Genomic DNA, 57,671 nt, shown 5'->3' on the forward strand with positions numbered 1-57,671 from the left:
GTTTTAGTAGCAACTGTGCGGGCGCCCTTTAAAGTACCAGCTTTGGTATAAAGTGCGTTGGTGCCGTTAACGTTGACGTTACGAGTTGTAGCTTCAGACGTTAAAGCTTTGTTTGATGTAACCTTAGTGTGGTGGCCCCAAAAAGTTGAACGAAAGATGACAGGTAGAAAGTGAGAAATGTATACAATTCAATAAAGAGCATTTTCTTTGTCCCATTTTGAAGATTATTACCAACTAATATCGATAAAGTGGTATTATGTAACTATAAAAATTTGGTAAATATAAATTTAAATGTTGATTTTAAAATTAAACCGATGGGCTATGGTTATATTTGCGACTTCTAAAACGCCTGTCAAATTGGAGAAATTGTAGTGATGGCTTATTATGACCCAAATGAATCTTTATGGACACCTGAAGAAGCATACCAATATTTGAGTACACATGGGATTATGACTGATGCTACGTTTAGCAACTTAAATGATGATAGTTATACGGAAAAGAGAATGAAACCTGTTTATGATTATTTAGAGCAACATGGAATGAAAGTTAATAACGGAGGATTCTTCGATGAAAGTTATGGCTTTGGTGCTGTTTATTTCATGTATGATGAAGAACGATATTCTTTAGAAAAAGCTACTGATGAAGTTAATCAAATCTTAAAAATTTGGAAAAAATACAATCCAGAATAGTGGGACCTGTCTGAAAACCTTATTTCAGGGGAATCAGGATCGCCGTCAAGTAAATGTGTTCCAAATAAACGTGGGCTAACTTTTCATAGCTTGTTGCAATTTGTCAATAATTCTTCAACTGATTGAAGAAGTTTTCAATTAAGTGACGTTCACGATACACGTAGTAGCCGACCGACCATTTTTCGTTGGTGTTACTCTTAGGTGGAATGGTATAGGTGTCCCTCTTTAGCTTCAAAATACTGTCGAAAGGCCTCACTGCTATAAGCTTTGTCCGCAATCACATTGATGCCGGCGATTTTTAACCGCTTGATTAAGGATTACGCGACTTAACTGTCGTGAACTTGACAACCCGTTAGGATAATCTCGAACGGATTTCCCAAACTATCAACGATGACATGAATTTTGGCGGTATAGTCTCTAGCACTGTGGCCGATCGCTTGATTTTCTACCGGACAAATGACTTTTTTGAATACCAGTGCCCTTTTTGATGGATCTGAATGGTAGTGTTGAGTTGAGACTAACATTTACTATGTCAGAATTGGCGTTTTCCCGAATGATTTTGAAGATCAGTTCGAAGAGACCGCCATCCGTCCACTTTTTGAACCAACTATAAATGGTTTTTCAAGAACCAAACTTAGCGGGCAAGTTTCGCCAGGGTGAGTCGACCTTGAGTTGCCAAAGCACGGTGTTTAAAGCCACTCGATTACTCAATTTAGTGGTATAAGCAGGAAAGAGTTTTTCGATTTGTCGCCATTTTTTATCAGCGATGGTGTGCCGGTTAACTGTCAATTGAGATTCAGTCATGCGTTGGCTCCTCCTTCCTGGTTTTTTATAAGATTATACTGGATTAGCTAAAAGGCTTGTTTTAAGACAGATTCTACTCTAATTTTTGCCTCGATTTCTTGTTAGAAAATGTTTGTTGCATAGATGTAACTTAACTTTTGATATGGATATTAATTTTTATCTCGGTAGCAACATTGCGGTAGAGGATTCTTGGCCGATAAAGAGTATTTGAGATGTGTTAAGCTTAAGATGTTTCTTTGGCGAACTTGTTAGAAATTATTGCAAGAGAGGGAATTGAAAAATTTATAAAAAGATCGGCTGGTTACCGAATTCTGTAAGATTAATGGTGATTTTTTATGTGTACCGTCAACTTCTTTTATTACTTTTTCTGTAGATTAAGGAAAACATTAATTGTTTTAATTCGATTGATAGTTTCCTAAAAGCCTCCTAAAGGCCATTTGGACTAAGAATTATAAGCTTTCATTGCTGAAGATAAGTAATTCTCTAATTGCACTGGATCTTTTCCGAGAAAATATCCAATTGCGTTTTCTTTAACGCTTAAATCACTATTGTCGAGCATTGCTTGATAGCAATTTTGGAGATTTGTGGACCAGCCACTATAAACATCTCTCCCCATTACCATAAAGCCACAAAGCTTTCGCAAAAAAGATGTGGTTTGTTCATTAAGAATTTTATCCAAGCATTTTTCGTTAGTAGATGGCTCATCTTCAAACATTTTAGCAAACGTCCCATATTTGAATCCATCTGACTTGTTCTTATGTTCGACTCGAATACTTTTGATCAGATTAAGTATTTTCACTACAGTGTCGAGTTCTGTTGAGGTAAAGTAATTTTTTTCGTTCATGGCACTCTTCCTTTATTTAAACATTACATCTCCAGCATAGCAGATTTTACCTATTATTACCAGAAATGTTAAGGAATATTCCAAGCTGTAAATACTGTTAATGAAAATAGAAATCTGTTCGAGTTCAAAATTCCAATGTATATTAAAGAGTAATCAGTAGATAACAGGAGAAAGATAATGCCCACTAATGGAAAAGAGTTATTATCAGCAAAGCTAAATTCTAGTCGAAAATGTGTGTTAGATATGACATCTTCAGAAGCTAAGAAGTTTTTTCTTAAGTCATCAAGTTTCGTGTCTATGCAACTGCCAAAGTATTTTAATTTTGACGGTGTACTAAAACTCGCCAAAAATCAATTAAAAAAGCATACTTTGGAAGAACTTTCAAAGTCTAAGAGAGAGTTGTCAAAAACTGATGAAGTAAATCATAAAATATTAATAAGCAAAGATGGTCACTATGATTGGCGTCCAGTTCAAATAGTTCATCCAATTGCATATGTTAATTTGGTGAATATCATTACTGGACATTGGGGTAAAATTATAAATGCATTTGGTAAATTTCAACAGGATGAGCACATAAAATGTATTAGTATGCCGGTTGAATCGAGAAGTGAAAATAATGATACTGCTGAAACCATTCTTAATTGGTGGGAAGAATTGGAGCAAAGGTCAATTGAATGTTCTCTAAATTATAAATACTGCATAAAAACGGATATAACTAACTGTTACGGCTCAATCTATACACATACTATAGCGTGGGCAATAAACGGAAAGAATTTTGCTAAAAAGGAACATAAAAGGGGAGTTGGAAATAAGATAGATAAAGCAATTGAATATATGCAAAATGGACAAACCAATGGGATTCCTCAAGGTGGGCCTTTATTTGATTTCATTGCCGAAATTGTTCTTGGCTACGCTGACGTTTGTTTATCTAGGAAGTTAAAGGATTTAAAAGATGATTACAAAGTGATTCGTTATAGGGATGATTATCGTATATTTACAAAGTCAAAAGAAATAGCTGAAAGAATCGTAAAATCGTTATCTGATGTACTAGCCGATCTTAATATGCACTTTAATACTAAAAAAACCGGTATTACGAGTGACATAATTGGGACTGCCATTAAAGCGGATAAGTTATTTTGGACCAAAAGAAAGCCCGTTATTTCCAGCAAAAATGAGTCAGAAACTTTGCAATATCACTTAGGACTACAGAAGCATTTATGGCAAGTTTATGAATTAGCAAGAAAGTTCCCTAATTCGGGGAGTGTATCAATTGCTTCACTCGAGTTTCTTAGACGATTAAATGCGATAAAGAAGTTTTCTGGGGATTATAAAAATTTTGTAAAGAGTTACTCACAACTTATCAGTATTGTGTCAAACATTATGGTAATTTCGCCTAAATCAATTCCTCAAGAGGTAGCAGTGCTAAGCGCCATTTTTGGTCGACTATCAGATGAGCGTGAAGTTGCTAATTTTATCGAAAACATCATCGAAAAATTTAAAGGCACGCCAAATAAAGGTTACATTGAAATTTGGCTACAAAGATTGAGCTTGTTAACAGATAAGAATAAGAAGTATTTAGAGCCCTTGTGTCAAAAAATATATAAAGAAAACTCGATTTGGAATTCGTCTTGGTTAAAAAAAGGATTCGACGAAAGCTCTATTGTGGACGAGCGCTTGTTAGATAAATTAAAAATGAAGATACCGGAAGAAGAAGTTGACGTTTTTTATAAATATTGGGGTTAATCAGCTTATTCAAATGAAAATTGAAATGATTTATGCATTGATGCCGCTCAATCCTTCTGAAAATAATAATCATCCAGCGTAAAAGTTTCCACCGGCGTTACATGCAGCTGAAACTTAGCAACCAATTCAGCAATCCTTCGCCCATCGATTAACGTGACGGATTTTGATCCTTTAACCGCCTTTTGCTTCGCTGCATCGGTGAAGTAACTGGTTGTGATGAAGATGCCATATTCGGCGTTGAATCCGTCCATAACACCCTTAAATTTATCGATTTCTGGTTCAGAAACCGCGTTATTAGCAAATTTCTTTGATTGAATCGCAACTCGGGTAGTTCGAAATTCATCAGATTCAAAGTAACCAAAACCATCGATCCCATGGTCGTGTGATTGAATTTTTCCGAGTTTGGCATCAATTTTGACGCCCATTTTAGAGATGAGCAGGCGGGAAAAGCTTTCAAATTTTCTGGGTGTAAATGAGTTGAGTTGCTTGATCAATTCTGACTTCCATGCATCGGTGTCTGATGTTTCGTCGTCCTCTTCCTCTGTTGGTTCAGTGACTTCTTTAGCTTTTGCTTTTCGTTTCTCACGATTAAGTTTGACATGGTCAGTCCAATATTTGTCCACAATCTTCTTTTCTTTAGCGGTGGGGAACTTCTCTGAAGATCGTAGACGGCCCTTTTCAGTGAGTACAACATCTTTCATACGCTCAGGTTGTTCGACGTAACCAGTAGCGTACAGATTGTTAATGCCGAAATTGAAGTCAAATTCAAATGGATTGTATTTATGGCCATTTTTAGACATAATTTTATTAAAGACATCCTCGTATGTAAAACCGCTATCTGGGTCCTCAACAATCGAATCTCTAAGGGCGTCACGAGAGGCGGACCCGCCTAGATTCTTTAAGGCTCGTAAGATTGCCCGTTCTGCTCCTCTTCGCTGATATTTTGCCATGATTCATTTTCCTTCCAGTTATTTTATTGCCACTTACAATTATACGGTTAGTTGCTAGGTTTATGAAGAAGGGATGCTAACATTTGTCGGCTGATGAAGCTTTACAATTAAATATCCTAATTTTGGCGGCAAATTTACACCAATTCAATATAATACCTCCTGTATAAAACATGATGCATCATTCTTTGACAGGAGGTATTTTTAATTGACGACATATAGACGAAGACTTGATTGTTCTTTGAAAATTCGGGGAATTAAATGGTCGATTTTGACTTTTGCTTCAGCAGTTGCTATTGGACTTTTGTCGCAGTCTCCAACAATAGTTAATGCTTCGTTCGCTCCAAGTAACCAAGAAATTTCTGCTGGTTTAACTAATCAGGCTAGCCCGGCTAATTTGCCTGCAAACACTAACTCTACCACTAACATTACTTATGAGCCGACTCAAGTTACCATTCCCAATTCGGCGGAAACAAACACTTCAGCGCCTAACTATCAGTTGAGTATTGAAGCACTTTCGACACCTTCAAAATCCTTTAAAGTAACTGCTAAATTCGCTACAAAGGTTATTTTATGGAATCGACAGCAAACCCAAAAGGTTAGTCAAGTTAAACCCGGCAAGTATCTCTTGGCAGTTAGGGCGCTAACTCAATCTTCCAAACAGAACCCCCGTGTTGAAGTGACAATTTCCAACGGAACACAGCGTAAAAATGGTTGGTTGCAAGTAAAGTCTTTACCCAGTCAAATTCGTAAACGCGTAATGGGCCAGGAAACGGTTTCAGATCAGAAACTTACTTCAATCGGTCGACTATTTAATAATTTGCAGAAAGACTATTTAAAATCTAATAATCCGGATTTATCTCAAGACGACTCTAAAATGACCATGACAGCTCGAAAGTTATTAGCAAATTTCATGGATTATTATCAAAACCCAATTGAGAAAAACTACCAGCATATCGAAAATCATTACACTGACATTCTTGAGGAGGAACTGTCTCAAACCGATTTAAAAAATAATCTTCAGATTGTCGGCTACCATACAAATCTGACTGGGAACCCAAAAACAATTGTGCAAAAATTATTTAGCGTTTGGCTAGCTCAAACAAAAGCGACCGGTATTTCTTCAATTCAAAAAACAACTAAATTTGGAAATGCATTTAAAGTTGTTAATGGTCGGATCGTTGGCCAAACAGTGATGGAAAGTCCGGTTCAAGATCAAAAGACACCAAAGACAGTGACGGTTCAAACACCAGTCAAAACGGTTACGGTGACTCAACCGGTTGCAACAACGGGGTCAGGTTCGACATCATCTAATAATACTTCAGGCAAACAACCACAAGCTGATAATAAGTGGACAGCGATTGACCAGAAAGTAACGCAATTGTTGCAGTCTCAGCACGTTAGCGGCCGAGTGGTCGTGGTTAAAAACGGTGCTTCACACTCAATTAATGTTGGCAATGCTACTAATAGTGTTAAAAATGCTGATGATCGTGTGGTCTTTCCATTGGCGTCCCTTCAAAAAGTAATAACTGGTGCAATTTTTACACAATTAGTTAATGAAACCCACGCCAAATTAAACCAAAAAGAGCCTTTAAGTGACTACTTCCCAAAAGTTCCTAATGCCAATAAGATCACTATTCGGGATTTATTAGATCACGTATCTGGAATCGATATGAGTGAAACGACACCGCCCAAAGTGTTGAGTGAGGATGAGGCCATTCAATATACTTTAGACAATCTGAAAACGCCGAATCAACCGGAACAAAAATTTGATTACACCAATGCGAACTATACATTATTAGCCGGAATTTTAAAGAAAGTGGCTAAACAGTCTTATGAGCAACTTGTTACGACGCGGATCATCCAGAAGTTGGGATTGCAACATACCTTTTTCTGGGATCAAAAGCCAAGCGACGCAATTGTTGCTGAAAGCAGTCAATCTGACGGCAAGCAAGATAATCTGAATCCAGCTTATCCATCACCGGCATTGTTGTCTTCAGTTGTGGGTGCTGGAAACATGTACAGCACTCCAGAAGACTATTTAAAAATTCAACAAGGTCTCGAAAATGGTCAGATTTTAATTAATGACGATTATAATTATCTAGCCGATGATAATAAACCGTCAATTGGTGGCAATGGCTATCATGGCGGCTTATATCATGAAGACAATCACCAAAAGTGGGTTCGCGGGACGCTTTCTGGAACCAACTATGAGAATGGCATGGATATGGATGAGGATAACCAGAATGGGGTTATCTTATTTACTAACCAGCACATCAAGCCAGAACCCACCAATACTTTGAAAGGATTGGCAGAACAGATTAAAGCCTTTGTTAAGGCAAATAACTGAAACACAGTTGAATGTTAGACATCAAGGGTCAGCCAGTCCATTAAAGCTGGTTGGCCTTTTTGTATTTACATCAGTTCAACTCATTGCCATCGTTTTAGCAATACAAAATTTTATAGCCAGCAATTAAGTAAAATTTACGATATTTTTACACCATTTTTACGGGATTTTGACATTAACTTGCGATGATAAGACTGAATCATTAGTTTAAAGCTAACCACTTAGAGGAGAATCATAATGCAAGCTGAATATGGCTTGTGATGTTACTCCAGGGGCTGGTTAAGGGCACTAGAAGATCCAACTGTTGTTAATAGTTTTTGAGTTGGTCAGGGTTGTCATCTTAAAATCGCCAGATCTTAAATGACTGATGGTTACCAATGGTGGGTAATCATCGAAAAAGTCGTTTTGGTTGATGGGGGTGTTGAGTGCCTTTTGACATACGAATGGTTTAATCCTAATACTGTTAATCATGGGACTTGCCGACTAGTGGGAGATTTCCAATGCATTGCCAGGCCTTTCTGCTCATATCGATTTCAATTCTCATATGAGTGAGAAGCAGGCTTGAAATTTCTAATCGGCAGCTCACCTGATCCGAAGCACTTAATTGAACGGAGGAATATTTCATGGAAAAACTAACTCAGACTTGCCGTGTTATCAAGCCTGTCAGAATCGCTATTGTCACGACGATGTCAATTCGACAGGCTCGGGGTGGTTGGCTGGTTCTGATAGACGATAGGCGGGTTCAAACCCACTGGTATGGCTTGGAAAGCGAGCTTTGTGAAACGGCCATGCGCACCCGGGCGTTGAGTACGGCTTTAGCGCGGGTAAGCCGTGGCCCCTTGGAGATCTTGACTCTTCAGAGCGATTTTGACTTAGCACTACAACAACGTCTGCAGGCAAAATTTCCCGGTACCGTGATCCGAGTAACCAAAAAAGATCCGGATATCCGCTTGGCACAACACTTGCTGCAGGAGGAAATAACGATGGAATAACTGATTGAGTTGTTAACGTTTTATTGATGCCGATATCATCATCCGTTTGAAGTTAACAACTACTTCAGCAAGCCCACGACGATTGGTAACTATTGTCAATTTTGACTTCTTAACTGTTTTTAAAGCGGTGTAGTTTACATGACGACTTTCAAAGAAGTATTAAAAAAGCTCCCAACACAATCACTGTCGGAAGCTTTTTTGATTTAGCCAATTACCTTAACGTATTTCTGATTGCCGGTAATATAACCACCAGCTACATGATATCTTAATACACCATGCTTATGCAGGTTGTTGCCATGCGAGTAGTCATAATTGTAAACCTTAAAGACTTTACCTTTTTTAAAGGCTTGATTCCGTTGACTTAAGTTCACGTTTCGATAACGATTAATCGGCGTCTTGGCGCGGACTTTCTTAACGGTTTTGTGATGGCCCATTTAGCATGTTAAAACTAGGACTTGTCCGGAGACAAGAAAATCGTGTATAATTTTGATAAAAAATGAACAAAAGTTTTTGGTAATATAATTATACGATCAGTCCTTTAGAATGATAAATATATGTTCATTACAGGTAGCTAATTATTGAATGACTGGAATTCGAGAAAATAAAAATCCAAAAATGGTATAGTTGACTTTCTTACGTTGATAATGTAGTTTTATTACAGAACACTTATTGTGGTGGGGAACTTTAGGCCCCCTATAATTTTGTTAAAAGTTAGGGAATGGTAAGCCAAGCGACTAATTATTATTAAAATAAGCTTATCAATATCGCTACTCGAATCTTTCAAGTGGGTTCTACTTCTATTATTTATTTAAGGAGATGATGTGATGATTAAAGAAGAAAAGCCTATGCTACCAACAAAAGAATTAATTTCCCATATGAAAGAAAAGGGAATTACATTTAAAGTTGCTAATGAACAGCAAGCTAGAACGACACTTGAACAGAAGAATTATTATTTCAAGTTAACTTCTTATCGAAAAAATTTTTCTAAAGTAAATGGGAAATATCAGAATTTGGACTTTGCGTATTTAATTGATCTTGCCTCAATTGATATGCATTTGCGTGAATTTTTATTAGATCTTTCACTTGATATTGAGCATGGAATTAAGGTAAAAATGATGTCTCTTATTTCGAATGATCAAAGTGAAGATGGATACTCCATTGTTACAGACTTCAGAAATATGTATAAGAAGTCTTATGACCAAACTATAAATTGTTTAAAAAAGAATAAGTATATGCATGATTTGTACAAGAAGCATGGTCAAGAACCATCTATTTGGGTGTTCTTTGAAGTTATGACATTTGGAACCTTGTCTTTATTTGTGGATTTTTATCTAAGAAGAACACCATCTAAAGCAGTTCGCAAGTTTCATTATTATTTAAAGTATGCAAAAAATATTCGAAATGCTTGTGCTCATAATAACCCATTATTAGTTAATTTATTTTCTGATAAAGAATTTTTGCTTAGGCCATCTGCTCCTGTTAGAACTGCAGCTAGTGAAATCGGCATCTCATCTTCATATTTGCACGATTTAAAAGTTAACGATCTTGTTTCGCTATTTTATCTACATAAGCTTATTCAAAGTAATGCTTTGGGGGCAAATAGATATAAGCAAGGTAAACGCTTAATAACTAGATTTAATCGCAATCAAGCTTGGTATGCTGACAACATTAATATCAGAACGTTTATCAAAATTTTAGATGTACTGGTTGACTATATGAAACGCAAATAGTAACATACTGAGTAAGGAAAGGACGATTCGATCGTTCGCTGACCAAGGTACAGCCAAACGTCAGTTATTAAAAAGTCGGTTGGTACGCGAAGTACTGGCTGGCTTTTTTCAGTGTATCTAATTCAGTTTGAACAGGTTTTCCAGTTTTAGTAACCCTTAATAGTTATGTCTCGTTTTATAGAAAAAACTAACTTAAAATTGGTATAATATGGCATCTCAAAAATAGAGAAACATTTTCATTACAAAGTGTTTATGATTTCTCTGAAGAAGACTCGATTAAATCAATTTTTTCACACAATTCCAGCCATCAAAAAGATTGAGGCTAGTGATAATGGTAATTTAATTGATCGGTATCTCAGCAGCCTCATTAAGGAGGAAAATTAATATGGCCAAATATTTAAAACCGCAAGCTGAAATTGTAAAAAGTATTAGCGAGATTGCGGCACAATCAACTATTTTTGATCTGATATCGTATATGGGGTTACCCATCATTGTGGAAAGTGAATGTGAAGAAATTATAAGTTTTGAAATCAAAAGTGACTTTCTAAACAATAGCTTTGAGGAATCGATTATCGAGATGAGTGAAATCAATAGTGCCTTATTTGAAAGTATCGACACAATTGCGGAAGCAGCGTAAGGGGTAAGTTGTTCTCAAGTTAATTTTGTTGAACAATTCAACCAGAATGCCAATTAAAACAGTCATATCAAGGAAAGGACGATTCGATCGCTCGCTGGCCAAAGCACAGCCGAAAGTCAGTTAATTAAAAAGTCAGCCAGTACATGATGTACCAGCTGGCTTTTTTGACATACATATAAGATTTTAGAGCATGATAAACATTGAATAATAAATACTTACCATAGCTTTTATCGCTTAATGCTTCCCTTGAATCACCAATTTCTTATTACCGCTCACGTAGTACCCGTTATTTAATTGATAACGAGTGGTGAGATTGTGCTTCACTAGCTTCTTAACCGTTAACCGAGTGCCCTTTCGGTAAGATCTCTGCCGTCCAGTTAAGGTTTCATTCTTGTAGGCATGGATGCCCTTTTTCGAAATAACGGTAATCTTTTTACCTTTCGGGACCGATTGATAGTAGGCTGGCACCACATATCGCTGGTTGGCGGTAATATAGCCAACTTTTCCTGCCGATTTGCGTGTGTGGCTGACATCCCTTACTTTAAAGCGAAGTGCACCGCCACGTGAACGAGCGTAGTCAGTGATCACAAACATTGGCCGATTAATTCGCTTCTGTTTAGGGTATTTAGCAATTCGTTGGGATTTGGTGAAATTAGGGCTCTTGTACAGGTAAATTCCTCGAATGGCGTAAACGGCGGCTCCTTTCTTTTCAGCGTAATTTGGTACTTCTGGGGTTGGCTTTTCTGGAGTAATTGGTTCAGTTGGCTTTGGAGCAGTAGTTGGTGGTGTCGTATTATTTTGATTGGAATTACCACTTGGGTTTGTAGTTGATGGGGTAACTGGAGGCGTTACTGTCGGTTTCGGAATGAGGTTTAGTTGAGAAAAGATGCTATAGCCCACATCTGAGGCTTTAATTTCTAATTTGATTGGATTTTTTTGCTTTGGATTAGCAACCGTTTTCTGATTATTATCAACCGTAATGTCAGTTCCTTCAATTGAAATTTTGTTTGGAATCAATTGTTCGACTCCGCCAATCATAAAAGATAGTTTTTGAGAATCTAGTATTTCTTGGAACTTAAGAGGGTTTGAATTGATAGCTTCAGAAACATGTGGTGAGTCGGGAAATTGCTTTGAGAATGCAGCTTCTTCAATCTTTACTTCAGGTGGGAGACTGACAGAAGTGAGCTTGTTACCATAAAATGCTTGATAGTCAATAGTTTTGATTGTTGGTAATTCTAGATGTGCAATTTGATTTTGTCCAAACGTAAAATACCCAATAGATTCAACTTTTGGCAAATTTAGGGTTTCAATTTGATTATCTCTAAATGCACCTTCTCCGATTTTTTGGACGTTGGGTAAAGATACGTCAACCAAGCGATTAGTTGCAAAAGCCCAAGATCCGATGCTGACGACCTTCGGTAAGTTTAGCTTTTGAATATTATTAAAATTGAATGCCTCTCCAATAATTTCGGTAACTTCTGGGAGTGTTAGTTCAGTTAGTTTATTGTTTCTAAATGCATGTGTTTTCAGCCTTTCGACTCGGGGGAGGTTAACTGAAGAAATTTGATTGTCTTCAAAGGCTTGTTCCCCTATCTCTTTAATGCTTGGTGCATCTAGCGAAGAGATCCCCGGTCCTTTTTTCTCCGATAAATCCTCTATTGTATAAATACGGAATACCTTGTCGTCAATTTGTGTTGCTAGTCCATCTGGAATAATAAGTGCAGCTCCATCAATAAGTTTTTCAGCAACCGCTTTGCTGGTTAATTTACGAATTACTCCGTCCGAAATTTCAACGTCATTTTTGGTTAACGTTACTTGTTCAGTCGAATCTCGTTGTTTGACTGTGTTGATGGGTGCGTCTACATTTGCTTTTACATTCGATGACCATACTCCGGTTCCCAAAAGAGCACCGGCACACAATAGTCCTAATAATAATCGGTTTGGCTTCATGAAATTATCCTCCTCTAAATTTCGTGAGTCGTTTACCTTTTCTACGGTTTTAGAATAACATGAATTGGAGAATAAATGTTGCAACGGCGCGTTTTTTCACACTTTTTTCGGTTTTTGTTCATAAATCAAATCTTTTGATATAGATATGATCAACGTTATGATATAGACAAATAAATATAAGATATAGCATCTAAGATTAAAGGACGATTCGATCGTTCGCTGGCCAAAGTACAGCCGACAGTCAGTTAATTAAAAAGTCAGCCGGTACATCACGTACTAGCTGGCTTTTTTGGCATACATATAAGATTTTTTAGCATGATAAGCATTGAACAATCAATAATCATGGTTTTTCATTGCTTAATACTTTCCTTGAATCACCAATTTTTTATTACCGCTCACGTAGTACCCGTTGCTTAATTGATAACGAGTGGTGAGGTTATGCTTCACTAGCTTCTTAACCGTTAACCGAGTGCCCTTTCGGTAGGACTTCTGTCGGCCGGTTAGGGTTTCGTTCTTGTAGGCATGAATGCCCTTTTTCGAAATAACGGTAATCTTCTTACCTTTCGGGACCGATTGATAATAGGCTGGGACCACATATCGCTGGTTGGCAGTAATGTAGCCAACTTTACCTGCTGATTTGCGTGTATGGTTGACATCTTTTACCTTAAAGCGAAGTGCACCGCCGCGTGAACGAGCGTAATCAGTGATCACAAACATTGGGCGATTAATCCGCTTTTGCTTAGGATATTTAGCAATCCGTTGAGATTTGGTGAAATTAGGGCTCTTGTACAAGTAAATCCCTCGAATGGCGTAAACGGCGGCCCCTTTCTTTTCAGCGTCGTTCGGTGCTTCCGGGGTTGGCTTTTCTGGAGTGATTGGTTCAGTTGGACTTGGCGTCGTTTCAGGTGGCGTTGGAGTATTTTGATTGGTATTATTGGAGTTACCGGAGCTACCAATAGAACCGTTACTGCCAGAGCCACCTGGATTTGTGCTTGGTGGTGTAACTGGTGGCTTTTTAGTGAGGGTTATTCGAGCTAGAATGCCGTAGCCCACATCCGAAGCTCTAATGTCTAAATCGATTGGATTTTCGTGGTTGGGATTAGTAATCGTTTTCTGTTCATTATCAATTGCAACCCTAGTTCCCTCAATTGTAACGTTACGTGGGACCAATTGTTCAACCCCGCCAACTTTAAACGAGAGTTTTTGAGAGTCCAATATTTCTTGGAAGGTAAGGGGATCTGAATTAACGACTTCAGAAGCATGTGGGTCTGTACCCTCAAACTGATTTAAAAGTGCATCATGACTTGTTACACCATCCGGAAGACTCACAGAAGTAAGCAGATTATGATAAAATGACATTTTTGCAAGCGTCTTTGCTTTTGGCAATTTTAAGCTTGTAAGTTGATTTTGGGCAAATGCAAACTCTCCCACAGTTTCAACTTCTGGTAAATCGACGCTTTTAAGTTGATTGCCATAAAATGCATTATCCTTTATTTCCTTGGTTTTGGGTAACGATATGTCAACTAGGAGACTACTTTGAAAAGCCGACTTCCCAATACTGACAGCCTCTGGTAACACTAGATTTTGAAGCTTACTATACAGGAATGCGTTTGCGTCAATTTTTTCGACAAGTGGCAGGTTAACTGAAAAAATTTTATTGCTTGCAAAAGCGTTTTTTCCGATCTCTTTAATGCCCGGTGCATCTAATGAAGAGATGCCTGGGCCCTTTTTTTCTGCCAAGTTTTCAAGCCGGGATTTCTCGAATGCAATGTCATCTATGCGGGATGCCAGTCCACTCGGAATAATCAGCGCTGCGCCGTCAACAAGTTTTTGGGCAACTGCTTCACTAGCCAAACCACTAATGGCGCCTTTCCAGAACGTCACATCACTTTTGGTTAACGTTACTGGCTCAGCCGAATCTCGTTGTTTAGCTGTGCTAACGGATGCGGCTGCATTAGCGTTGATAGTTGATGATGTCATGCCGCTTCCTAACAGCGCACTGGCAAACAATAATCCTAATAATAATCGGTTTGGTTTCATGAGATTACCTCCCCTCTAAACTTACGGGTCACTTCCCTCTTATGGGATTATAGAATACCACGAATTTGAGAAGAAGTGTTGTAATGACACGCCTTTTCACGCTTTTTTTGATAAATAAATGAACGGCTTATTTCGGTTAATCCAAGTCAAATTCCTTGTCTTTTTTCAGCAATGATTGATAGCCCAATCCTGGTTTGTAGTAAAATCCGAGTTCTTTTTTACAGTTTTCGATGATCATATCCTCCGTGATCGGCATGCCACATTCTGTCATAATCTTTTTCTGACGGGTGACGGAGACAAAGGTTTTGAAAGCCTTTTTAATTTCTCTGCAGAGATCGGTATAGCCGTTTTGGAGAACATCAATTAAGTGATTAATATTTTTAAGGGTTTTAATCCGTTGATCTAAAAAGTATTTGGTGATGGGCAATTTAATCGGCGACTCAATGTCTTTGAAGAAGACGTAGGTCGCTTTGCCGTTTTCAATGGGCTGAATCGTTTCAATTTGATCAGCTGCCAGCCAAGTGACCTGGTTAGACTTCTGGGGATTCTTTAAAGGGATGAACCCTAACTCACCGTATGGGAAGGGGATATATTCAAAAACGTTTAAGAAATGAGCCAAATCTTCTCTGGAATAGTCGTAATCGGTTGAGTAGTCGGCAACTAATTTTTTGATAAGCGTGGGGATAGTGACCGCGCAGCCGGTAATTTTTTCAGTCTTAAAGAAAATTGCAGTTTTGTATTTTGAAGTGGCACTCCGAAGCCACGTGACTAAGTAAACATCGTTCCAATCCATCGATATTTTGGTTCGGTGACAATCCAGATGACTGGTTTTTAAATTTTCAATGTCTAAGGCATCTCGATGAGCACATTTTCCGGCAGCTGATAATTAACTAATAAAATCCATTTTGATCCTCCATATATCATTTGACGTTAATTTTCTTCTTATTATTACAATAGGCAAGAATATATCAAACTTTTCGACGAATGTAAACAAATATGGTGTATATTTTTTTGAGTAATATTGCTGCATCACATTTTGTGATACAAAACGTATACAAGACTATAGATTTTTATGATTTCAATTATTTTAAAAATGCTTAATTCTTAGCAATAAATAATTAACTGCTGATACATTCGACTGATTAATTGCACTAAAAATCACATGTGGTGTAATTAATTTTTAACTTTATTTTTTAACATTGCTTCTGAGTCAATTCAAAGGGATTAAATCAACAATTAAGCCATAACGTTTAGTGTATATTCTTTGTAAAACACATGAATGGTCATTGTTTAAAAATTAATGCTGTGTTATTATGAATTCGTTATTTGATTAAGCACATAAATATTTACTAAAGGCTTACTTTATGATAATAGCGTTAGCATAAAGTTCTGAGGGACGAAAACAAATGTGGCACTTTTGACTGATAGATGGGGTTATTTGGAGGCTGAATTAAGCCTAATAATGAATCTGCCCGATTAATCAAAAGCACTTTTATTCGTTTGCCTTTGTTGGCTTAACAACCATGCGGAAGGCTTTTTCTTTTACTTTGGTCGTTCAGAGCAGTCCATTAATAACGGATTGTTCTGAGAAAAGTTGGAATCATACCTTGAAAAATGGTAATGAGTTAATGTCTGGGGGACAGGCCATTAACTTAAAGATTAGATTAGACAACAAAGTATATCCCATTACGATAATATACTAAAATTGGAATGGTAGTTATGTTTAGACATCTTTATTATCAATATCTTTCGCGCAAAATCCAACGAAGGATGAAAGAATTAAGAAAATTTAGCGATGCCCGTTTAAAGGCACAGACAGCGATTTTAAGAGGCAAACTCGCTCAGGGGAAAAGTTTAAACAGTCTTCTAGTAGAGGCCTATGCGACCGTTTGTGAAGCAGACAGACGCGTTCTAGGATTGACACCATACCCCGTTCAGATCGGGGGGGGGTGGTTTTACACTTTGGTAACATCGCCGAAATGAAGACCGGTGAGGGGAAAACCCTCACGGCAACCATGCCTCTTTACCTTCATGGCCTAGTTGGCAATGGCGTTTTTTTGATTACGGCAAATGAATATCTTGCGAGAAGAGATGCCAAAGAAATTGGCAAAGTCTATCGTTGGCTTGGACTAACCGTCTCTTTAGGCGTTCCTGAAATCACGGAAGATGACTCGCAAAGAGACCTAAAAAAAATCTATAGTGCCGACATTATTTATACAACCCATAGTGAATTGGGCTTTGACTACTTATTTGATAATTTAGCAGAATCCAAGGAGAAGAAATATCTTCCCCCATTTAATTATGCAATCATTGATGAGATTGATTCGATTCTTCTCGACCAGGCGCAGACACCCTTAATTGTTTCGGGCGCCCCTGACGTTCAATCGAATTTATTCAAAACGTCGCAGAGAATGGTGGGCCAACTGAAGAAGGGCGTTGATTTTAAACAGTCTGACGACGGGAAAAATGTTTGGATAACTAAAACCGGCTTACATAATATTGAGAATTATTTGGGGATTTCAAATATCCTCAGCAGTCGTTATCGGAATGTGTACAGACACATTGTGATCGCTTTAAAGGCCAACTATTTGTTTAACAAGGATCGGGATTACGTTGTAGAAGACGATAAAGTGATTCTATTGGACAAAATGAACGGCCGAAAATTGATCGGGACCAAGCTCGAATCCGGTCTCCACCAAGCTCTGGAAGCCAAAGAGCACGTTAAAATTACACAAGAAACGAAAGCCGTTGCCAGTATTACTTACCAAAATCTGTTTCGGCTTTTTAAGCGTATCTCGGGAATGACTGGGACCGCGAAGACGGATGCGGATGAATTTCGGGACGTCTATCATTTAAATACTGTTGTCATTCCACCGAATAAAAAGGTCATTCGTCAGGACCATCCTGACCATATTTACGTGACCAACAAAGAGAAAATTGAAGCATCTTTGAAGTTAGTGGCTGCCACTAACCGAGCTAAACGACCGATCTTGATTGAGACCGGCTCTGTTTCCATGTCCGAATTATATTCCAGACTATTACTGTATGAGGGATATCCCCACAACGTTTTAAATGCGACAAGTGCCGCTAAAGAAAATCGAATTATTAAAGAGGCTGGCCATGAAGGCGCGATTACGGTGGCAACCGCGATGGCCGGTCGGGGGACCGATATCAAAATTACCGACGGTGCCAGAAAAGCAGGCGGTCTATTGGTACTTGGGACCGAACGAATGTCTTCTGCCCGAATCGACAATCAATTGCGGGGCCGAGCCGGTCGCCAGGGTGACCCTGGTGACAGCGTTTTTTATGTCTCATTGGAAGACAAAGTGGTGGTTGAAAATGCGCCGAAGTGGGTTAAAAAGTATCGAAAACGCCATGACAATGCCAGATTTACCGGCAATTTGACCGGTAAGAAACGCTTTAAGCATGTTGTGGACAAATCCCAAGACGTTCAGAGAAATGGTGAATTTTCCGAGCGACTACAAAATGTTGAATTTGATGAAGTGGCCAAGACACAGCGGAATTACGTTTACGCTACCCGCAATAAAATTATTTATGCCAGCCAGTTTGATGATTTGATCAAAGAAGCAATTAAAAAAGCCGTCAATCATTTTTCAGCAACTGTCAAAACGACGTCGGCGTTAAACGATTTTATCTATAACAACATCGACTATACATTTATTCCCAGTGAGCACCCATTGCCGAAAAATTGGCAGCAAAACCGGTCACTTTTGAAGCAGTTTTTACTGCAACTAATCGCGACCCAAAAGGCTGCGGTGTATCAGAAATTTCCTAATGCGGATCAATTGAACTATTACAAGCGCATTGTTTTGTTAAAGTCTGTTGATACCATGTGGATTGATCAGGTCAGCGCGCTTCAGCAATTGAAATCGGTGGTCGGTGATCGAAGCTGGGGTCAGCACACACCGGTTTATGAATACCAGCAGGAAGCCAAGACGGCGTTTGCCAACATGAGAGACGGGATTTATCAACTTGTTTTAAAAAACATACTATTATCGGAAATCGTCTATCGAGAAGATGGCACAATTGACATTGTTTTTCCGTAAGTGATTGGGGATATGTATGAAATTATTACTTAAAAAAATTGCGTTTACAGTGATGATGGTTGCCATCCTTGAGATTGGTAGCGACATCCTGTTACCGGGATTTCCGGCCAAGGATTACGTCAACTCAATCGGTCAAAATGCTTATATTAATTTGGCTTCCAGTAACTTCGGGAGTCAAATTACAGTCCCCAGCCTGTTTGCATTGGGGATGGGACCCTATATGACCGCCTTAATTGTCTGGCAAACAATCACCATCACCAGTGAAGACACATTCAAAAGATTATCGCCCAAGGTGACGGGCTTTTGGCAAAAGCTGATTACTCTGATCTTTTCGATTTTGCAGGCGATTGCAACTGCCTGGTTGTTTATGAAGTATCGGCCGAACATGCACGGATACTCTTGGCTGGCCTTTTACTTTACCATTTTGATCATTTTGGTTGCCGGCTCCATGTTCATTGTTTGGCTGGCAGACTTGAATGCCAAGTGGGGTGTTGGCGGAACCAGTATTCTGATTATTCCGGCCTTGGTTAAGAACCTGCCCACCGTCCTCAATTCCGGCTTGAAGCACCCGATTGAGTTTGATTTTCAGATCAGCACGGTCATGATCCTGTTGATGATCGTCTTCTTCCTAATGTCGGTTTATACCAACCAGGCTGAAGTCCGTTTCAAGATTGAACGGGTCAGCATCAGCAGTCGGTTGACGGATTCCTATATTCCAATTAGGTTGTTGGCGTCCGGCGCCATGCCGTTCATGTTTGCGATGTCACTTTATTCAATCCCGTCGTTGCTCCTGTCTAGAAATAAACTCAATGGTACGGGACACGCATTTCTGGCTCAAGCCTTTTCGTATCATACCTGGCAGGGTATCTTAACCTATAGCGCGATCATTGTCTTTTTGGGTTACGGCTTTGCGTTTGTCAACGTGCGGCCACACAGCATTGCCAAGTCTTTACAAAAGAGTGGGGATTACATTCTCAACATTGTTCCCGGCAAGGATACGGAGACTTACCTAACCAACCATCTCTATCGAATTATTTTTATCGGTAATTGTTTCATGTTATTCATTGCCGTGACACCGCTCTTTCTGGGGCTATACGTGCCACAGTTGACCAATTTTTCGTTTCTCTTTGGCTCCCTGCTGATTCTCATCACCATGTTGGACAATGTGATTCAGGAAGTTCACGCGTTGTTTGTTAAAAATCAATACAGCATCTTTTAGACCAGTCACGAATTTTAAATTCATTAAGCGAGGCAAAAAATGTTCTATATCATACCGTCTTGGGATACTCAGACCCTAAATATTGATTACGACTATCTGTTAAATAAAATGCTGATGTTTGAAGAAGAGGGGGTTCCCTACCTAATCATGGGGGAGACTTTCAATCCAATGCTGACGCTGCAGTTAAATAAATTTGGCTTGATAAATGCGAAAGTCTGGCAGGCCTTTGATGAGATTCAAAATGTTCATTTGACCGTTGGCAAACCGCTGTCATTTGAAGACATTCCAATGCCAAGCCAAGTGGAACAGGTCTATTCGCCCTATGGGATTTCTTTGATGGGGGACGATCATCTGGTGGCGTTTGCCGAAATGTTTGCGGGCATTGTGTTGCAAAAAATTACTTATTACCGGGATGATGATAATCAAACCATTGATCATGTGGATATTTTTGATGGCCGGGGGTTTCTCTCAAGACGTTATCTTTTTGATGCCGGCCAAGTTCGGCTGATTAAGTTATACAATCCGTTTGGTGAAGTCGTCTTAACAGTCGATGAGACTCAAAACGGTCTGGTAACAATCTATCAGAGCCATCATTTTGCTAAAGATCATTATGCATCATTGACTGAATTGGTGATTGAAGTTTCGAGACGGTTTTTATGGAAAGCTGACGGCAATGCCAAAATTATTTCAGCGGTTGATGATCAATTTTCAACGCTAACGGCAGCCATTCAATTGAACCATCCCGTCTGCAATGTCATCACCGACACGTCGCCCGATGATGAAATCAAAAAGGCCCTGACGTTGTCATCGAGCCCCAAGGTATTGGCCCCGTCTGAACAACGCTTGGCTAAAATAACGGCTTTCTGCCATGATTTGGAGTTGACCGATGTTCATTCGAAATTTGTGCCACCCTATCCAACCGAGTTTGACCTGGGAATCAGTAATAGTTTAGCCACCCAAATCATTTTTTGGCACGTCGAACAAATGGACCACAAACGGGCAACCCGGCTGGCCGAGACGCTGGTTAAACTGGTTGTTGATTCCGAGGATAAGGAACTATTGGTCAATGCAGTTGATCAGCCCACCTATGAAGTGATTCATAAGGCGGTAATTCAATGGATTGAACGGCAATTTGATGTTTCTGTTAATTCAGAAGAACTAGCGTGGGTCAGAACCTATCTTGAAGCCCGTAGTAACCATCAGCTGACAAAGGACATGATCAAAGAGGCCAAAAAAAGAAGTCATCAAGAAAATTGGCAGAATTTGATTGATGCCACGTTGGCATTGGCAAAGTTACACTTTGATAAAAACCATCAGATGAGTTTCTACGATGAGTCACTCAAGCGGGCCCGCCTCTTGGTTGATCTATCGCCAACGCCATCACCTTACTTACAGACAAAGGCGATCAGCTTTGGGATTCCCCAAATCAATGCGATTGCGACCAGCTTTGTGACGGACAAGAAAAACGGCATCATTTTGAAAAAAGATCGAAAGTTGGATCGAGCCGTCAATTACTTCTTGGACACCTTGGACAACTGGAACTTGGCTGTGGTTGAAGATGTTAAGAAAATGGGCGAGTTCTCCAAGTCAACTTTGGTCAGTCAAATCAATGCGATTTTTGAAGAAGGTGAAGCATAATGCAGACAAGTGTTTTACAGTTAGGCGGCGAAAAAGTCGAAGTGGCAGCGTTCTTAGACGACACGTTTAAGTTTACTTATTTGCCGATGACGACCCCGGAAGACGTGGTCGATGCGCAGAATTTTCTATTAACCGGTCAGAGTATTAAGGACCAGTATCAGAGTGCCGTTTTTATTCTGGGGGATGACTCCTATGCGTTCTTAATGCCCGATTTACTTTTGAAATTACGGGCCAATAAAATTATTTGTGGCGAGCACGCGGATAAGTACCGCGATAGTTTCAAATTGCTGCAACGTAAAAATGTGATCCAGCGAGATTTGACTGATGGTAAAAGCTTGGGAGATTTCATTAACAACGTGCTTTTTAGTGGCCAATATGGTGACCTACTTGATTTTAACGACATCGCTGTTTTACCGAAGTTTCAGTCACATATGGAACAATTTGGTACCGGTGAACTGCAATTAAAGAATCTTCAATTAGATCAATTGACTCAAGTGATTAATTGGCGGATGACTCTTTCGCTGGCAAAGAATACCCGGCTGGCATTTTGGCCTGAATTTGAATTACTTGGCCAGGCCCGGGTGGTTTTCAAACTCTACTTATTGGATCAGTTTTCAGGAAAAATTTTAATGGCTCATAGGGTCGGCAGTGAAAAGTTGTTAACGCACCCCTTTATCTTAGATGTGCCAGCTGATGGGTGTAATTTGTTTGTCACCGCTTTGTTGAAAGGATCGGTTGAGAAATTTTCCGTGAGAAATTTATACCTTAGACGGGACCGTTATGGCTTTGGCGGTGCCATGGTTGGCTCAAAGATGATCACGGATTCGGCCCATTGTGGCGGCCAACTGGGAGTTTATTTTAATGCCGGCAATCTCAAGCCACCGTTGAACGTCTACTTTGGTGGTTGGCGAACCGCCGTGGGGTTTGAAGGTGCTGGGATTATGAGCAGAGTTGGGGATGGCTCGGCACCTTATTTACTGCTTTCTGATGAGCGGCTTGAAGGGGGTGCCTTCTACATTGGTGATGACGCATTGGAGCAACAGATTGTTGTGACAATTAAAAAGTACTTGAAAGTTTTAAACTTTTCCAATACAGATTTAGTTCTGTCAGGGATTTCGATGGGGTCAACGGCAGCCCTTTACTATGCGGCTGACTTGGACCCCGGGGCAGTGATTGTTGGCAAGCCCTTGGCCAATTTAGGGACAATGGCCCAAAATGAGCGGCTGATTCGGCCGTATGGATACCCGACGTCATTAGACATCCTCCTGCTTAACGAAGGGGCAACGGACGCTGAAGCGCAAAGCAGACTGAACCAACATTTTTGGGATCATTTTAAAACGGGAGCGTTTACCAACCCGACGATTAACATTGCCTACATGAAACAGGATGATTACGACCACGATGCTTTTAGCGAACTCTTTCACTTTCTGAAAGATCAGCACCCGACCATCAAGATTTTGTATAAAGGCTTAACTGGCCGCCACAACGATGATACACCGGGCATTGTCAGTTGGTTTATGAGGCAATTTGAAAATACCATGCAAAATAAATTCAATCGGGGAAGTGACTTCATTAATGGCTAACGTTTCAATTGTCAACTGGGGCAGTTATTTGCATCCAGTCGAAGCACATGGTGCCCGTATTAAACATCAAGTTGGGGTAGTTGAATACACCTCACCGCTCTTGCCACCGGGAACCAACATCTATACTTGGCAGTCCGAAGGTCGTTTTCAAGACATACGAATGCAGGGGGCATTGCCAATTTTACGTGGGAATCACACGTACCAACTGATTGGCAAACTTGAAGCGATTCCTGAAAATTCAGCGTATTTTCGGGTTGCCACTTACGATCATGAGAACCAATTTATTAAAGAGTTCATCCTTGAAGGATCCGGCGGCACGTTTGACTATCCGGTAACTGCCAGAAGATACAACATCTCGTTAGTGGTTAAAGCCAACCAGTTGGTTCGATTTAAGTGGTTGGCGATTGGCTTAGCTAACGAGTTGGCTGACGTCAAGTTGGAAGTCAGTGACGATTTACGGATTAGTGCGGTGCTTGCTGACAAGCCCCAAGGCTTTAATATTTATGTTACTAAAAAAGGGGCCAGCAGTTGGCTGGTACCCGTCCAGGCGGATAGCTCTCAAGCCGTCATTAGATTGACTGATGATGAAATCGAGAATGGGGACACCACTAGCTTTGCGTTATTGGATCAAGTTTTTAAAAAATATGATTTAACACATTACCAGACCAGAATCCGGGCCTACGGGTATCCGTTGACCAGCGTGGTTCAGGCATTTCAAGAACGGCTGTCTAGGCTGAAGGGAGAATAATCACTAAAGATGACGACTTATACAAATAATCAACCAATGAACTTTTTTGTTAATCGTGCAATGGGAATCGGTAATTCCGGGGTTGAGCACGCCCAGTTCTATCGCGCCAAGCGCTTTGATCAGGTTGGCCTGCCTTACAAATTTATTTTTGTTCAGTTGGTAAAGGAACTCCATCCGGCAATGGATGCGTGGAATTTAAGAAATGATCAAGTGATTAACATGTATGAATACTTTGTGCTGGGAAAAGACTACCTCAAACATGGGGTTAAGAACTTTTACACTCCCAAGACAAAGGTGATTGTTGACGGGAGCAATACCAACCGAATTATTAATACGGTGACCGCATCCGGTATGCAAGTGGTTGAAACGGCGGTTAAATATGAAAGTCGGAAAAAGAAAGGCTTTCTAATCGTCAGTGTCTCAACTGTGGAAATCTATGACTATGCCACTGGAAAGCGGAAGGTTCTACTTGATTTTTACGATAACCAAAAGGGTGGCACCGTGATCAGAAATATCCACTTATTCGATGAAGAGGGCAAGCACCTATTCTTCTGGAATGAAGTGCAAATGCAACGTTACTTCTTTAAAAAAGTCGATCAGGCCTATGGTGGTGGTAATAATTGGTTCTTGGATAGAGGAGAAGAAAGCGAAGCGGCGCTATTCTATCCCAAATTCCCTGGCAGTCGATTGGTCGAGGTCGTCCACGCTGATCACTTATCTGATCGTAACGATCCAAGGTACCCACTGTGGAATAACTATTATGAATATGCGTTAACCCACGTTGATCGTGTCGAAAGAGTTATTTCAGCCACCCAGAAACAGACCGATGATTTTCTGATTGACTTTCCTGGTCAGGAAAAGAAATTCGTGACGATTCCAGTTGGCGGGGTCAAGGATTTACCAAAGGTTCCCGAAGTTGATGATAGCAAGCGCATTCCACCACTTCACCTGATCACGGCTTCTCGGCTGGCCGGTGAGAAGCATATTGATATCGCCGTTAGATCCGTTGCCAAAGTTAGAAGTGAGGGAATTGACGTCTCTTTAGACATCTATGGTGCCGGCGGCGAAGATAAGCATATCAAAGACGTCATCAAGACGGTTGGCGCTGAGGATTACATCAAGTTAAAGGGCTTGTCCCACCACTTGGATCAAATCTATCCCAAGTATGATGCCTTTATCACGGCATCGTGGTCGGAAGGCTTTGGCTTAACTACCGTTGAAGCTTTGAGTGCTGGTTTGCCCGTCATTGCGTACAAGGCCAGATTCGGCTCAGAAGAAATGATTGAAGATGGGGTTAACGGTTTCTTACAGCCACTTAAAGTTGGTGATGAAAATTTGGCCTTTAATGTCGATCAGTTAGCGAATGGCCTTCATCGCTTACTTAAAGCGGATTATCCAAAAATGAAACGAGCTACTTATACATCGATGGCCCCTTATCAAGACCATGTCATTGCACATAAATGGGAGGAATTTGTTCATGCATTACGAAATAACTAACATCATTGACGAAAATAACCCAGCTTGGACTGAACAAAAGAAACGAATCCAGGAAACCAACGGCAAGGTGTTCACTCTGGCACCCGATCCGGGCTTACGGGATGAATTATTGAATAATCAAATTCAAGGCCTTAATTTAATCGACACCATTACTCATCGCTCTATCGATTATGACAAGTCCGCCTTTATGTATTTTAACCGGGTCCCAACTGTCGATGGTGCCGAGATCTTCATGAATGAAGACTTCAGTGTTGATATTATTGCCAATGGCGATGTCATCGGTCATGTGATTTTATGGCCACTGCTTCGGCGCCACGTTAAGGAAATTCAATACATTCATCAAAATCGGCAACCCGATTACACTGAGGAAATTGCCAGTGATGGTAAGAAGTTCAGTAATATCATTTATACCCGCGACGATGTGCAACGAATTGACTTTTATGACGATAATGAACATCCAGTAGTTAGATTTTTCTTTTATCAGAACAACTTAAACTGGATTACCATTAGCGACTTTCATTCCTTAAACGTGGTTGCCCAGTATAGTAGCATGGATGACTTTGTAGCGACCGAAGTTGGTAAATTGTTGACCGAAAATGATACGGTTGGCATTAACTTCTTGGGCATTGAACTAACAGCTTTATCCAAGTCAAAATCACAAAACACTTTATATTTGGCTGAAGATCCGATTGATGAAAACGGTAATGTCCGGGGAAACCTTATGGCGATTTTGAACAATGATATTTCGTATGTTCAAAGGGTCAGAATGAGTGAGGATAAGCTTCAGAAGTTAATCAACGCCGGTGCACCGACTTCAAAGGTGGAAGTTGACGCCGCGGTTGAAGCCACTCAAAAGGATTGATCGTTGATTTATGACTAATCACAATAAAAAAATCAAAGAATTGGATCGAGATATTCAGAATAGATTTAAAAAGGAAAAGAAGTACGTTATTGATCCTGTAAATGATGACAAGGGGAACCGATTTTTTGTGATTGCAACCTCAATCGTGATGATTGGAATTGTCATCGTTAGTATTGTCTATACGTTGCTGTCAATGTTAAAGTGAGGCGGTTTATGATGATTATGCCTTCTTTGGGGATTTCACGATTCGTCGATAGTTATTGTCGGCAGAGAAAGGTATTACAGAACAGCGTTGTTGGGGTTGGGATTGATCGAAAAAAGATCGCCAACATCCTTCAGGGCCAGCCAATTCGGCTGAAGACCATTAGTGACAGAATTGGTTTGAGCAAATCACGGTATTATCGCTGGGTCAACTATGATATCGACTTGCCCCTCGAATATGTCATGGGGATCAAAAAGATGTTGGGGATGTCCAACCAAGAACTCTTGGATGTCTTGCTGCCAACGACTGACGAAATTATCAGCACCTTTTCGATGGCGGCGTATTATAGTTGGGCAGATGACAAGGATGGCCATTTAGACACCATTATTGCCAGTTTGAAAAAATACGATGACGAAGACACGTATTTTGACTCACCTTTTTTCTACACGGTGACCTATCTCAAAGCTGTGTTGTCCGTTAAACAAAACATCTCACCAAATTCTTTTATCACGGCAATTGATGATTATTTGGCATCCGTTGAAACCATGACCAGTTACGACATCTTTTTAAAGCTGGCAATAACTCAGCTGAAACTGTCGGTTAATGCGTCCCATCCGCTTCGGGGGATTGAAATTTATTGCGCCAAGCTGCTTGATAAGTTGAAGTCGGCCAATCTGATTGACGCCAATGTTTGGTTAGGCTTCATTATTGATGTCCTAATGGATTTGCATCTCAATCAGCAGGATCGGGTAGCCCTAACGCTACTCGATAAAGTGTACGCCGGCTTATCAAGTGGTGACGGTCTTGATAAGTACTCGGAAGCCTTACTGATGGGTGTCTTGGACTTACTGAAAGATTGTGGCAGCGGGACTAATGGACACCAAAAAGCACTTGAAATTTTAGAGCGATTAGGCGGCTATCGATCAATCTTCAAATCCGACTCACTGTATTGGAATACGTTTGAAAAATATCTGGTAACGGCTAACGATGTCGATAAGGGTTAGAGATAGTGATGTTGTTTCTGATATCAGTGAGAAGGTGGTGCTTCATTAATCGATTAAGGAGCCAATTTAGATGAAAAAGTTTTCTTTTCTAGTATTATTTTGCGGATTGTTAGTTCTCATGGCGGGATTGCTAAATCAGCAGAATGTTCGTAATGCAGCTTTAAGCAAAGTCACGTTTAGCAAGCGGGATGCGTTGGGCCTTCACGGTTATTTTAGAAGTCGTCGGGGTGGTACGGCTTTTTATTGGAAACAATTGAAAATTAAGCATCGCCAGGGCAGTGTCTTGGTGGTTGGTAATTTTGCTAAGCCTGCCATCTTTTATGCGATTCCTAGTGGCAAGGTAAAGTTAAGTGATAATCGCCGAAATCTGACGTTCAGGTTTAAGGTCGCTAATTCTGAAGGTCAGCCGTCTAAAGAAACAGGCCGTTTGGTTCTTAAAAAGCTTGGTAAAAAATCTTATCAGGTTAAGCTGTCAACCAAGGGTAGTCGAGATCCCCGCTTATTTAATGTTACTGGTCAAGTTAAGATGGTAACATAATCACCCGTTCAATCCCTGTTTGAGCAATACTCCAAGAAAAAACTTGCCAAGCAATATGATCGAGATTATAATCACCAGATTTATCAGGAATACAAGAAAGAAAGAAAAGCTGGTAAACGAGTTAGAAATCCTAAGAGCGATCCAAAGGTTCAAGCTAAAATTCGGTCAAAAGTTAAACGAGATGTTCGTAAAGATCGAGTGACGATTACTAAAGAGTTTAACTATGATTTTTCAAAATAAATATTGAGTAATGATTGACCTGGGACTAAAATGGCCCAAGCAATTGGGAAAGCTCAAATAGTTCTTAAAACCCGAGGCAAAGATAGCAGTTGTCTCGGGTTTTTGGTGTAAGAATAAATTAATTAAAACAGTCGTCCCAAAAGCGGGAAAAAAGTAATGAATCAGGATAATTGGACCATAATAGAAATTGTTTACAGCAGGCCTTTAACTGTTTGCTGTGATTCAAAAAGGAGGAGATATTAATTGTCTAAGCCAAAAGGAAATAAACGGCAAAACATTCGGCGTCTTGAAATGACTAACGAAAAGCTTCATTACAAGATGTATAAAGCCGGTAAAAACTGGATGTTTGCCGGAATTGCTTTCTTTGGCGGATTATTGGGGGCGAATATCGGGATCAGCACTACATATGCTGCATCCAGCAGTTCTGGTGCAACAGCTGCTAAGCAAACTGATTCGAGTGTATTGGCAGATCAAAGTTCTACCAACATTCCCGCTACTTCCGGGAGCACATCTGAAAGTTCATCTACCAGCAATCAGTCCAAAGATTCTCAAGTCAATAAAGTTTCTACCAGTATGAGTAAAGCTTTATCAACGTCAACTTCGGCTTCACTTTCTGAATCCAAGTCGACGAGCATGTCACTTTCTCAAAGCACAAGCAAGAGTACCAGTGACTCTGCCAAGGAGAATAAGTCATCGACAAGCGATTCTTCTAATAGCAGTAAAGGTTCTACTTCGGGGAGTCAAAAAGCTGTCACGGCTTCAACGAATTCGACTTCTAGCGCGGATCAAAATTCGGGGGATTCGCAAAATAAGTCGAATTTGCAAGCAACGACTAACTCGCAGAATACGAATTCGCAGTCGAAAACTGATTCACAGAACGGGTCAAATAATGGATCAAATTCACAGTCAACGACGAATTCAGAGAACGCCACCAATTCTCAAGCTTCAACGGAATCACAAACTAACTCGACGAATTCACAAGCCCCGGCTAACACGCAGGACATTTACAATCAGGTTCAGCAAGCAACGCCGGCAGGCTCAGTTGTTTCCGTCAATGATAACACCAACACCATTAATGTTGGCTTAACGACAGCTACTGCACCAACGACGGATCTTTTAACGGCTGTCAGCAATATCGGTGAAGCCAACGGAATGGCCGCCAACTTTGTTAATCTAACAGATGGCAATAGCGATGGTGAACATTCTGTTGCAACTGATCCGGATGCGGGGAGATCCGACTTTAACAATGAGATTGATAATCCATCCACGAATACCTCACCAACTTCAGTGACGGTTGCAACACCGGATGAGATTACGAATAATGCCAAGTATTACCAAGATGCCAAGACTAATAAAACTTTAGCGGATAACGTTACCACTTTCGATCAATTAGTGGATGCTTGGAATAATCCAAATATTACCTATATCAATATAACTGGTGATTTTAGCTATACTGGCGCGACTGACGAGGCAGCTGCAACTGCCGGGACGTCGCTTAAGGATCGTCAAATGAATGGTACCGGTGTTATTATCAATGGCAATAACCATACGATTGATCTCGGCCGCAACAATTTTGACTATAGCGGTGGTACAACGGCAACTACTTTCACAATTAGTAATGCAATTGTTAAACAGGGTTATCCTGGACTTAAAGATGGTGATTTCCGCGCCATAGTCTCTTCTCATGTTAACAATCGGTTAATTGCTAATATTAATAATATAACGCTGGAGAGCTCATCTAATGGTGGTAATCCAGTCCATGTAATGTTTGATGATGGCGGTAAGATCACATTTTCCGGCACTAATAACTTCACTATTTCAAATGAAGTTACCCGTGGTGTTTCGAGTATTAACTTTGCAAACAATTCTCATGTCACAATGCAGCGGACATCTAATGATATAAAATTTTCAGAGTTTTACATGAGATATCGGGCACCGAAAGATTCAGTTGGCTATGGCAACACGATTACTATGGGGGATGTCTCTTCGAACAAGGCTATGTCGTACAACGACCAAGCTGAAGACTACCCAGCAGCGTATTTGGATGTTGATGCAATAACCGCTGGAGATAATGTTAGTTGGACTCAAACTGGATTCCAGTACTTCATCAATGGTACGCAAGGTGCTCTTTCAACGGCTAAATACACGTTTGGTCAGAATTTCCATCTATCAGCGCCAATTACAGTGCAACCAAATGCAATCCGACTGCAGGGGACTCAGTCAGTTACCTTTAATGCTGGGACTGTGTTGGATATTCATCAACGTGCAAATGGTTCCGTTATTAGGACGTACGGTAGTTCTACGGTAACCTTCATTTCACCAAAATCTCTACACATGGCGGTTGAAGACAGTTCTGGTAATCCAATCCAGCCAACTGGTCTTGGTGACGGCGTGATTTCCGGTACTGGGACATTTACAATGAATAATTCCAGTATTTTGACTTGGGATGGCACCCATTCTAGTGATACCACTCCTAAGGGTGATCATAGTGATACGTTCACTCAGTTAAGCGTTAAGAATGGCCAAGCAACCTTGACTGATCTCAAGGGAAATCAGAGTACATCAGCAATTGTCGGCACAATAACGCGTGAGTTACAAACCACAGCTTTAAAGCCAGGTACCATTACGCTGAACTATGTCGATCAGAATGGCAAGACGATCAAGTCTGAAAAGATGACTTTGCCGGATGATGCTTATATTGGTGAATACCTCAATCTGATTACTAAGCAATACGCGGTAACCGATATTCCTGCAAATTACATGTGGGCAATTGGTACACAGGTTTACTCAAAAGCCAATCAAGATGGCGGCGATTCCACAACTGACAAAGATAATGGTGATAAGTATGGCCAAGCCAACGAAGCAGTCGTTCCAATGGAAGGCAAGAACTATACTTATAACATTTACCTTTATGGGAAACCGAATACCGGCATCACTTACCAATATGTTGACGCAATTACAGGCAAAGTTCTCACAACTAAGACGGCAGATAGTGGTAAGGAAGCTTCCGGGACTGCTAATGCTCCTGCCAACTATGGGAACACGATTAACTGGGCAAGTGATTACTACAAGAATCAATTATCTTCTGCTGGTTATCACTACGCAACAGGTTCTGAGTTGGTTAATGGTGAAAAGCAGCCGACAACAACGACGGTTGGAACAGATCCAGCAAACGTTAAGATCTATGTTGTATCGGACAATTGGAATTCTGAATCAACCAGTGCTTCGAAGTCAACTTCTGGAAGTTTAAGTACCAGTCTTTCAAAGTCGGAGAGTACAGCTTCCAATTCCAAGTCGGATACGACGAGTGAATCGAAGTCAACTTCGGAAAGCTTGAGTACTAGTCTTTCGAAGTCGGAGAGTACAGCTTCCAATTCCAAGTCGGATACGACAAGTGAGTCGAAGTCAACTTCAGAAAGTTTGAGTACCAGTCTTTCAAAGTCGGAGAGTACGGCTTCCAATTCCAAGTCGGATACGACGAGTGAATCGAAGTCAACTTCGGAAAGCTTGAGTACTAGTCTTTCGAAGTCGGAGAGTACAGCTTCCAATTCCAAGTCGGATACGACGAGTGAATCGAAGTCAACTTCGGAAAGCTTGAGTACCAGTCTTTCGAAGTCGGAGAGTACAGCTTCAAATTCCAAGTCGGATACGACGAGTGAATCGAAGTCAACTTCGGAAAGTTTGAGTACCAGTCTTTCGAAGTCAAACAGTGCAAATTCAGTTTCTGAATCAACCAGTGGTTCGCGTTCGCAGAGTGCCAGTCTTTCGAACAGTAAATCATTATCAGACAGTAACTCATTGTCGGATTCCAATTCTGGTAGTTTAAGTAAGAGTGAATCACTTTCCAATAGTCGATCACTATCGAATAGTGCTAGTCTCTCGAATAGTAAGTCATTATCCGACAGCAACTCATTGTCGGATTCGGACTCTGGCAGTTTGAGTAAGAGCGAGTCGCTTTCGAATAGTCGATCACTATCAAATAGTGCTAGTCTCTCGAACAGTAAGTCATTATCCGACAGCAATTCATTATCTGCCTCAGATTCTGGTAGCTTGAGTAAGAGCGAGTCGCTTTCGAATAGTCGATCACTATCGAATAGTGCTAGTCTCTCGAATAGTAAGTCATTATCCGACAGCAACTCATTGTCGGATTCGAACTCTGGTAGTTTGAGTAAGAGTGAATCGTTTTCGAATAGTCGATCACTATCGAATAGTGCTAGTCTCTCGAACAGTAAATCGTTGTCGGATAGCAACTCACTATCCGCCTCGGATTCTGGTAGCTTGAGTAAGAGTGAATCGCTTTCGAATAGTCGATCACTATCGAATAGTGCTAGTCTCTCGAATAGTAAGTCATTATCCGACAGCAATTCATTATCGGCCTCAGATTCTGGTAGCTTGAGTAAGAGCGAGTCGCTTTCCAATAGCCGATCACTCTCGAACAGTGCTAGTCTCTCGAATAGTAAGTCATTATCCGACAGCAATTCATTATCGGCCTCAGATTCTGGTAGCTTGAGCAAGAGCAATTCACTATCCAACAGTGCTAGTCTTTCGAACAGTAAGTCGTTATCGGACAGTAACTCATTATCCGCTTCCAATTCTGGTAGTTTGAGCAAGAGTGAATCACTTTCGAATAGTCGATCACTATCGAATAGTGCTAGTCTCTCGAACAGTAAATCGTTGTCGGATAGCAACTCCCTATCCGCCTCGGACTCTGGTAGTTTGAGTAAGAGTGAATCGCTTTCGAATAGTCGATCACTATCAAATAGTGCTAGTCTCTCGAACAGTAAATCGTTGTCGGATAGCAACTCCCTATCCGCCTCGGATTCTGGTAGCTTGAGTAAGAGCAATTCGCTATCCAACAGTGCTAGTCTTTCGAACAGTAAATCATTGTCGGACAGTAACTCACTATCGGCTTCAGATTCTGGTAGCTTGAGTAAGAGCGAGTCACTATCGAATAGTGCTAGTCTTTCGAACAGTAAGTCATTGTCGGACAGCAACTCGTTGTCGGCTTCGACCTCAAGCAGTTTGAGTACAAGCGGGTCACTTTCAAATAGTGGATCAGCTTCTGTAAGCTTAAGTACCAGTGAGAGTTTGAGTACTAGTGCTTCACTCTCAACAAGCAAATCGAATTCAACCTCAGCTAGTTTGAGTACCAGTGCTTCAACTTCAACCAGTGGATCGAATTCAACTTCTGAGAGTTTGAGCACAAGCAGCTCAGTATCGAACAGTGCCAGTCTTTCGGATAGTCGATCATTATCGAATAGTAACTCATTATCCGCTTCGACTTCCGGTAGCTTGAGTACCAGTGGTTCAACTTCGACTAGTGGTAGTCTTTCGAAGAGTAATTCGGTTTCGAATAGTGCTTCGTTGTCGAACAGTAAATCAGCTTCTGCAAGCTTGAGCACAAGCGGTTCAACTTCAACCAGCGGTAGTCTTTCAACGAGTGGCAGTCTCTCAAATAGTAATTCGTTGTCGGCCTCAACCTCTGGAAGCTTGAGTACCAGTGGTTCAGCTTCAACGAGTAGAAGTCTTTCAACCAGTCTTTCGAAGAGCAATTCGTTATCGGAAAGCACTTCGAAATCAGATTCGACTTCCGCAAGCTTAAGTACGAGTGCTTCACTTTCAACAAGTAAATCGAATTCAACCTCTGCAAGCTTGAGTACGAGTGGATCGACTTCAACGAGTGGTAGCTTCTCAACCAGTCTTTCGAAGAGTAACTCCTTATCAGAAAGTACTTCGAAGTCGGATTCAACTTCTGCAAGTTTGAGTACCAGTGGCTCAGCTTCTAATAGTGCAAGCCTTTCAAAGAGCGATTCGTTATCGAATAGCAACTCCTTATCAGATTCGACTTCGGCTAGCTTGAGTAAGAGTGAATCGCTTTCGAATAGTAAGTCGTTATCAGGTAGCAACTCCTTATCCGCTTCCAACTCTGGCAGCTTGAGCAAGAGTGAATCACTTTCGAATAGTCGATCACTATCAAACAGTAATTCACTTTCCAACAGTGCTAGTCTTTCGAATAGTAAGTCGTTATCGGATAGCAACTCCTTATCGGCCTCGAACTCTGGTAGTTTGAGTAAGAGTGAATCGCTTTCAAATAGTAAGTCGTTATCAGATAGCAACTCGCTATCGACATCGAATTCCGGTAGCTTGAGTAAGAGCAATTCACTATCGAACAGTGCTAGTCTTTCAGATAGTCGATCATTATCCCAGAGTGATTCGACTTCTAAGAGCTTGAGTACGAGTGAGTCAGTCTCAAACAGTGGCAGCCTTTCAGTGAGTGGTTCACGAAGTGCTTCTGCTTCAAATAGTGCATCGTTGTCAACCAGCTTATCGAACTCAACTTCAGAAAGTTTGAGTACCAGTGGTTCGAAGTCAACTAGCGCGTCAGCTTCCACTTCCGGTAGTTTGAGTACAAGCGATTCGAAGTCAACGAGTGACAGTCTCTCAACCAGTACGTCGAGGAGCGACTCGTTGTCAGACAGTGCATCGTTGTCAACCAGCTTATCGAATTCGACTTCAGAAAGTTTGAGTACTAGTGGCTCCACGTCAGCTAGTGGCAGTCTTTCAACCAGTGCTTCAAAGAGTGATTCCTTATCCGAGAGCACGTCATTGTCAGATTCGACCTCAGCTAGTTTGAGTACCAGCGAGTCGACTTCGACAAGTGCGTCGACTTCCACTTCTGCAAGCTTGAGCACCAGTGAATCGACTTCTACTAGCGACTCAATGTCTACTTCTGGCAGTTTAAGTACAAGTGGGTCCACCTCAACGAGTGGTTCAGCTTCTACTTCCGCAAGTTTGAGTACGAGTGCCTCACTTTCAGCCAGTGATAGTCTTTCAACCAGTGCTTCTGAGAGTAGTTACTTGTCGACTAGTTCGTCGTTGTCTACTAGCTTCTCGAACTGGATTTCAAACAGCGTCAGCTTCAGTAACTCATTATCAACAACTACTTCGACTTCATCTGCCGCAGATATCAGCACTAGTGCATCGACTTCGATGAGTACGTCGACTTCAAATAGTACCTCGACGTCAGCCTTTATGAGTTTGAGTACCAGCACGTCAATGTCGACTAGCTCGAGCACGCATTCAACGAGCAGCTCGCATAAGACATCGTACGCAAACAGGGTTGTTAAGGGGCAGGCAATTTACAGTGTCCACGGAATGTACTTGTACAGTACGCCAACCTTTAAGAAGTCTCACCGAAAGATTCATTATAAGAAGACAAAGCGGGTTAATAGACCAATGTTTGTTGTCATTGGCATTTCTCACTCGAAGGCTGGCAGATTACGTTATAAAGTTCGTGACGTCAACCATAGGAGCAAGACCGACGGGAAAGTTGGCTATGTCACCGCTAAGTCCAGCTTCGTCAAACCGGTTTATTATAAGACCGTTCATCGAAAGATTAAGGTCATTAATAGGCATGGGGTTAACGAGTATCGTCATCGGAATTTGACTGGAAAAGTCAGAAACCACAAGCGGGGACGAATCCTTAAGATTAAAGGAATCGTTAAGTATCACTTGACGACAAGGTTTGTTCTGACCAACGGCCATTACATCACGGCTGATAAGAAACTGGTCATTATGATGACTAAGCATTAGAAGGTTGTTTGATTTAAGTTAACCAACTCGGGGGTAGGCTATTACGGGGATAGTCTCAATGGGTAACTTAAATCACGTGATGTGACCGGTGTTTCAGAATTTGACCAGGTTGGCCATTAAAGGGGGTCTACGCTTTAAGTAGATCTGGCCAACCGGTATAACAATTGATCGTAAGTTCTTCGTCAGAGAACGTCTTCTATCATGGAGGCGTTCTTTTTTGTGGAAAAATTCAGTTATTTGCATTTTGGGCGATCGGTTAACCGGCTCAGCAATGGTTTAAACTTAAGTCGGAAATTATCACCAAATGTTCGAACAATTAAATTCCCTGCTTCCGCTAAATAGTGTCTATAAGCTACTAATAAACATAAGTAGTCGGAAATCATCACTAATTTTCTGAGAATTGCCCTTTTTAAAGTTTATGCAATCGCTTACAATTAAGCATGTGAATGGGATTTAAATCATTGATTATAGTAGGAAGAAGAATTCCGAACGATGATGACTCGCGAGTTCTCTAGAAATCTTGTTTACTATTTCTGGGGGAATAAGATTTTAAAATTGGGGATAGCTTAATTGAATTGTAAGCGTAATCAGAAGCGTATTGATTAGCATCAATTATTCTCTTTTGGAAAAGTGATTTAGAGTAAAAAATCTGTGAAAACGATTATTATATCATTACACCTATCACTAAATGTAAATTGATTGCGGGCTTCCAGCGCCTAATAACTTGTTTATACACGAAGTTAAACGACAAAGCATGATCAGTAATATCTTAAACAACAATGAAATGAAGGGTAGGTTTAGATTCATGATTAAAAGGAAATGGTTGGCATCATTAGTGGCAACAACGTCCTTAAGCCTTTTGACATTAGGGCTTATCGGCGGAATGCCTGCTGATGCCGACACAAGTAATCAGGAAATAACGGTTAGTACGAACAAACCGGTTCTCGATAGCAGCGGGAATGCACGCTCAGCGGATGATAAGGTTGCCTCTGGTGGATTGTATGCCTTAAAAGATGGTAGTACACCAAGTGTTTCAATTTTAAAACCGCTGAAACTCAAGATGGTGACTCAAGGCCCGGCAGGTGTTCAACAGTTACCCAATGGGGCGACGACGCCAAGTGGTGGTTTTCCGGCCATCGCACCCACAGTTGATCAACTTGGAACCAAAGTGACAATTCGAATGGCAGATATTTATAAAAACTGGCCATATAATTTCTCGAATCTGAACGATTGGTTAACTAAGGTAGACACGATGGTCAAAGCAAATGTTGCAACGGGTTACAATAAAGATATTTATGGCTATGAGGTTTTTAACGAACCTAATGGTGGCTACGAATCATTTGATGAATCCAATGATCATCAACCAGCTAATGCGACTGGTAATAAAAAACCGGCAAAATGGGGTAGCTTTTACACCTTATGGGACAAGACGGTTGAGCATATCAAGGCAATTGATCCAAATGCTAAAATTATTGGCCCAAGCATTTATAAGTATGATAATGCTTGGATGAGCAAATTCTTGGAGCATTGCAAAAATGCAAGCATTACGGTAAATGGGAAGAAAACCAATACGTTGCCAGACATCATTTCCTGGCACATTGGTGATTACGGCAGTAAGGTCGAAAACGAAGCTAAACAACTTGAAACTCTGGAAAAGAGTCTGGACATTACACCACGCAAGATTAGCATCAATGAATACGGTGGACGTGATGAACTGGGGGTTCCTGGTGTCTTAGTTCACTATATGCAGTCATTTGAAAACATTGCAGATTTGGATTCTTCCTCCATGGCATTATGGTTTAACCCTGGAAGAATGGATAACTTGCTAACGGATCAGCAGAAGCCTAACGGTGGCTACTGGCTCTACAAGTGGTATGCAGATATGACGGGTCAAATTGATCAGACCAGTACTGATAGTGCACCTACTGATAAGTTAGCCAGTGTAGCGAATACTACTTCGGATAAGAGTCAGACTTCAGTTCTCTTTGGTGGTAAAGATGGCGATACGACGGTTAAAGTAGATGGATTAGATGCTACAAAATTTGCTAATGGTGCCAAAGTAGAAGTTAATAAAACTGACTGGTATGGAACGGATACCGCTACCTCACCAAAAGAGGTAATGTCCGGAACTGCAAAAGTAACTAATGGTAGTATTTCAGTACCGTTTAAAGGAATGAAAGCTTCTTCGGCTTATCAATTAATTGTTAAACCGGCTGACAATCCTGTGACGGCTGATAACTTTACTTATGCGCAGGCATCGGCTTCAGATCCAATCCGGGTTGAAGCAGAGAATAGTAAGCTACTGGGCGGCGTTAAAACTTCAATCGGTAGTTATGCATCAGCTCGTGCTTACGTTAATCACATTAAATCCGCAGGTCAAGGTGTCCAGTTTACTGTTAATGCACCTGAAGATGGTAGCTACGGGTTAGAAATTGGTTACGGCGGTGCCAGTTTAAAATCCACGGGTGGTGTTAAAGCTACAGAATCGCTTAATGTAAATGGACAAATGTTAAAAGATGTTACCTTTAACCCAACTGCAGATGGAATTGGTGCTGTGACTAACGTTACTGGTACTCGAAAGACATTAGAGTACGGCAACGTTAATCTGAAAAAAGGTGAAAACACAATTAAGTTGATGTACAAAAATGGTGATGTCCAACTTGATTATATCCAGTTAACACCGATCAGTTCATCAAATGACTCAGGTGCGACAACGCCTTCGGATTCAAGTAGCAGTGCAACAACTGCCACTTCGTCTAGTTCAAGTTCCACAAGTAGTTCATCGTCTGCGACAACTTCATCCAGTTCCAGCGTTTCCTCCTCTAGTTCTTCCTCTTCTAGTTCTTCAAGCACCACAGCGGGGTCATCTACTTCACTTAATGTATCCAAATCGGCTGCTAAAAAGGGTTCACTCGTTTATGCCTTGAAGAGCCTCAATCTGTACAAGCATCCAACTTTTAAAGCTGCTAATAAGATTGTGACTTACCCTAAACGGACTCGTACCAATCGACCAATCTTTAAAGTGACCGGTTATGCTCGATCAGCTAATGGCACACTGCGTTATCAAGTTCGCGATATGAATCGTGGCAGTAAGACATACGGCAAGAAGGGTTACATTACCGCAAAAGCCAGCTACGTTCAATCGGTTTATTATAAGACCGTACCGAAGTCTAAGACAGTGACGGTAATTTCCAAGAAGGGCATTAACGCCTACAAGACTTCAAAGTTAACTGGTAAAGTCAAGCATTACAAATTTGGCACCCATTTGCGGGTTAAGAAGTTGGTTAAGTCGCACTTGGCAAGTCGGTACGTTTTGTCCAATGGGCATTACATCACGGCTAATAAGCTGTTCTTGATTCAGGGGAAGCACTAATTGAATTAAACATTGAACTCAAATTTCTCCCTTGGCTTCTGACATCAATAGTTTTCCGCCATTCGAATAACGTTTGAGTTCATAAAAAGATCTCCAAGTTACTTTGACTTGGGGATTTTTTGTGTCTGAGTGAGGCATATTGTCAGTCATTAGCAAAAAATATGAAAGATTATTAAAGGAAAGTAATAAAGCGAGTGTATTTAATCGAAATGTTAACGCTTTCATGTTAAGGTAGCTGTGGGATGATGTAGCGATTTTGTAAGGGGGAGTTTCAATTGAATAAGAAGATTGATGACCACTTAAGGAACATATTGATTCTTTCCTTTTGTGGCTTTTTTCGTTCTTTTTAGGATCGGCTAGAGTAGTAAATGCTGAGGCGAGTGGCCAAAGTTTGACTGTTTCGATTGCAGAGATTTAAACGACAGCTTTTCATAAACTCGGACAAAGTTCTGGCAGAATTTATAACGATCTAATAGTGGATGATAGTGAAATTGTAATAGGAGGTATACAAATATGAATACGAAATTTAAGCGTCATTTGTTACAAGTTAGTTTATTGATGGCTGGGATATCTTTAACGCCATTAGTAAGCAACAACGCCTTGAATCCAATTGCTAATATCACAGTTAAGGCTGATACGAATGTCACCGATGAAACTAAACTATCTGAAGTGATGCCGAATGCCAAGTTGAGAAATTTAGTTTGGTATAATTATAATGATCAGTTGAACCAAGAAGGAAAGGCAAATATCAACAGCACATCTGATTTGACGGTGGGCGATCTTTCACAATTAAAAACTTTACAGTGGTGGCCCGAAAGGTATCATGATGATCCAAATTACATGCAAAGTGGACCGGTAAATGGAGGCAATGGTGCGATTGGGCCAGCCAACAAAGGTAATTATTCCTTGGAGGGACTGCAATATGCTAAGAATTTAACCTACCTCGATATTTCTCAAAACCTTAATTATGGCCAAAAATATTGGAATAGTGATATCACTGATATTTCTCCGTTAGCTAAATTAACCAATTTAACTTACATTGATTTAAGTGGTAATCGAATTACCGATGTGACGCCGATTAGTAAGCTACCAAATGTGACATCATTGAATGTTGGGTATAACAGCATTGCTGATTTGTCTTCTTTGAATTCAGCTCAGTATACAAAGAATTTCAATTACGGTCATCAGCGTGTCGTGATGCCTGAGGTTAATTTAAAAGGTAACAGCTACACTTGGAAAGATCCTTTTGTTGGTAAATTACCACAGGGGGTGACTTATGATAAAGGCGGTGTTTCTTTGTATTCCAGGGGAACTGTTTCGGGGATTGATTTAGACTCAACTGCTTACCAGGCATTTACATTTTCCGGCAATGTTGCAATGGATAGCGATGGTAATTTTGCTTTCACTAATCTGGCTAAGCAAGTTTCTCCGGGACCAACCAGTTTGACATCTAATGGGCAAACATTACCATTAGTACAAAATCCATACACGTATTATATGAATTTAGTTTATAGCCAGCCAAGTTGGCAAATATTCTTGTTTTATTTACCATATCAGGATAACGTAGCCAATGTAGATTACCAAATTGTGCCATATGATAAAGACACAAATCAACCGATTTCTAATTACAACGCGGTAACTGCCAGCGGCATGCCAGGAGACAAGGTTCCAGTGCCGGCGATAGATGGTTACACCCCAGTCGACTCTCAAGTTGAAATTCCATTAGGCGGGGGTACAATTAAAGCTTATTACACTAAGAATCCAGTCACTAAGAGTACAATTACCGCAGAATATCAAGATGAAGACGGTAATCCGATTCAATCATCAAAGGTGGATACTGGGTCTGTTGGGGATCCATATACACCTAGTCATCCGCAAACGATTACGAAGAATGGGGTTTCTTACAGTTATTCTGGCATAAAAGGTAATCAGGAGTTGCCAACTAAATTTACCAAAGATAATCAAGTTATTGTGTATGTTTATAAGAAAGTGACGCGCCCGGTGACCCCAGTTACTCCGGGTGGCGGCGGTTCATCGTCTTCAAGTGTTGTTCCAAGCAGTTCAAGTTCATCGAGCAGTAGCAGTTCGTCCGCAACGTCAACTACCAGTTCATCAACTGAAGTGGAGCCGGAAGTGCCGGCCTATGTGGCTCAGAAGAATACAGCCGTTTATTCGCTGAAGCCGATCTATCTGTACCGAAAGGCCAACTTCAATAAACATCAGCGGTTGGCACACTATGTGAAGAAGCCGCGGGTCTTTCGACCGATGTTTGTGGTTACCGGTTATGCGCGTTCTAGTTCTGGTAAGTTGAGATATGAGGTGCGGGATGTTAACCACTTGAGTAAGACCGATGGAAAACGGGGCTACATTACAGCTAAGTGGGCTTATGTCCGCCCGGTTTATTACCGTAGTAAGCATCGGACGTTGACCGTGATCAATCCACGTGGTGTTAATGAGTATAAGAAGCGTAATTTAACTAAGAAAGTTCGTAACTATAAGCAGGGTAAAGTGCTTCATGTCACCGGCTTTGTCAACTATCATTTGACTACCCGGTATCGATTGAGTAATGGGCACTACATTACTGGTAACCGAAAGCTGGTGAAGATGGGTCGTGTTAAGCAACCAAAACGAGTTACGGTGAAACGGACGATTCATCGTTATCGGACAGCCAACCTGACGAAACGTAACGGTTCTTTTAAGAAGGGGACCAAACTAAATGTTAAACGGTATACGTTTAGTCATGCGGCTTCGATTACTCAATCCGGTACTAAGCGGTATGCGGTTAAAGGTGGTTATATTACTGCTAATTCGAAGTTTGTTAGGGTTCACTACTAAATATTAATTGAGTAAAAATCCTCACTTGGGTAACCAGGTTGCTTCTGATTACTTGAGTGAGGTTTTTATGTGCGCTTAATCTGTTTTACACAAAAAGGTAATTAACATCAACACTCATACTCCCCAACAGACAAAGATCTCCACAAATCTTATCCCCCAACTCACACGAAATAAAGAAAGCGCTTTCGTATAATATTAATTGAAGATTGATTCACAATGTATTATACGAGGAGTGAACATCATGGACGACAATGTAACGAGTATTAATCCGAAATCCAAGTCCAATAATCCGGTTAACGTTTCCAGAAGATACTGGTGGCGGGTTGTGGCACTATGTTTTGTCGGTTGGATTTTAATTTATGCTGATAGAACGATTCTTAATCCTGTTCAGGAACAGATTGGCGCACAGTTCCACATTGGTAACACCCAATTAGGGCTGGTTAACAGTATTTTTTTCTTAACTTATGCCATTTGCCAAATTCCGTTTGGGGTTTTAGGCGATAAGATTGGCCGTCGGTTAGTGATTATGACCGGGTTCGTTGTACTTGGCATTATGACATTTTTCAGTGGCTTTGCTTTCTCATTTGGGATTTTCTTATTGTTCCGAGCACTTGCCGGTGCCAGCCAAGGAACCTACTATGGACCGCAATATGCCCTTTCAACAGAAGCTATTCCGACTAAAGATTTAACTTTAGGAACTGCCATTATTAATAGCGGCATGGCATTTGGGACTTCCGGCGGGTACCTTTTGTCCAGCTACATGGTACTTCAAAAGGGGATGTCATGGACCAGTCCGTTCTGGGTCATGGCGATTCCCACTATTATTGTAGGAATTTTATTCTATGTCATTCTGAAAGAAAAGGTCATTCGGCCAGAAGATCAAGAAAGTGAAGAGAAGGCTGAAGAAGCAGTTGAAGCCGAAAAGGAAAAGGTAACGCTTAAAGATCTCTTCAAAAATCGAAATTTGGTTTTTGCCTTCATTCTCTGCTTCTGTTCAATCTATGCGAACTTTGTGATTCTGACATGGTTACCGCAATTCTTACAAGTTGAACGAGGTTTTCAAGGTAGCAGTGTCGGTTTTATTTCATCCCTGGTTCCATGGGCTTCCATCCCTGGCGCTTTGCTATTTGCCAGGATTTATGACAAACTCAAGAAAACCAAGTTGATGATTGGCTTCTTAGTTCCCATCTCACTCATTGCAGTGTTTGGCATTGCGTTTGTGACCAACAAATCATTGCTAATTGTATTGCTAATTGTCTATGGACTAACCGGTAAATTAGCAATCGATCCGATTTTGATCGCGTTTGTCACCAAAAATTCACCGCGGGGGTCGCTATCAACGGCGCTAAGTGCCTACAACTTTATCGGCATGTCGGGTTCTATTCTTGCACCGTATTTGACCGGTTGGATTTCAGATCAATTTGGTTCGATGCAAATTGGTTTCTACTTGGCAGCCATCCTTCTACTAGTCGGGGCCGTTCTGTTTACGTTCACCAGTGATAAGAAGCATCCGTTTAACGCATAATAACAAAGAAAATTCCCAACGACGATGACCGCCGCTGGGAATTTTTACTTTGTCATTATATTAGGTGATCCAACCAATCAATCACTTGCTCATAAACTTTTAACGTTTCAGGGCTGACGACTCGATCGAAGTCATGATCTTTTGAGGTGATCGGCATCAGTTTGGCATTTGGCAGCTTGGCTTTTAGCATAATCGAGTTGATGAACGGGACATCTGGATCGGCATTGGACTGACAGATATAGGTTGGTGGAAAATTAGATGTTAATAATTCCTTAGTGAGTTTGATTTCTTCTCCATCAGTACCCTGAAAAATCATTTTTTGCCAATCAGCCGTTTGACGGGCGTACACGTAAATTAGAAACCGTTCCTCGTAGCTGCTGTGGCTGACTGGTGAGTCACCAACGAGGCCCTTTAATTCAGCCTTGGTCACTTTGGGATAGCTTGAATACAACGCATTTGGCTTTAGTAAGTTTGATGCCAGTAAGCTCTCAAACCCATAGAAATCAATCAATGCAGTTGGTTTTGGCGACAAATCGTCAGCGATCAGCTGCATGCATAAATAAGCGCCAGCTGACCGTCCAAACAAAATATATCGATTATCTTGCACACCTAATTCATTGAAATGATTTAGAAAATGAGTGACGCCAGCCTTCACCGAATCAATGATATCCTGATAGGTACTCTCTGGGGCCAAAAGATAATCCAGCGCAAACACGGAATAGCCGGCATTTAAAAATCGATCGAGGTAGGTTTGTGGGAGATCATCCCGGTTGCCAAAAATCAGGCCACCACCGTGAATATAAATGATGGTGGGGTTGATTGTGTTGCCGGTGGCCTGCCAAAAGGAACTTTGGATTTTTTCACCACTGGTTGTGGTATAAGTGATCGTTTTCAAGATGATTCAATCCCTTCTAATTATTTTCTTCGTCTAAAACGTTCAAGACGCGAATGCCAACATTTAATCTAAAGATTTCGTCAACGTCTGAAAAATTAATGTTGGTTCGTTCCTGAATTTTATTCAGCCGGTAACTCATTGTCTTAGGGTGAATAAATAGGGCGTCAGCACTCGCTTTGGCGTTTTGGTTATGCTCCAAGTAGGTCTTTAAGGTTTTGTAGAGATCCGGCTTATCTTGATACAGCTTAAGTAGATCTTCAGTCACAAATGATTTTAATTTGGCAGGATCGTCAACTTGAAATAAAAAGCGGTAGAAACCTAAATCGTTGTAATTGAAGATTTGATTCTGCTTGTTCAGGTGACCAGCAATCTGGAGTGTCTTTAATGCTTGGGATGCGTGGCTGGGGAAATCCTTAGGCCGGCAGCTTTCACTCAAGCCAATTTGAAAGTTCAAAGTTGGATGAGAAGCTTCCAGCGTTTTTAACACCCCTTTCAGATTGTTTTGTAGTTTAGCAGCTGATTGATCATCCTCAATAATTAAAATAATTCGATTTTGCCGGATGCGGTATACAGCATTTGGCCAAAAGATTTTGAATTGGGTGACCACTCGATTGGCGTCTCGAGGGTTATCACGAAAATAATCTGTTTGAACTTCGCCCTTTGCCAGTGCTTGAATGACTGTGACCCGGTAAGTCTTGTTCTCTTGTAGTTTAAAATGTTTCAGCGTTGCTTGATATTCTTCCTCACTGGTAATTTTACCGTTAATCAAATCATCAATAATATCGTTGGCGTATGTCCGCAACCCCTGTTCCAGAGCTGCTTGCTTGATCACTTCCATTTGAGTGAAATTAACAGCATTTTCAATTGCCATGAAGTCAATATCCTGCAGTTCCCGTTCTTGAAGAATACCAATGTAAAGATCGTCTTGACTTCGAGGAATTTTAACCATTAGGAATTGTTGACCGTTGGCAATTCTGATTTTAGCGTACTGATAGTTGGTATAAGCTGTCTTGGGTACCGGTTGTCGGTTTGAAAAATCAATGGACTCGATGGGGCGATTGGCATGCTTACTGTGAGCAATGTCAACGCCGGTGCGGTCTTCAATTTTAAAAATGTAGGTAGGATTGCCGACCAGAGTTGATAATAACGTAACGATTGATTGATAGGAGCTATTTTGAATGGCCAACTTGATGAATTGCTGATTGATAGTTTTGTACCGGTTGAGCAGGCGATTGCGTTCATTAAACAGCAGCTGCATGGCTTCCAACATGATACCACTGTACTTAACATCTTGGGGAATTTCAATCAGTGGAATCCCAAAACGGTTACAATCATCGATGATCTGTTTTGGAATTTCACTGATGAATCGGGATGTTTTAATAATTAGGCCACTGCAGGCATGCTGATTTAGTGATTGCATAAAGTCACCAATGGCTTCTTGTGACAGTTTATCAAAACCGTAAAGGGATGAGAGCAGCACTTCATTGGGAGTGATCCACCGCTCAACGTCGGGCGCCTCCGTAATCATAATATTGTCGACCGGTCGATCTAAGCCGCTATGACCCGCAACCAGTTTGGCGTTTTTGAGTGAATCGATTTGCTGAATATCTTTTAGAATAACTGCCAAGTTGATTTCCTCCTTTTAATTGAACTGCTAATATCAAGAATACTACTGAATAGATAAAAATCAATTCAAAGAAAGCGATTTCTTTTATCCTAATAGGATACAATAGCGCTTACAAAATTATCTTTGTGAGTCAATGTATTATCTTCCCTGAGACCGTATGATAAGAGCGTAAGCTAAATTGCTAAGTGGCAAAGGAGGAAAACGAGTTGCTATATACGGTAATTAGAAAAAATAGTTATCAGGATTCCATTAATTTGATGCTATTAACACAGAATATTAGTTCCATGCCTGGTGTTAAAGAAGTCCAGGTGATGATGGGAACAGATGCGAACAAAGATATCTTTAATGAAGCTGGTTTGCTAACCGATGAAGCTAAAACTGCTGAACCTAACGACATGATGATTGTGTTGGATGCGGATAAAAAAGACGTGATGGATGATGTGCTAAAACAAATTGACAAGTTCTTAAGCGATTTGTCCGTCAAGAGCAACGATGAGGAATCAGAATCAAAATCAGTAACAAATTGGGATGATGCGATGAAAGCTGTCCCAGATGCCAATTTGGCCGTAATTTCGGTTCCTGGTATTTACGCCGCCGATGAAATTGATAACGCGTTGGACCACAATTTAAATGCCTTTGTCTTCAGTGACAACGTTTCGCTGGCAGATGAAGCCCGTTTGAAACAAAAAGCTCACAAGAAAGGGTTACTGGTTATGGGACCTGATTGTGGTACTGGGATTGTCAGCAACGTTCCACTAGCATTCACTAACGTGGTTCGTTCAGGAAACATCGGCTTGGTCGGCGCTTCCGGTACTGGCATCCAAGAAGTCACCAGTATGATCGAACGATTAGGCGGTGGCGTGACGCACGCCATTGGGACAGGTGGCCGAGATCTTTCCGACAAGGTTGGCGCCATTACCATGGAAGATGCCATTGCTGGATTAGCTCACCATGATCCAACCGAAGTGATTGGGATTATTTCCAAGCCGCCTGCAAAGGAAGTTCGTGATGATGTTGTTAGTCTACTTCACAGTATTGACAAGCCAGTTGTTGCGATTTTCCTAGGTGAAAAACCTGATCATCATGAAGATTCAGTATACTTGGCTCATACCTTGGAAGAAACGTCACGGATTTTAATGGACTTGGCTGATGGTAAGAAAGTAAAAGCTAACTACTATCAGAAAGCACCGCTTGTGGAGGCTGATCCGCAGTTGGCCGGTAAGCACATTATCGGATTATACTCCGGTGGGACTTTGGCTTATGAAGCCGGCATGATGGTTTCCGAAGCTTTGAATCTTGGCGGGATTATTTCCGATGAAGGCTATGTCCTCCGCGCAAAGGGAAATGAAGTGCTTGATCTAGGGGATGATATCTATACCCAAGGCCGACCGCATCCAATGATTGATCCCCGCATCCGAATTGAGAAGATTAATGAGTATGCTGACGATCCAAATACCGGCGTCATTTTACTGGATGATGTGCTGGGCTACGGGACCGATGATACCATGGCGGAAAGTCTGGCTGATGCTGTTACAACTGCCTCCAGAAAGTATCCACGGATTAAGTTTGTGGCAACTGTTGTTGGAACTCGTGAAGACCCGCAAGATTATGATGCAGCGCGCAAGACACTTCAAAAGGCCGGCATTATCGTACTTGACAGCAACGCTCAAGCAGTTCGTTATGCCTTAAACTTGGTTGGCAAAGATGTTAACGAACCAACCAAACAAGTTGTTAAGTACACTGGTGCAACCCATGAAGTGCCAATGCCAAGTGAATCAATCTTGGATCTGCTCTACACGAAACCACGAGTTGTTAACGTTGGCGTTGCCGAGTTTTTGGACCCGGTGATTAAATTTGGCGGAACCGGCGTTCAGTATAACTGGAAACCAATCGCCGGCGGTAACCAAAAGATGATTAGGATTATCAAAAAGGTTAAAGCACTTCAGAATCGTCAAGCTGAAAACGCAAAGATTGTTGATGCCTATAAAAAGGCTGCGCCATTCTTAGTCGACGTTGTACCGGCCGGAACCGTCATTTCTGAATTAAAGGGTCATACATTACTTCATGCAGGTCCGCCAATTGATTATGATGAAATGACTGAACCTATGCAAGGTGGCTGTATCGGTGCAGTGCTCTTTGAAGGCTGGGCTGATGATGAAGCTGGTGCCCGTCAACTTCTTGAAAGTGGCGACGTTAAATTTATGTGTAACCATGAGGTAAATGCGGTTGGGCCGATGGGCGGAATTACTTCAGCTCACATGGCTGTTTTGGTAATCAATAATGCTTTAAAGGGCAATGAGGCTTACTGCACAATGAATGAAGGCATTGGGAAAGTTCTTCGGTTTGGTGCTTATAATGATGAAGTGATTAACAGACTAAAATGGATGGCCAACGTCCTTGCACCAACGTTAAGCAAAGCTCTTAAGAAGATTGATGGTGGCTTGAACGTTAACGTGATGATGGCAAAAGCCATTACGATGGGAGACGAATTCCATCAACGAAACATTGCGGCATCACTAGTCTTTTTGAAAGAGGTTGCCCCATTAATTGTTTCGTTGGATATTCCTGAAAAAGAAAAACAGGATGTCATCCAATTCCTTGCTGACACCGATCAGTTCTTCCTCAGTATCATGATGGCAACTGGCAAGTCAATGGTTGATGCTGCCAGAACATACAAACACGGCACAGTTGTTACAACAATGACTCGTAACGGTAAAGACTTCGGCATTCGAATTAGCGGCTTGGGTGATCAGTGGTTCACAGCGCCGGTTAATACACCAAAGGGACTGTTCTTTACAGGATTTAGTCAAGACGATGCCAATCCGGATATTGGTGATAGTGCGATTGCTGAAACCGTTGGCTTTGGTGGTATGGCGATGATCGCAGCACCCGGGGTGACCCGATTCGTTGGCGCTGGTGGTTTCAAGGATGCCCAACGCATCAGTAATGAGATGGCAAAGATTACGCTCGACCGGAATTCTAACTTCACCATTCCAACTTGGGACTATCAAGGTACCGCCATTGGGATCGATATTGTCAAGGTGGTTGAAACCGGGATTACCCCAATCATCAATACTGGGATTGCCAGCAAGGTTGCCGGAGTTGGTCAAGTAGGAGCCGGAACGGTTCACGCACCACTTGCCTGCTTCGAAAAGGCACTGGTGGCCTATGCTAAAAGTATGGGACTGTTGGAAGCTGAGAAAGCTTCCGCAGTCGAGAAAGATTTAGTTAAGGAATAAGTGATTTTAATGAACCTTAATCAGAATCGAACAAATGGAGAGAAGAGCAGTCTGCTCCCTCTCCATTTGTTTAACAAGGACCATGGCGTTGTCAGTACAGTCTTTCAACACAGTTTTAATATTAAATTCCCTGAATTATTATTTCACGTTGGCAGTATTTCTGAATCACTGTCCGCAACGGGGATTACGATTGACGATCAGCTGGTTGATCGTTTGCTGAAAGCCGTTGACGTTGGCAATCGGGTTCTTTATAAAAACAATCAATTATTTATTTATACAGACACAGATATTAAAACAATTTCGCTTTCGAATTTAACAGAAGTTGATTTGCGAATTCCTAAAGTGTTGTTTGATAAGCATTCTCTGGCGCAAATTGTTGGAGCCTTTCGGGTGATTAATTTTGCCGAGAACTGGGGATTGGGTGATCAGTATGCACCACAGAAAGTTGTGGGGATGATCCACCAAAGTCACAACGCGGAAGAACGAACAAAAACGTTAGCGTTTCTGTTTGGCCGTGGTCGAGGCTTAACACCAAGTGGGGATGATATCACGGTTGGTTTTCTGTCGATTTTAACTTCGGCGGATTATTCTCAATTATCTGAGTGGCAGAAAACGGTTCATGAACGATTGGAACGTGGCGGGACGACTGATGTTTCCGACTCATACCTTAGAGCTGCTTTGGAAGGCTATACTTCAAAGAAAATGATTGCCTTTCTAAAGGTCGTTCAGAATGGAGAGATTGAGCAATTGCAACCGGCTATCTTGGCAATTCAAGAGTTTGGCCACACGTCGGGTACCGATACACTGCTGGGGATGTATACGGCATTGACGCTGCTTCAGCAGGATCTTCGCGAAAAATAATATTGGCTAAAAATGGAGGAACTATAAATGGCAAAAGTTGTTGTTGCGCTTGGAGGCAATGCAATCCTTTCTAAGGATGCGTCAGCCCAGGCTCAGATGAAAGCTGTTAAAGAAACGGCTAAAGAGTTGGTTAATTTTGTTAAAAATGGTGATCAACTGATTATTACTCATGGAAATGGGCCGCAAGTTGGAAATCTTTTATTACAGCAATCAGCAGATGATACACCTGAAAATCCGGCGATGCCATTGGATACTTGTGGCGCCATGACTCAGGGCAGCATTGGTTATTGGTTTCAGAATGCAATGCGTGAAGAATTATTGAATGCTGGCATTGATAAGGACGTCATGGCCATCGTGACTCAGACGATCGTGGCTGAAGATGATCCGGCCTTTCAAAACCCATCCAAACCAATTGGGCCGTTCTACAAAGAATCAGAATTGGCTGATATTAAAGCCATTCATCCAGATTGGCAGTTGATTGAGGATGCTGGTCGCGGTTATCGCCGAGTAGTCCCATCACCGAAGCCCTTAGCGATTAATGAATATCGGGCGATTAAACGAGTGGTTGATGCTGACATTGTCCCAATTGTTTCTGGTGGCGGTGGCATTCCGGTTGTTAAAAAAGGAAATCAATTGATTGGTACAGAGGCAGTGATTGATAAAGACTTTAGCGCCTCAAAAATTGCACAATTAGTTGATGCAGACAAGTTGATTATTCTGACGTCAGCTGGTGGTGTTTTCTATCACTATGGCCAACCAAATGCCGTCGAACTGAAAGAAGTCGGAGTCAACGAAATCCAGCAACATATCGATGCTGATGAATTTGCAAAGGGCAGCATGATGCCGAAGGTTAAGGCAGCAACTGATTTCGTTCGTCATACTGGTCATCCAGCTGTGATTGGTGCGTTGGAAGACGTTAAGCGGATCATTGCGGGCGAGGAAGGCACAACGATTGTCAGTGAAGATATTGCGACAGTTGCCAAATAGTTAAAGACAAAAACAGGTTCGATTCCCCAAGCAGGATTCGAACCTGTTTATTTGTGATCAAAAAAACTAAAACCCTCTTTGGAGAATTTCCAAGAGGGCGTGGGTGTCATTTGTTTAATTAATTTTGCCTTTGCGGTTTATTGTTTTTAACGGAAGTTGATTTTGAGGCTGGTTGCTTTTCCGGGAACCAAGCATACATCAGCTTTTTAAACCAATCTGAGCCGAAATCTAAGAAATAGACGCCAAGTAACATACATGCTGCCAATTCAATGATGAACAATGGCCAATTGGTGATGGCTTTATTTAACGAAATCTCCATAAAAGTTCCCCAACCCAACAACCAGGCTGGAATTCTGGTAAATGGGAGGATGGTTCCCTGAAGAATAATGGCGATAAACGCCATGATGCCGAATACTGAAGAGGTCCACAGTAGCATGTTCATGTTTGGAATCTGAAACAGGTTATAAGCGATCAGCCCCCAAACAATTCCCATTCCAAAACTAAGGGAGACATTAATTGACGTGTTTTTCTTTGAACCATATCCGGCGTAAAATGCCGACGTGATAAAGGCAACCGGGGCCATCCAAAATTCAAGTAATCCTGAAAGTAGACCGTAAAAGAATGTGAAAATGCCAATTCCCAGGGCAGTGTATAACGCTTCTTTACGGAGTGATAAGCCTGTCTTCATAACGATAGTGCTCCTTTCAAATCCGAAAAATGCAGCTGATTGAGTAACTGAATCGCCAGGTAACTCAATTTAATTTAACAACCTAATCATACACAGTGAAGAAAGCGTTTACATTAGGTGTGAGGGATAAAAATAAATTTTGAGATTGTACTTAGGGTCTAATGCAACACGTTAAATATCGTGTAAAATAATAATTGTAAGCGCTTACCAGTAATTGGCGCAATTGTCTGGATACTGTAGTCAAATACATTGATGAGGTGTAATTATGACAGATCTTTTGTTAAAAAATGTGCGCATTAGTGATGATGAAAGCCTTAAAAACATCGCAATTCGGGATGGTAAAATTGAAAAGATTTCTTCTGAAATAATCAATGAGCCTACCAAGCGAATCATCGAGGGTGATGGTCACGTTCTAATTCCTGGATTGGTAGAATCTCACATCCATTTGGATAAAGCATTGATTTCTAATCGTGTCCATAATCAGTCGGGCACGTTAAAAGAGGCAATTGCTGTAACGGCCAAGGCTAAACCAACTTTTATAAAAGAAGATATTTATGAACGGGCAAAGCAAGCTCTTGAAATGGAGATTGCCCATGGTGTGACAAGTATGAGAACGCATGCAGAATTTTCGCCGGAAACGGGGTTTGATGGGTTCAAAACAATTCTTCGGTTAAAGAAAGAGTATCAGGATATGATTGATATCCAGGTGGTTGCATTTCCACAAGATGGGGTCTTTAAACTACCGGGAATGACTGAAATGATGGATGAGGCAATGCAAATGGGAGCAGATGTCGTTGGTGGTATTCCGTATGTTGATCCGGATCCCAAACAACACATTGATTTCATTTTCGAACTCGCCAAAAAATATGATAAAGATATTGATTTTCACCAGGATTTCTTTGATGACGCTGACAATCTAACGGTAGACTATATTGCGCAGAAAACCATTGATGAGGGCTTTCAAGGTCGCGTCTCCGTTGGGCACGAAACTGCATTAGCCGCTGTTGAACCGAAAAAGTTAACGCCAATTATTGATTTAATGGCTAAGGCCAAAATTAATGTCATGTCATTGCCAGAAACAGATCTGCACCTTGGCGGCCGCAATGATACCTATAATGTTCGGCGATGTGTGACGCCAATCAGAAAGTTGCGAGATGGTGGGGTTAATGTGTCACTTTCGACAAATAATATTCGAAATCCATTTACACCATTTGGTAACGGCGATATTATGCAGGTCGGATTTCTAGCAGTCCCAGTTGCTCACTTGGGAGGATTAAACGATTTGCCAACGGTATTGGATATGCTGACTTACAATCCGGCAAAGGCGTTGAGGTTAGATCGTTACGGAATTCAGGTTGGCGATAAAGCTGATTTAGTTTTACTTGATACCAAGCGGAAAAATGATTCTGTGATTGACATTCCAGAACGCCTTTACGTGATTAAGAATGGCCGGATAACCGTGCAGACGGAGAAGAAGGTTTCGATGTTTAGAGATTCCAAGGAAATGGTGAGTAACTGATTTAATCTGATGAATAGTGGCTGCTGAAAATGGTTAAAGTGTTTTGAAATCAAGTGATAATTTGACAGCTTTTCCATAATGAATTCAAAAAAGGGCCTCGTGCAATTAGCTTTCTAGTAATTGATTACACGAGGCCCTTTTGGTTTATGACAATATTTATAAGAATATCTTTGTTTAAGGTAATCAGACTATGTTACATGACCATAATTTGGTGGCTGCGTCTCTACGGCCAAGAGTCTAGTTGGTGACTGCCAATATCAGCAGTGCTGCGTTACGCTAACTAGCTTTTCGGAAGCTTCAATAGGTCTGAACTCTTGTTATTGGTTTAATATTTGTAATAGACGTGATTATTGTCTTTGCGAAAATTGTTTAATATTTTAAAATAAATTTTATGACGGTTATAAGCTTTAATCTTAAACACCTGTTTAAAGCCACCCTTAGGCGCATTGGTAAAGTCACGGCCGCTGATTGTATAAATGTCGCCACTATGACGATAGTGAACTTTGAAGACTTCTTGGGGATCAACTGGCGCATTAGCTGGTGAATAGGTAAGATGTTTTTTACCTATTGATAAATAAGCGCGTCCCTTGGTAGCATATTTTCCTGCAGGTTTCCATAGCTTAGTCTTCCATTTACCTTGTAAAATTTTGGGCATACCAAGATGCCAGGTAGCAGCCTGAGCCGGTGTGGTTGGTAACATAAATAATAAAGTGGTAAATAACAAGATTGATAAAATCAACTTTTTAAGTTTCATCGAACAGAGCTCCTTTTAATTTTTTCTTTTTAATTGATAATCTGGTTTATGAAGTAATTGATTGAATTTGACTGGTTTGGCGAGCTTAATATCTTTTTCGTGCCTATCCGGTTCGACTGATGGTGTTGGAACACCCTCTTTAATCCGGGCTAAGTGTTCTGAATATCCTTGTTCAAAGTCTACATTGTCTTGGGTGTATGTGGAATCAACATTGATGTCTCGATAATAGACATTATTAATCAAGTTATGGTTATTGGCGGCATTAAATTTGTCCATGATTTTTTGGTATTCTTCCTTTTGTTTATTGAGTCTTAACTTCCCAGTTGCCAGTAAAAGATCAAATGGTTGCTCCTTTTCAGAAAGATAATTGACTACTTTTTGAATGACTTCACAATTTTCCTTGAGAAAGTTTCTTGATTGATGAATCGTTTTTTCGTCTTTTAGCCATCCACTGATTTTTGAGTTGTCGCTATTACCTTCAATAAAGGGGATTACATTAATCAGGTAAATATGTTGATAACGTTTTGCTGCTACTGAATTTTCATCTCCGGCTTTAAAACGACTATGGTTTAATAGGATGTTCGTAGTTTTATCAGGGAAATTCCTATCTGCATTATTAGGGTTCATCATTAATGCAATCAAAGTGGAATTTGAATTCTTTTTGATAATGAAAGGCAATAGAAAACGATAATAGTCATTGGTCACTTGATTGTGAAAGATAAGGTTGTCAGTGGAACTGATGTTAGCCTTAATTTCTGGTTTCAAATCATCAGTTGGCAATAATTTTAAATTATCAATTTCAACTTCCTTTGGATAAAGTAAAGTCATTTTTACACCTCTATACTAGTATGCTTTAAGCGCTGAGATTAAACATGGCTTGTGACGGCCTTGATTAGTCCGTAAATTGTATTTAGTAGGTTTAATAACAAACGTGCATTTTGGATGGTTGGGAACTTGAAGTTCTGCGCCGTACAACTGATAACAATGATGACCTAAAAGCTGATATCTGTAGTTAGTTAAACCATGTCCGAGCATCTTGTAAAAAAGTGGAGTGCTTAATTGCTCTAAGCTAGATAATTGCTGGCATCACTATGTCCGAAATGATGATACCAATTACCTTGGATCACCCCTGAAGTTCCCTTATGCCAACTGGTGTCTTGGGTATTCATTGGTTGGACAGTTTTTAAACCGTTTAGGGTTAAAACAGTGGTTCAAATGATAATGTTTTGCTTTAACTTCGTCAGATTATATCTTTTTCGCACAATGCACATTTTCATTATACCGCCCTTTAAAGATGTTTGTTATTTTTGATGGTCGTATAATTTTATAATTTTATTTGATCTTTTTGATTTTTATATTCTCCTCTTATTTGAAATAATCGGTTTAGTTAGATCCATCGTCGTCGGGTGTGTAATCAGGATTATAAACTGTCGTGATTTCTTGGGGATCATTAGCGTGGGGATCAGGATTAACATAGTGATCACTAACAAAGATAAAATTCATCACATTATAGACCATCCCATCCTTTACTACAGTATAGGCTGCAAAGTCTGTGTTAGATGGATCAAGTATATTCTCTTTATGTCCCCAATCTAAGTCTGCATCATGATAATAATAATCATCAAAAATTTCTTTAGCAGTTTGATGGTTAGTTGAATATTGGTATCCTTGAGCTATATTTTCAGCGGCACCGTTGTTCGTGAGACCTGCTGCAATAGCTAATTGATCACATATTGCATTTCCTTCGGCATCATAATGGTCAAAATGCGTGATAATTTGGGTGGCACGAATTTTTGATACTTTTGTTTCTAGATCTGAGTTATAAACACATGGTGCAATGTTGTTTTTAACTCGAGCATCATTAACCAGCTTAAAGAAGTCTTGATCAATTGCATCAGCATTAAAGGTTTCATCTTTTGGTTTAGATGATTTTTTAGAGATCATCGTTGGTTTAGGCACTTTATGTAGATACCTTGAGTTAATCCAGCCACGGTGAACACGATTACTGCTGACAACATAGTAATAGGTGCCTTGTTTTTTGGTACAAGAATTTTGAAGCCGTTCTTTTTTTGTGGCCACCCAAGTAGTCTTCTTAAAATGACTAATTTGACCATATTTCTTATCAAGACGTCGCGAGTATAGTACTCCTTTTGTGATTTTATAAGTGTGGTGATGGATGTTGGCACTACTTCTTACGATATATTTTGAGCTTCCTTGAACAGTGGTGGGATGGGAAACCATCCCTATTCCAAAAAGTACTGTTGCCACGAGCGGCACAAGATTAAATTGGCGATGAGTTAATATAGAATTTATCATTCCTTTCTTGATGATTCATTATTTATTAAGCATAACTCTCGTTTATGAGAAAATAAAGTTATTTCTAAGCATAATTATTAAATATGTTTTGCTTTCTTAGACAACGGGTCTAGCTTATGATCTAATCAAAGTGCAAAAATGCTGTTAAGCGAGTCACTGAGGATCATCATTAGTATGATTTCCTGGGTTTGTACACAGAGTAAATAACTCATCATAATCATTACTTATTGAGAAGCCCATTTTGTATTGTCATTGATTTTGTTAGCTAAGATATAGTTTGCTTTGGTAACTCTGACAATTTCTGAATAGTCTGCACATAGCTATAAAGATCCAGCAAATTATCAGCAAAGTTATCAATAAAAACTGGGAAAGAAAAAGTTTGCTCACCAACTTGAGCATGACTTAAAATTTGATAAATCGTCATAACTTCATCTTCAGTTAAGATATGGGGTCGGGGTGTGATTACGGCACTATAGAAAGCATCGGGCTTATACATTTGAATGGCGTCAATTTTTGAAGTGAGTTTAGCTTTGTCGTTTGCGATCACAAGAATCGAAACAGGCTCAATATCGATACCGGGAATTTGGGTTAAGATATTTTTGATCGCAAATCGATGCTGTTCCATTTGTTTGGTAACTTTATTATTTGATCTGTACCAATTATGACCGTCACTAGAGTAATTGATATTTCCATCATCTTGCAAGGTTATGTAATCAAAACTGTAATTTTTGATTTCCAAAATAAAAATGCCCTGCTGATTAATTAGGACCATATCCATTTGATTTGTATTACGACTGGACTGATCGTCCCTTCCATAGTCAAAGGGAACGTTGTAATTAATTAGTCGCTTAGTTAAGTCACCCTGATAAGCAATCGCCCTTTGAACTCTTTCTTCACCGTATCGGCCCTTTTCGCTTTTTTGAAATTGGGCTTCTAAATTGGTTAGCCCAGTGATTAGTGCTGGATTAATTGGCTGATTATTTTTAAAGGTTAGAGGGATCTCCGTATCCTTATTGATTTGAGAAAGAACATCTGAAAGGCTATTAAGACTTTTTATTAAATCAGAGATAAATGATGTGTCGCGATCTTCGATATTTCTTTTCGTTAATGCTATATTCAATAGATCGAACTGTTGGCT

36 protein-coding genes and 2 pseudogenes (1 of these 38 only partly in view) are annotated in these 57,671 nt (G+C 40.6%); 24 read left to right on the forward strand and 14 right to left on the reverse strand.

Annotated features, from left to right (window positions below; genetic code table 11):
- The first annotated feature begins 374 nt into the window (after positions 1-374).
- Complete coding sequence (locus ED605_RS04230) at positions 375-689, forward strand: hypothetical protein (protein ID WP_121977644.1); 315 nt, start codon at positions 375-377, stop codon at positions 687-689.
- A 19-nt stretch (positions 690-708) separates the two neighbouring features.
- Here ED605_RS04230 and ED605_RS04235 read toward each other — a convergent pair.
- Positions 709-1,493, reverse strand: a pseudogene (locus ED605_RS04235) (IS5 family transposase).
- Between the two features lie 442 nt (positions 1,494-1,935).
- Positions 1,936-2,337, reverse strand: coding sequence for a hypothetical protein (locus ED605_RS04240; protein WP_121977645.1), 402 nt, complete (start codon positions 2,335-2,337; stop codon positions 1,936-1,938).
- A gap of 177 nt (positions 2,338-2,514) precedes the next feature.
- Here ED605_RS04240 and ED605_RS04245 point away from each other — a divergent pair, with 177 nt between their 5' ends.
- On the forward strand, positions 2,515-4,080 hold the full coding sequence (locus tag ED605_RS04245) for an RNA-directed DNA polymerase (protein ID WP_121977646.1): 1,566 nt from the start codon (positions 2,515-2,517) through the stop codon (positions 4,078-4,080).
- A gap of 47 nt (positions 4,081-4,127) precedes the next feature.
- Here the strand turns inward: ED605_RS04245 and ED605_RS04250 are convergent, their stop codons facing one another.
- On the reverse strand, positions 4,128-5,030 hold the full coding sequence (locus tag ED605_RS04250) for a restriction endonuclease (RefSeq protein ID WP_121977647.1): 903 nt from the start codon (positions 5,028-5,030) through the stop codon (positions 4,128-4,130).
- A 205-nt stretch (positions 5,031-5,235) separates the two neighbouring features.
- Between ED605_RS04250 and ED605_RS04255 the strand changes: the two genes are divergently transcribed.
- Complete coding sequence (locus ED605_RS04255; RefSeq protein WP_121977648.1) at positions 5,236-7,377, forward strand: serine hydrolase domain-containing protein; 2,142 nt, start codon at positions 5,236-5,238, stop codon at positions 7,375-7,377.
- A 620-nt stretch (positions 7,378-7,997) separates the two neighbouring features.
- Entirely contained in the window at positions 7,998-8,366 is a 369-nt protein-coding gene (locus ED605_RS04260) for a hypothetical protein (RefSeq protein ID WP_121977649.1), read from the forward strand.
- A gap of 203 nt (positions 8,367-8,569) precedes the next feature.
- Here ED605_RS04260 and ED605_RS04265 read toward each other — a convergent pair whose 3' ends face one another.
- Entirely contained in the window at positions 8,570-8,800 is a 231-nt protein-coding gene (locus tag ED605_RS04265) for a DUF5776 domain-containing protein (protein ID WP_225419037.1), read from the reverse strand.
- Between the two features lie 390 nt (positions 8,801-9,190).
- Between ED605_RS04265 and ED605_RS04270 the strand changes: the two genes are divergently transcribed.
- Both ED605_RS04270 and ED605_RS04275 read left to right on the forward strand, forming a co-directional pair.
- Entirely contained in the window at positions 9,191-10,096 is a 906-nt protein-coding gene (locus tag ED605_RS04270; protein WP_121977650.1) for an Abi family protein, read from the forward strand.
- Positions 10,097-10,481: 385 nt separating this feature from the next.
- The gene (locus ED605_RS04275; protein WP_121977651.1) at positions 10,482-10,733 is read left to right on the forward strand and encodes a hypothetical protein; all 252 of its coding nucleotides are present in this window, start codon (positions 10,482-10,484) and stop codon (positions 10,731-10,733) included.
- A 234-nt stretch (positions 10,734-10,967) separates the two neighbouring features.
- Here the strand turns inward: ED605_RS04275 and ED605_RS04280 are convergent, their stop codons facing one another.
- The 3 genes from ED605_RS04280 to ED605_RS04290 form a co-directional block, all read right to left on the reverse strand.
- The gene (locus tag ED605_RS04280; RefSeq protein WP_162919743.1) at positions 10,968-12,767 is read right to left on the reverse strand and encodes a leucine-rich repeat domain-containing protein; all 1,800 of its coding nucleotides are present in this window, start codon (positions 12,765-12,767) and stop codon (positions 10,968-10,970) included.
- Between the two features lie 273 nt (positions 12,768-13,040).
- Complete coding sequence (locus tag ED605_RS04285; protein WP_121977653.1) at positions 13,041-14,723, reverse strand: leucine-rich repeat domain-containing protein; 1,683 nt, start codon at positions 14,721-14,723, stop codon at positions 13,041-13,043.
- 136 nt (positions 14,724-14,859) lie between these two features.
- On the reverse strand, positions 14,860-15,516 hold the full coding sequence (locus ED605_RS04290) for a hypothetical protein (protein WP_225419038.1): 657 nt from the start codon (positions 15,514-15,516) through the stop codon (positions 14,860-14,862).
- Between the two features lie 926 nt (positions 15,517-16,442).
- Between ED605_RS04290 and secA2 the strand changes: the two are divergent.
- The 14 genes and pseudogenes from secA2 to ED605_RS04360 all read left to right on the forward strand — a co-directional run bounded on the left by secA2 (position 16,443) and on the right by ED605_RS04360 (position 43,647).
- Positions 16,443-18,790, forward strand: a pseudogene (secA2, locus tag ED605_RS04295) (accessory Sec system translocase SecA2).
- Between the two features lie 16 nt (positions 18,791-18,806).
- Positions 18,807-20,009, forward strand: a complete 1,203-nt coding sequence (secY2, locus tag ED605_RS04300) for an accessory Sec system protein translocase subunit SecY2 (protein WP_121977654.1) — start codon at positions 18,807-18,809, stop codon at positions 20,007-20,009.
- Between the two features lie 39 nt (positions 20,010-20,048).
- The gene (gene asp1 / locus ED605_RS04305; RefSeq protein WP_121977655.1) at positions 20,049-21,647 is read left to right on the forward strand and encodes an accessory Sec system protein Asp1; all 1,599 of its coding nucleotides are present in this window, start codon (positions 20,049-20,051) and stop codon (positions 21,645-21,647) included.
- Positions 21,647-23,230 carry an accessory Sec system protein Asp2 gene (gene asp2 / locus ED605_RS04310; RefSeq protein WP_121977656.1) on the forward strand — a complete coding sequence of 528 codons (1,584 nt, stop codon included), beginning with the start codon at positions 21,647-21,649 and terminating at the stop codon, positions 23,228-23,230. The genes asp1 and asp2 overlap by 1 nt, the downstream gene beginning before the upstream one ends.
- On the forward strand, positions 23,223-23,978 hold the full coding sequence (gene asp3 / locus ED605_RS04315) for an accessory Sec system protein Asp3 (RefSeq protein WP_121977657.1): 756 nt from the start codon (positions 23,223-23,225) through the stop codon (positions 23,976-23,978). Before asp2 ends, asp3 begins: the two co-directional genes overlap by 8 nt.
- A gap of 36 nt (positions 23,979-24,014) precedes the next feature.
- Positions 24,015-25,475, forward strand: a complete 1,461-nt coding sequence (locus tag ED605_RS04320) for a glycosyltransferase (protein WP_121977854.1) — start codon at positions 24,015-24,017, stop codon at positions 25,473-25,475.
- Positions 25,456-26,337, forward strand: a complete 882-nt coding sequence (locus ED605_RS04325; protein ID WP_121977658.1) for a hypothetical protein — start codon at positions 25,456-25,458, stop codon at positions 26,335-26,337. Before ED605_RS04320 ends, ED605_RS04325 begins: the two co-directional genes overlap by 20 nt.
- Positions 26,338-26,347: 10 nt before the next feature.
- Positions 26,348-26,542 carry a hypothetical protein gene (locus ED605_RS04330; RefSeq protein WP_121977659.1) on the forward strand — a complete coding sequence of 65 codons (195 nt, stop codon included), beginning with the start codon at positions 26,348-26,350 and terminating at the stop codon, positions 26,540-26,542.
- A gap of 8 nt (positions 26,543-26,550) precedes the next feature.
- Entirely contained in the window at positions 26,551-27,543 is a 993-nt protein-coding gene (locus ED605_RS04335; protein ID WP_121977660.1) for a hypothetical protein, read from the forward strand.
- 70 nt (positions 27,544-27,613) lie between these two features.
- Complete coding sequence (locus ED605_RS04340) at positions 27,614-28,081, forward strand: hypothetical protein (RefSeq protein WP_121977661.1); 468 nt, start codon at positions 27,614-27,616, stop codon at positions 28,079-28,081.
- A gap of 483 nt (positions 28,082-28,564) precedes the next feature.
- A complete protein-coding gene (locus ED605_RS04345; RefSeq protein WP_121977662.1) occupies positions 28,565-35,914 on the forward strand; it encodes a DUF5776 domain-containing protein in 7,350 nt (2,449 codons plus the stop codon).
- Between the two features lie 805 nt (positions 35,915-36,719).
- On the forward strand, positions 36,720-39,287 hold the full coding sequence (locus ED605_RS04350; protein ID WP_121977663.1) for a DUF5776 domain-containing protein: 2,568 nt from the start codon (positions 36,720-36,722) through the stop codon (positions 39,285-39,287).
- A 513-nt stretch (positions 39,288-39,800) separates the two neighbouring features.
- Entirely contained in the window at positions 39,801-42,122 is a 2,322-nt protein-coding gene (locus ED605_RS04355; RefSeq protein ID WP_121977664.1) for a DUF5776 domain-containing protein, read from the forward strand.
- 241 nt (positions 42,123-42,363) lie between these two features.
- The gene (locus ED605_RS04360; protein ID WP_121977665.1) at positions 42,364-43,647 is read left to right on the forward strand and encodes an MFS transporter; all 1,284 of its coding nucleotides are present in this window, start codon (positions 42,364-42,366) and stop codon (positions 43,645-43,647) included.
- A gap of 55 nt (positions 43,648-43,702) precedes the next feature.
- On the opposite strand, the gene ED605_RS04365 is transcribed toward ED605_RS04360, so the two are convergent.
- Together ED605_RS04365 and ED605_RS04370 are read right to left on the reverse strand one after the other, a co-directional pair.
- Positions 43,703-44,542: an alpha/beta hydrolase gene (locus ED605_RS04365; RefSeq protein ID WP_121977666.1), complete on the reverse strand. Its 840-nt coding sequence runs from the start codon at positions 44,540-44,542 to the stop codon at positions 43,703-43,705.
- 16 nt (positions 44,543-44,558) lie between these two features.
- Entirely contained in the window at positions 44,559-46,169 is a 1,611-nt protein-coding gene (locus ED605_RS04370) for a PucR family transcriptional regulator (protein WP_121977667.1), read from the reverse strand.
- 206 nt (positions 46,170-46,375) lie between these two features.
- Here ED605_RS04370 and ED605_RS04375 point away from each other — a divergent pair, with 206 nt between their 5' ends.
- The 3 genes from ED605_RS04375 to arcC are packed head-to-tail and all read left to right on the forward strand — an operon-like array spanning position 46,376 to position 51,256.
- Positions 46,376-49,408, forward strand: coding sequence for a bifunctional FdrA/YlbE family protein (locus ED605_RS04375; protein ID WP_121977668.1), 3,033 nt, complete (start codon positions 46,376-46,378; stop codon positions 49,406-49,408).
- 9 nt (positions 49,409-49,417) lie between these two features.
- Entirely contained in the window at positions 49,418-50,269 is an 852-nt protein-coding gene (locus ED605_RS04380) for an oxamate carbamoyltransferase subunit AllH family protein (RefSeq protein ID WP_225419039.1), read from the forward strand.
- Positions 50,270-50,296: 27 nt separating this feature from the next.
- Complete coding sequence (arcC, locus tag ED605_RS04385; RefSeq protein ID WP_121977669.1) at positions 50,297-51,256, forward strand: carbamate kinase; 960 nt, start codon at positions 50,297-50,299, stop codon at positions 51,254-51,256.
- A gap of 118 nt (positions 51,257-51,374) precedes the next feature.
- On the opposite strand, the gene ED605_RS04390 is transcribed toward arcC, so the two are convergent.
- Positions 51,375-51,944 (reverse strand): DUF1097 domain-containing protein, encoded by a 570-nt coding sequence (locus tag ED605_RS04390; protein ID WP_121977670.1) that lies wholly within the window; start codon positions 51,942-51,944, stop codon positions 51,375-51,377.
- Between the two features lie 265 nt (positions 51,945-52,209).
- On the opposite strand from ED605_RS04390, the gene ED605_RS04395 reads away from it, so the two are divergent.
- Positions 52,210-53,463, forward strand: coding sequence for an amidohydrolase family protein (locus ED605_RS04395; protein WP_121977671.1), 1,254 nt, complete (start codon positions 52,210-52,212; stop codon positions 53,461-53,463).
- Positions 53,464-53,788: 325 nt separating this feature from the next.
- Here the strand turns inward: ED605_RS04395 and ED605_RS04400 are convergent, their stop codons facing one another.
- The 4 genes from ED605_RS04400 to ED605_RS04415 form a co-directional block, all read right to left on the reverse strand.
- A complete protein-coding gene (locus ED605_RS04400; protein ID WP_121977672.1) occupies positions 53,789-54,217 on the reverse strand; it encodes a hypothetical protein in 429 nt (142 codons plus the stop codon).
- A gap of 15 nt (positions 54,218-54,232) precedes the next feature.
- Positions 54,233-55,045: a DUF1643 domain-containing protein gene (locus ED605_RS04405; protein ID WP_121977673.1), complete on the reverse strand. Its 813-nt coding sequence runs from the start codon at positions 55,043-55,045 to the stop codon at positions 54,233-54,235.
- Positions 55,046-55,600: 555 nt separating this feature from the next.
- The gene (locus tag ED605_RS04410; protein ID WP_162919744.1) at positions 55,601-56,485 is read right to left on the reverse strand and encodes a CAP domain-containing protein; all 885 of its coding nucleotides are present in this window, start codon (positions 56,483-56,485) and stop codon (positions 55,601-55,603) included.
- Positions 56,486-56,798: 313 nt separating this feature from the next.
- Positions 56,799-57,671, reverse strand: partial view of a nuclease-related domain-containing protein gene (locus ED605_RS04415; RefSeq protein ID WP_121977675.1) — the 3' portion only. Its footprint extends 387 nt past the window's final position; the window shows 873 of its 1,260 coding nt (coding positions 388-1,260); the start codon falls outside the window, past its right edge; the stop codon is at positions 56,799-56,801.

This window comes from Lentilactobacillus raoultii (assembly GCF_900411375.1).
In the GTDB taxonomy this organism is placed as follows: domain Bacteria; phylum Bacillota; class Bacilli; order Lactobacillales; family Lactobacillaceae; genus Lentilactobacillus; species Lentilactobacillus raoultii.

What these genes read in the sequence shown, in the direction of transcription:
- ED605_RS04230 (WP_121977644.1), top strand. Translation starts at nt 375, where the DNA reads ATGGCTTATTATGACCCAAATGAATCTTTATGGACACCTGAAGAAGCA.
- ED605_RS04240 (WP_121977645.1), bottom strand. Translation starts at nt 2,337, where the DNA reads ATGAACGAAAAAAATTACTTTACCTCAACAGAACTCGACACTGTAGTG.
- ED605_RS04245 (WP_121977646.1), top strand. Translation starts at nt 2,515, where the DNA reads ATGCCCACTAATGGAAAAGAGTTATTATCAGCAAAGCTAAATTCTAGT.
- ED605_RS04250 (WP_121977647.1), bottom strand. Translation starts at nt 5,030, where the DNA reads ATGGCAAAATATCAGCGAAGAGGAGCAGAACGGGCAATCTTACGAGCC.
- ED605_RS04260 (WP_121977649.1), top strand. Translation starts at nt 7,998, where the DNA reads ATGGAAAAACTAACTCAGACTTGCCGTGTTATCAAGCCTGTCAGAATC.
- ED605_RS04265 (WP_225419037.1), bottom strand. Translation starts at nt 8,800, where the DNA reads ATGGGCCATCACAAAACCGTTAAGAAAGTCCGCGCCAAGACGCCGATT.
- ED605_RS04270 (WP_121977650.1), top strand. Translation starts at nt 9,191, where the DNA reads ATGATTAAAGAAGAAAAGCCTATGCTACCAACAAAAGAATTAATTTCC.
- ED605_RS04275 (WP_121977651.1), top strand. Translation starts at nt 10,482, where the DNA reads ATGGCCAAATATTTAAAACCGCAAGCTGAAATTGTAAAAAGTATTAGC.
- ED605_RS04285 (WP_121977653.1), bottom strand. Translation starts at nt 14,723, where the DNA reads ATGAAACCAAACCGATTATTATTAGGATTATTGTTTGCCAGTGCGCTG.
- ED605_RS04290 (WP_225419038.1), bottom strand. Translation starts at nt 15,516, where the DNA reads ATGGATTGGAACGATGTTTACTTAGTCACGTGGCTTCGGAGTGCCACT.
- secY2 (WP_121977654.1), top strand. Translation starts at nt 18,807, where the DNA reads ATGAAATTATTACTTAAAAAAATTGCGTTTACAGTGATGATGGTTGCC.
- asp1 (WP_121977655.1), top strand. Translation starts at nt 20,049, where the DNA reads ATGTTCTATATCATACCGTCTTGGGATACTCAGACCCTAAATATTGAT.
- asp2 (WP_121977656.1), top strand. Translation starts at nt 21,647, where the DNA reads ATGCAGACAAGTGTTTTACAGTTAGGCGGCGAAAAAGTCGAAGTGGCA.
- asp3 (WP_121977657.1), top strand. Translation starts at nt 23,223, where the DNA reads ATGGCTAACGTTTCAATTGTCAACTGGGGCAGTTATTTGCATCCAGTC.
- ED605_RS04320 (WP_121977854.1), top strand. Translation starts at nt 24,015, where the DNA reads ATGAACTTTTTTGTTAATCGTGCAATGGGAATCGGTAATTCCGGGGTT.
- ED605_RS04325 (WP_121977658.1), top strand. Translation starts at nt 25,456, where the DNA reads ATGCATTACGAAATAACTAACATCATTGACGAAAATAACCCAGCTTGG.
- ED605_RS04330 (WP_121977659.1), top strand. Translation starts at nt 26,348, where the DNA reads ATGACTAATCACAATAAAAAAATCAAAGAATTGGATCGAGATATTCAG.
- ED605_RS04335 (WP_121977660.1), top strand. Translation starts at nt 26,551, where the DNA reads ATGATGATTATGCCTTCTTTGGGGATTTCACGATTCGTCGATAGTTAT.
- ED605_RS04340 (WP_121977661.1), top strand. Translation starts at nt 27,614, where the DNA reads ATGAAAAAGTTTTCTTTTCTAGTATTATTTTGCGGATTGTTAGTTCTC.
- ED605_RS04350 (WP_121977663.1), top strand. Translation starts at nt 36,720, where the DNA reads ATGATTAAAAGGAAATGGTTGGCATCATTAGTGGCAACAACGTCCTTA.
- ED605_RS04355 (WP_121977664.1), top strand. Translation starts at nt 39,801, where the DNA reads ATGAATACGAAATTTAAGCGTCATTTGTTACAAGTTAGTTTATTGATG.
- ED605_RS04360 (WP_121977665.1), top strand. Translation starts at nt 42,364, where the DNA reads ATGGACGACAATGTAACGAGTATTAATCCGAAATCCAAGTCCAATAAT.
- ED605_RS04380 (WP_225419039.1), top strand. Translation starts at nt 49,418, where the DNA reads ATGAACCTTAATCAGAATCGAACAAATGGAGAGAAGAGCAGTCTGCTC.
- arcC (WP_121977669.1), top strand. Translation starts at nt 50,297, where the DNA reads ATGGCAAAAGTTGTTGTTGCGCTTGGAGGCAATGCAATCCTTTCTAAG.
- ED605_RS04390 (WP_121977670.1), bottom strand. Translation starts at nt 51,944, where the DNA reads ATGAAGACAGGCTTATCACTCCGTAAAGAAGCGTTATACACTGCCCTG.
- ED605_RS04395 (WP_121977671.1), top strand. Translation starts at nt 52,210, where the DNA reads ATGACAGATCTTTTGTTAAAAAATGTGCGCATTAGTGATGATGAAAGC.
- ED605_RS04400 (WP_121977672.1), bottom strand. Translation starts at nt 54,217, where the DNA reads ATGAAACTTAAAAAGTTGATTTTATCAATCTTGTTATTTACCACTTTA.
- ED605_RS04405 (WP_121977673.1), bottom strand. Translation starts at nt 55,045, where the DNA reads ATGACTTTACTTTATCCAAAGGAAGTTGAAATTGATAATTTAAAATTA.